This window comes from Bacillus sp. JK62 (assembly GCF_053663455.1).
In genome coordinates this window covers 632,647-689,529 of record NZ_JBSJQA010000001.1, presented here as the reverse complement: position 1 = coordinate 689,529, position 56,883 = coordinate 632,647, and the positions used below count along the sequence as shown (strand labels likewise).

58 protein-coding genes, 1 tRNA gene and 1 pseudogene (2 of these 60 cut by a window edge) are annotated in these 56,883 nt (G+C 47.5%); 16 read left to right on the top strand and 44 right to left on the bottom strand.

Annotation, left to right across the window (positions count from 1 at the left end; translation table 11 throughout):
* On the top strand, positions 1-1,157 hold the 3' portion of the coding sequence (locus ACWJJ4_RS03415; RefSeq protein ID WP_454021433.1) for a GntP family permease. The gene continues 172 nt to the left of window position 1, outside the view; 1,157 of the gene's 1,329 nt are visible here — the last part of the coding sequence; its start codon lies off the left edge, out of view; it ends in the stop codon at positions 1,155-1,157.
* A 35-nt stretch (positions 1,158-1,192) separates the two neighbouring features.
* Here ACWJJ4_RS03415 and ACWJJ4_RS03410 read toward each other — a convergent pair whose 3' ends face one another.
* The 5 genes from ACWJJ4_RS03410 to ACWJJ4_RS03390 all read right to left on the bottom strand — a co-directional run bounded on the left by ACWJJ4_RS03410 (position 1,193) and on the right by ACWJJ4_RS03390 (position 6,210).
* The gene (locus tag ACWJJ4_RS03410) at positions 1,193-1,915 is read right to left on the bottom strand and encodes a LutC/YkgG family protein (protein WP_024085823.1); all 723 of its coding nucleotides are present in this window, start codon (positions 1,913-1,915) and stop codon (positions 1,193-1,195) included.
* Positions 1,915-3,345, bottom strand: a complete 1,431-nt coding sequence (locus ACWJJ4_RS03405) for a LutB/LldF family L-lactate oxidation iron-sulfur protein (protein ID WP_007407375.1) — start codon at positions 3,343-3,345, stop codon at positions 1,915-1,917. Before ACWJJ4_RS03405 ends, ACWJJ4_RS03410 begins: the two co-directional genes overlap by 1 nt.
* A gap of 27 nt (positions 3,346-3,372) precedes the next feature.
* Positions 3,373-4,089 (bottom strand): (Fe-S)-binding protein, encoded by a 717-nt coding sequence (locus tag ACWJJ4_RS03400; RefSeq protein ID WP_454021432.1) that lies wholly within the window; start codon positions 4,087-4,089, stop codon positions 3,373-3,375.
* A 180-nt stretch (positions 4,090-4,269) separates the two neighbouring features.
* Positions 4,270-5,460 (bottom strand): aminotransferase-like domain-containing protein, encoded by a 1,191-nt coding sequence (locus tag ACWJJ4_RS03395; RefSeq protein WP_369614426.1) that lies wholly within the window; start codon positions 5,458-5,460, stop codon positions 4,270-4,272.
* Positions 5,461-5,490: 30 nt separating this feature from the next.
* Positions 5,491-6,210: a FadR/GntR family transcriptional regulator gene (locus tag ACWJJ4_RS03390; RefSeq protein WP_326355299.1), complete on the bottom strand. Its 720-nt coding sequence runs from the start codon at positions 6,208-6,210 to the stop codon at positions 5,491-5,493.
* Between the two features lie 205 nt (positions 6,211-6,415).
* Between ACWJJ4_RS03390 and lutP the strand changes: the two genes are divergently transcribed.
* Entirely contained in the window at positions 6,416-8,092 is a 1,677-nt protein-coding gene (gene lutP, locus ACWJJ4_RS03385) for an L-lactate permease LutP (RefSeq protein ID WP_102422570.1), read from the top strand.
* Positions 8,093-8,129: 37 nt separating this feature from the next.
* Here the strand turns inward: lutP and rpoN are convergent, their stop codons facing one another.
* Complete coding sequence (gene rpoN, locus ACWJJ4_RS03380; RefSeq protein ID WP_225979764.1) at positions 8,130-9,440, bottom strand: RNA polymerase factor sigma-54; 1,311 nt, start codon at positions 9,438-9,440, stop codon at positions 8,130-8,132.
* Positions 9,441-9,517: 77 nt separating this feature from the next.
* Here rpoN and yvfG point away from each other — a divergent pair, with 77 nt between their 5' ends.
* The gene (yvfG, locus tag ACWJJ4_RS03375) at positions 9,518-9,736 is read left to right on the top strand and encodes a protein YvfG (RefSeq protein ID WP_003151570.1); all 219 of its coding nucleotides are present in this window, start codon (positions 9,518-9,520) and stop codon (positions 9,734-9,736) included.
* Positions 9,737-9,749: 13 nt separating this feature from the next.
* On the opposite strand, the gene ACWJJ4_RS03370 is transcribed toward yvfG, so the two are convergent.
* From ACWJJ4_RS03370 to ACWJJ4_RS03300, 15 genes are all read right to left on the bottom strand, one after another.
* Positions 9,750-10,715: a polysaccharide pyruvyl transferase family protein gene (locus ACWJJ4_RS03370; RefSeq protein ID WP_044052881.1), complete on the bottom strand. Its 966-nt coding sequence runs from the start codon at positions 10,713-10,715 to the stop codon at positions 9,750-9,752.
* Positions 10,694-11,866: a DegT/DnrJ/EryC1/StrS family aminotransferase gene (locus tag ACWJJ4_RS03365; RefSeq protein WP_454021431.1), complete on the bottom strand. Its 1,173-nt coding sequence runs from the start codon at positions 11,864-11,866 to the stop codon at positions 10,694-10,696. The genes ACWJJ4_RS03370 and ACWJJ4_RS03365 overlap by 22 nt, the downstream gene beginning before the upstream one ends.
* 4 nt (positions 11,867-11,870) lie before the next feature.
* A complete protein-coding gene (locus ACWJJ4_RS03360; protein ID WP_160249202.1) occupies positions 11,871-12,518 on the bottom strand; it encodes an acetyltransferase in 648 nt (215 codons plus the stop codon).
* Positions 12,515-13,123, bottom strand: coding sequence for a sugar transferase (locus ACWJJ4_RS03355; RefSeq protein ID WP_025853492.1), 609 nt, complete (start codon positions 13,121-13,123; stop codon positions 12,515-12,517). The genes ACWJJ4_RS03360 and ACWJJ4_RS03355 overlap by 4 nt, the downstream gene beginning before the upstream one ends.
* A complete protein-coding gene (locus tag ACWJJ4_RS03350; RefSeq protein ID WP_007613919.1) occupies positions 13,120-14,637 on the bottom strand; it encodes an MATE family efflux transporter in 1,518 nt (505 codons plus the stop codon). The genes ACWJJ4_RS03355 and ACWJJ4_RS03350 overlap by 4 nt, the downstream gene beginning before the upstream one ends.
* Entirely contained in the window at positions 14,634-15,668 is a 1,035-nt protein-coding gene (locus ACWJJ4_RS03345) for a glycosyltransferase (protein WP_454021430.1), read from the bottom strand. The genes ACWJJ4_RS03350 and ACWJJ4_RS03345 overlap by 4 nt, the downstream gene beginning before the upstream one ends.
* The gene (locus tag ACWJJ4_RS03340) at positions 15,665-16,741 is read right to left on the bottom strand and encodes a polysaccharide pyruvyl transferase family protein (protein ID WP_058906373.1); all 1,077 of its coding nucleotides are present in this window, start codon (positions 16,739-16,741) and stop codon (positions 15,665-15,667) included. Before ACWJJ4_RS03340 ends, ACWJJ4_RS03345 begins: the two co-directional genes overlap by 4 nt.
* A 4-nt stretch (positions 16,742-16,745) precedes the next feature.
* Positions 16,746-17,783, bottom strand: coding sequence for a glycosyltransferase family 2 protein (locus ACWJJ4_RS03335; protein WP_128574701.1), 1,038 nt, complete (start codon positions 17,781-17,783; stop codon positions 16,746-16,748).
* 18 nt (positions 17,784-17,801) lie between these two features.
* On the bottom strand, positions 17,802-18,905 hold the full coding sequence (locus tag ACWJJ4_RS03330; protein ID WP_025853495.1) for an EpsG family protein: 1,104 nt from the start codon (positions 18,903-18,905) through the stop codon (positions 17,802-17,804).
* 3 nt (positions 18,906-18,908) lie between these two features.
* Positions 18,909-20,045, bottom strand: a complete 1,137-nt coding sequence (locus ACWJJ4_RS03325) for a glycosyltransferase family 1 protein (RefSeq protein ID WP_454021429.1) — start codon at positions 20,043-20,045, stop codon at positions 18,909-18,911.
* Positions 20,038-20,880 (bottom strand): glycosyltransferase family 2 protein, encoded by an 843-nt coding sequence (locus tag ACWJJ4_RS03320; RefSeq protein ID WP_025853499.1) that lies wholly within the window; start codon positions 20,878-20,880, stop codon positions 20,038-20,040. Before ACWJJ4_RS03320 ends, ACWJJ4_RS03325 begins: the two co-directional genes overlap by 8 nt.
* On the bottom strand, positions 20,877-22,016 hold the full coding sequence (locus ACWJJ4_RS03315; RefSeq protein WP_014305877.1) for a glycosyltransferase family 4 protein: 1,140 nt from the start codon (positions 22,014-22,016) through the stop codon (positions 20,877-20,879). The genes ACWJJ4_RS03320 and ACWJJ4_RS03315 overlap by 4 nt, the downstream gene beginning before the upstream one ends.
* Before the next feature lie 15 nt (positions 22,017-22,031).
* Complete coding sequence (locus ACWJJ4_RS03310; RefSeq protein ID WP_172614994.1) at positions 22,032-23,849, bottom strand: polysaccharide biosynthesis protein; 1,818 nt, start codon at positions 23,847-23,849, stop codon at positions 22,032-22,034.
* 220 nt (positions 23,850-24,069) lie between these two features.
* Positions 24,070-24,750 carry a CpsD/CapB family tyrosine-protein kinase gene (locus ACWJJ4_RS03305; RefSeq protein ID WP_003151543.1) on the bottom strand — a complete coding sequence of 227 codons (681 nt, stop codon included), beginning with the start codon at positions 24,748-24,750 and terminating at the stop codon, positions 24,070-24,072.
* 5 nt (positions 24,751-24,755) lie between these two features.
* Positions 24,756-25,463, bottom strand: coding sequence for a YveK family protein (locus ACWJJ4_RS03300; RefSeq protein ID WP_017418864.1), 708 nt, complete (start codon positions 25,461-25,463; stop codon positions 24,756-24,758).
* Between the two features lie 244 nt (positions 25,464-25,707).
* On the opposite strand from ACWJJ4_RS03300, the gene slrR reads away from it, so the two are divergent.
* The 3 genes from slrR (at position 25,708) to ACWJJ4_RS03285 (ending at position 28,041) form a co-directional block, all read left to right on the top strand.
* Positions 25,708-26,163 carry an HTH-type transcriptional regulator SlrR gene (gene slrR / locus ACWJJ4_RS03295; protein WP_017418863.1) on the top strand — a complete coding sequence of 152 codons (456 nt, stop codon included), beginning with the start codon at positions 25,708-25,710 and terminating at the stop codon, positions 26,161-26,163.
* A gap of 80 nt (positions 26,164-26,243) precedes the next feature.
* Positions 26,244-27,692: a carboxylesterase/lipase family protein gene (locus ACWJJ4_RS03290; RefSeq protein ID WP_202735732.1), complete on the top strand. Its 1,449-nt coding sequence runs from the start codon at positions 26,244-26,246 to the stop codon at positions 27,690-27,692.
* A gap of 148 nt (positions 27,693-27,840) precedes the next feature.
* Positions 27,841-28,041 (top strand): hypothetical protein, encoded by a 201-nt coding sequence (locus ACWJJ4_RS03285; protein WP_014418938.1) that lies wholly within the window; start codon positions 27,841-27,843, stop codon positions 28,039-28,041.
* Positions 28,042-28,072: 31 nt separating this feature from the next.
* On the opposite strand, the gene ACWJJ4_RS03280 is transcribed toward ACWJJ4_RS03285, so the two are convergent.
* Entirely contained in the window at positions 28,073-28,603 is a 531-nt protein-coding gene (locus ACWJJ4_RS03280; RefSeq protein WP_454021428.1) for a dihydrofolate reductase family protein, read from the bottom strand.
* Positions 28,604-28,681: 78 nt separating this feature from the next.
* Positions 28,682-29,311, bottom strand: a complete 630-nt coding sequence (locus tag ACWJJ4_RS03275; protein ID WP_025853513.1) for a YczE/YyaS/YitT family protein — start codon at positions 29,309-29,311, stop codon at positions 28,682-28,684.
* A 134-nt stretch (positions 29,312-29,445) separates the two neighbouring features.
* Between ACWJJ4_RS03275 and ACWJJ4_RS03270 the strand changes: the two genes are divergently transcribed.
* Positions 29,446-29,964: a GNAT family N-acetyltransferase gene (locus ACWJJ4_RS03270; protein WP_077722887.1), complete on the top strand. Its 519-nt coding sequence runs from the start codon at positions 29,446-29,448 to the stop codon at positions 29,962-29,964.
* Between the two features lie 41 nt (positions 29,965-30,005).
* Here the strand turns inward: ACWJJ4_RS03270 and ACWJJ4_RS03265 are convergent, their stop codons facing one another.
* From ACWJJ4_RS03265 to ACWJJ4_RS03255, 3 genes are all read right to left on the bottom strand, one after another.
* Positions 30,006-30,494, bottom strand: a complete 489-nt coding sequence (locus ACWJJ4_RS03265; RefSeq protein WP_278071333.1) for a phenolic acid decarboxylase — start codon at positions 30,492-30,494, stop codon at positions 30,006-30,008.
* A 21-nt stretch (positions 30,495-30,515) separates the two neighbouring features.
* On the bottom strand, positions 30,516-30,674 hold the full coding sequence (locus ACWJJ4_RS03260; RefSeq protein WP_003151533.1) for a DUF3237 family protein: 159 nt from the start codon (positions 30,672-30,674) through the stop codon (positions 30,516-30,518).
* 331 nt (positions 30,675-31,005) lie between these two features.
* On the bottom strand, positions 31,006-31,320 hold the full coding sequence (locus tag ACWJJ4_RS03255; RefSeq protein ID WP_454021427.1) for a DUF1433 domain-containing protein: 315 nt from the start codon (positions 31,318-31,320) through the stop codon (positions 31,006-31,008).
* A 32-nt stretch (positions 31,321-31,352) separates the two neighbouring features.
* Here ACWJJ4_RS03255 and ACWJJ4_RS03250 point away from each other — a divergent pair, with 32 nt between their 5' ends.
* Both ACWJJ4_RS03250 and ACWJJ4_RS03245 read left to right on the top strand, forming a co-directional pair.
* Positions 31,353-32,750, top strand: a complete 1,398-nt coding sequence (locus ACWJJ4_RS03250; RefSeq protein ID WP_454021426.1) for a lipase — start codon at positions 31,353-31,355, stop codon at positions 32,748-32,750.
* A 16-nt stretch (positions 32,751-32,766) separates the two neighbouring features.
* Positions 32,767-33,078: a hypothetical protein gene (locus ACWJJ4_RS03245; RefSeq protein ID WP_454021425.1), complete on the top strand. Its 312-nt coding sequence runs from the start codon at positions 32,767-32,769 to the stop codon at positions 33,076-33,078.
* Between the two features lie 58 nt (positions 33,079-33,136).
* Here ACWJJ4_RS03245 and ACWJJ4_RS03240 read toward each other — a convergent pair.
* The 3 genes from ACWJJ4_RS03240 to ACWJJ4_RS03230 form a co-directional block, all read right to left on the bottom strand.
* A tRNA-Arg gene (locus ACWJJ4_RS03240) sits at positions 33,137-33,212 on the bottom strand.
* A 214-nt stretch (positions 33,213-33,426) separates the two neighbouring features.
* Complete coding sequence (locus ACWJJ4_RS03235; protein ID WP_454021424.1) at positions 33,427-34,896, bottom strand: glycoside hydrolase family 32 protein; 1,470 nt, start codon at positions 34,894-34,896, stop codon at positions 33,427-33,429.
* Between the two features lie 14 nt (positions 34,897-34,910).
* A complete protein-coding gene (locus ACWJJ4_RS03230) occupies positions 34,911-36,143 on the bottom strand; it encodes an MFS transporter (RefSeq protein ID WP_025285330.1) in 1,233 nt (410 codons plus the stop codon).
* A 389-nt stretch (positions 36,144-36,532) separates the two neighbouring features.
* Here ACWJJ4_RS03230 and ACWJJ4_RS03225 point away from each other — a divergent pair, with 389 nt between their 5' ends.
* Both ACWJJ4_RS03225 and clpP read left to right on the top strand, forming a co-directional pair.
* Positions 36,533-37,507, top strand: coding sequence for a LacI family DNA-binding transcriptional regulator (locus ACWJJ4_RS03225; protein ID WP_454021423.1), 975 nt, complete (start codon positions 36,533-36,535; stop codon positions 37,505-37,507).
* Between the two features lie 247 nt (positions 37,508-37,754).
* On the top strand, positions 37,755-38,351 hold the full coding sequence (gene clpP / locus ACWJJ4_RS03220; protein ID WP_003151513.1) for an ATP-dependent Clp endopeptidase proteolytic subunit ClpP: 597 nt from the start codon (positions 37,755-37,757) through the stop codon (positions 38,349-38,351).
* Between the two features lie 43 nt (positions 38,352-38,394).
* Here the strand turns inward: clpP and ACWJJ4_RS03215 are convergent, their stop codons facing one another.
* Positions 38,395-39,255: a LysR family transcriptional regulator gene (locus ACWJJ4_RS03215; protein ID WP_024085839.1), complete on the bottom strand. Its 861-nt coding sequence runs from the start codon at positions 39,253-39,255 to the stop codon at positions 38,395-38,397.
* A 173-nt stretch (positions 39,256-39,428) separates the two neighbouring features.
* Here ACWJJ4_RS03215 and ACWJJ4_RS03210 point away from each other — a divergent pair, with 173 nt between their 5' ends.
* Together ACWJJ4_RS03210 and ACWJJ4_RS03205 are read left to right on the top strand one after the other, a co-directional pair.
* Positions 39,429-40,559, top strand: a complete 1,131-nt coding sequence (locus tag ACWJJ4_RS03210; protein ID WP_060387178.1) for a 2-methylaconitate cis-trans isomerase PrpF family protein — start codon at positions 39,429-39,431, stop codon at positions 40,557-40,559.
* A gap of 42 nt (positions 40,560-40,601) precedes the next feature.
* Positions 40,602-41,978: an MFS transporter gene (locus tag ACWJJ4_RS03205; protein ID WP_454021422.1), complete on the top strand. Its 1,377-nt coding sequence runs from the start codon at positions 40,602-40,604 to the stop codon at positions 41,976-41,978.
* A gap of 208 nt (positions 41,979-42,186) precedes the next feature.
* Here the strand turns inward: ACWJJ4_RS03205 and ACWJJ4_RS03200 are convergent, their stop codons facing one another.
* Positions 42,187-42,762: an LOG family protein gene (locus tag ACWJJ4_RS03200; RefSeq protein ID WP_058906379.1), complete on the bottom strand. Its 576-nt coding sequence runs from the start codon at positions 42,760-42,762 to the stop codon at positions 42,187-42,189.
* Positions 42,763-42,877: 115 nt separating this feature from the next.
* On the opposite strand from ACWJJ4_RS03200, the gene ACWJJ4_RS03195 reads away from it, so the two are divergent.
* Positions 42,878-43,198, top strand: a complete 321-nt coding sequence (locus tag ACWJJ4_RS03195) for a MazG nucleotide pyrophosphohydrolase domain-containing protein (RefSeq protein ID WP_003151506.1) — start codon at positions 42,878-42,880, stop codon at positions 43,196-43,198.
* Between the two features lie 44 nt (positions 43,199-43,242).
* Here the strand turns inward: ACWJJ4_RS03195 and ACWJJ4_RS03190 are convergent, their stop codons facing one another.
* Together ACWJJ4_RS03190 and ACWJJ4_RS03185 are read right to left on the bottom strand one after the other, a co-directional pair.
* Positions 43,243-44,832 carry a SulP family inorganic anion transporter gene (locus tag ACWJJ4_RS03190; RefSeq protein WP_014305896.1) on the bottom strand — a complete coding sequence of 530 codons (1,590 nt, stop codon included), beginning with the start codon at positions 44,830-44,832 and terminating at the stop codon, positions 43,243-43,245.
* A gap of 2 nt (positions 44,833-44,834) precedes the next feature.
* A complete protein-coding gene (locus ACWJJ4_RS03185) occupies positions 44,835-45,416 on the bottom strand; it encodes a beta-class carbonic anhydrase (protein ID WP_003151503.1) in 582 nt (193 codons plus the stop codon).
* A gap of 400 nt (positions 45,417-45,816) precedes the next feature.
* Here ACWJJ4_RS03185 and ACWJJ4_RS03180 point away from each other — a divergent pair, with 400 nt between their 5' ends.
* Both ACWJJ4_RS03180 and ACWJJ4_RS03175 read left to right on the top strand, forming a co-directional pair.
* Positions 45,817-46,782 (top strand): 2-hydroxyacid dehydrogenase, encoded by a 966-nt coding sequence (locus ACWJJ4_RS03180; RefSeq protein WP_070082431.1) that lies wholly within the window; start codon positions 45,817-45,819, stop codon positions 46,780-46,782.
* A gap of 204 nt (positions 46,783-46,986) precedes the next feature.
* Positions 46,987-47,376, top strand: a complete 390-nt coding sequence (locus tag ACWJJ4_RS03175; protein ID WP_223883540.1) for a ribonuclease — start codon at positions 46,987-46,989, stop codon at positions 47,374-47,376.
* Positions 47,377-47,435: 59 nt separating this feature from the next.
* On the opposite strand, the pseudogene ACWJJ4_RS03170 reads toward ACWJJ4_RS03175, so the two are convergent.
* The 11 genes and pseudogenes from ACWJJ4_RS03170 to ACWJJ4_RS03120 form a co-directional block, all read right to left on the bottom strand.
* A pseudogene (locus ACWJJ4_RS03170) lies at positions 47,436-47,690 on the bottom strand (arylamine N-acetyltransferase); the annotation flags it as partial.
* A gap of 206 nt (positions 47,691-47,896) precedes the next feature.
* Complete coding sequence (locus ACWJJ4_RS03165) at positions 47,897-48,673, bottom strand: DUF6973 domain-containing protein (RefSeq protein WP_015240662.1); 777 nt, start codon at positions 48,671-48,673, stop codon at positions 47,897-47,899.
* Positions 48,674-48,938: 265 nt separating this feature from the next.
* Positions 48,939-49,685, bottom strand: a complete 747-nt coding sequence (locus tag ACWJJ4_RS03160) for an arylamine N-acetyltransferase family protein (RefSeq protein WP_073982114.1) — start codon at positions 49,683-49,685, stop codon at positions 48,939-48,941.
* Between the two features lie 24 nt (positions 49,686-49,709).
* The gene (locus ACWJJ4_RS03155; RefSeq protein WP_003151495.1) at positions 49,710-49,967 is read right to left on the bottom strand and encodes an HPr family phosphocarrier protein; all 258 of its coding nucleotides are present in this window, start codon (positions 49,965-49,967) and stop codon (positions 49,710-49,712) included.
* 23 nt (positions 49,968-49,990) lie between these two features.
* Positions 49,991-50,941 carry a DNA-binding protein WhiA gene (gene whiA, locus ACWJJ4_RS03150; RefSeq protein WP_017418846.1) on the bottom strand — a complete coding sequence of 317 codons (951 nt, stop codon included), beginning with the start codon at positions 50,939-50,941 and terminating at the stop codon, positions 49,991-49,993.
* Positions 50,942-50,967: 26 nt separating this feature from the next.
* On the bottom strand, positions 50,968-51,921 hold the full coding sequence (locus ACWJJ4_RS03145; protein ID WP_003151493.1) for a gluconeogenesis factor YvcK family protein: 954 nt from the start codon (positions 51,919-51,921) through the stop codon (positions 50,968-50,970).
* Positions 51,918-52,805 (bottom strand): RNase adapter RapZ, encoded by an 888-nt coding sequence (gene rapZ / locus ACWJJ4_RS03140; RefSeq protein ID WP_012118535.1) that lies wholly within the window; start codon positions 52,803-52,805, stop codon positions 51,918-51,920. The genes ACWJJ4_RS03145 and rapZ overlap by 4 nt, the downstream gene beginning before the upstream one ends.
* Positions 52,806-52,830: 25 nt before the next feature.
* The gene (locus tag ACWJJ4_RS03135; RefSeq protein ID WP_003151491.1) at positions 52,831-53,298 is read right to left on the bottom strand and encodes an 8-oxo-dGTP diphosphatase; all 468 of its coding nucleotides are present in this window, start codon (positions 53,296-53,298) and stop codon (positions 52,831-52,833) included.
* 273 nt (positions 53,299-53,571) lie between these two features.
* The gene (gene trxB / locus ACWJJ4_RS03130; protein WP_007407423.1) at positions 53,572-54,522 is read right to left on the bottom strand and encodes a thioredoxin-disulfide reductase; all 951 of its coding nucleotides are present in this window, start codon (positions 54,520-54,522) and stop codon (positions 53,572-53,574) included.
* 206 nt (positions 54,523-54,728) lie between these two features.
* Positions 54,729-56,141, bottom strand: a complete 1,413-nt coding sequence (locus ACWJJ4_RS03125; protein WP_077722903.1) for a C40 family peptidase — start codon at positions 56,139-56,141, stop codon at positions 54,729-54,731.
* 398 nt (positions 56,142-56,539) lie between these two features.
* Positions 56,540-56,883, bottom strand: the 3' portion of a protein-coding gene (locus tag ACWJJ4_RS03120; protein WP_060674008.1) for a tetratricopeptide repeat protein. Its footprint extends 1,111 nt past the window's final position; 344 of the gene's 1,455 nt are visible here — the last part of the coding sequence; its start codon lies beyond the right edge, outside the window — the gene reads right to left on this strand; it ends in the stop codon at positions 56,540-56,542.

Here is a 56,883-nt window from a genome sequence, read left to right as displayed (position 1 = left end):
TTTCGCTGCTTGCGATCGTGCTGGCCCTCGGTACGATGCTCGGCAAAATGATGGCTGAATCAGGCGGTGCGGAGCGGATCGCCCACACCCTGATCGGCCGCTTCGGCAAAAAGAAAGTGCATTGGGCGATGATGGCCGTCGCTTTTATCGTCGGCATCCCGGTCTTTTTCCAGGTCGGCTTCGTCCTGCTCGTGCCGCTTTTGTTTACGATTGCGATTGAAACCGGGGTTTCATTAGTGACGATCGGGATTCCGCTCCTTGCGGGACTTTCCGTCGTGCACGGATTGGTTCCGCCCCACCCGGCGTCGATGGCGGCTGTCGGCATTTATCACGCCAATGTCGGAAAAACGATTTTGTTTTCTTTAATCGTCGGCATTCCGACTGCCATCATCGCAGGGCCGCTTTACGGAAAATGGATTGGTAAGCGCATTCATAAACCCGTTCCCGAACTGTTGAAAAAACAATTTATTGAACGGAATGAAAAACGCAAGCTTCCGGGATTCGCAAATACATTGTTTACGATATTGGTACCGGTGATCCTGATGCTTATGGCCACGCTTGCCGAAATTGCGCTTCCGGAAAAAAGCACGCTCTATGAAACTTTTAAATTTATCGGCGACCCTGTCACGGCGCTTTTGATCGCCACGGTTTACTCCTTTTTCAGCCTTGGTTTTTATCAGGGCTTTGACAGAGAAAGTATTTTAAAATTCAGCAATGACTGTCTGGGACCGATTGCTTCCATTCTGCTTGTGATCGGAGCCGGCGGCGCTTTTAACAACGTCCTGATTGATTCAGGCGTCGGCACGTATATCGCTGACATGGCGAAACACTCAAGCTTCTCTCCCGTTCTTTTAAGCTGGACGATCGCGGCGGTCATCCGTGTTGCCACGGGTTCAGCGACTGTCGCCATGATGACGGCGGCCGGCATTGTTGCTCCGATTGCATCTGTCATGCCGGGCGTCAGCAGCGAGCTTCTCGTTTTGGCAACGGGAGCGGGCTCTTTGATTCTGTCACATGTCAATGACTCCGGTTTCTGGCTCATTAAAGAGTATTTCGGAATGACGGTAAAAGAAACGTTCCTGACATGGACGGCGATGGAAACGATTATTTCTGTCAGTGCGATCTGTTTTATCATGATCATTAACGCGTTTATATAAAAACAAACCCCGGCCGTAAACCGGGGTTTGTTTTTTTATCGGTCATTCACGAGGATATAAGCGGCTTTAACGGGTCCGTGGACGCCGACAACCAAATCCATTTCGATATCGGCCGAGTTGCTCGGTCCGGTAATATAGTTGATGCAGGAAGGAACGGTGACGCCGTCTCTGATCTGCTGTTTCAGTATATCGCTGGCCTGTGTCATTCTCGGCACAATGGAAGATTTCGGGATGATTGCGATATAGGTGGTCGGAAGCAGGCTGACGGAACGGCCGGCATGCTCTGACGCATACAAAACGACGGTGGCTGATTCCGCAAGCGTGATCTCGCTGAATGTGATGCCCACATTCGCTTGTTCCGCTTTTTCAATATTTTTCGCTCCTTGTTCCGCGTCCCATTCCCAAACGGGAATCCCTTCGTCCGGCCACTCTTCTGTCATAAGGGTCTGCAAGCCGTACATTTCAAACCGGCTGTCCTTCGGAATGATGACAGGCCCTCCTTCAAAGCGGTTCACCTGCGTGCGCAAAGCGTCGTAAAGCCCGGCTGCATCCGTTTCGATCAGTTCGGTATGAATGTTGACGCAGTGGTCTTTCAGCATTGTGACAAGATCGTCTTCCGTACAGTCCGCATGCGTTTGATATTGAGGCTGATACTTCCATTCAGGCAGGGACACGCCTGATTTCCTGCGCTCTCTGCCCAGACTTCCGGCGATCCGGTTTAGAAAGGATTCCTGATGTGTAACCGTCCCTTTCATCATCATTCTTCCCCCTTTTGTTTTTCCCGGTCTTTAAACCAATCTCTGAATCTCGATTTATGCGGCGCAGGGAAGTCCCGTATTGCCGTCCATTCTTTTAACGGCCCCGGCCCTTTTGATATTTTGTCATCCTCCGTAAACGGCGTCATGGCGGCAGGCGCCCATTTCGATCCCATTTTATAAAGGGACGGGGATGACGAGCCGAGCCCGAAGGCTTTCATCGCCAGTTTTTCGCTGATCGGCGCTTTGCCCTCTTTTTCCACAATGTTCTGCCGATGCTTGAGCAGCAGCTCGTGCAGCGGAATTTTAACGGGACACGCTTCCGTACAGGCCGCGCATAAGGAAGATGCGTACGGGAGCTCCTTGTATTCGTCATATCCGCCGAGAAGAGGCGATAAGACGGCGCCGATCGGACCCGAATAGATGGACCCGTACGAGTGTCCGCCGACATGCCGGTACACGGGACAGACGTTGATGCAGGCGGCGCAGCGGATACATTGCAGCACCGATTGGAATTCCGTGCCGAGTATGCGGGAACGCCCGTTATCCACAACCACGAGGTGGAATTCCTCAGGCCCGTCAGCTTCTCCTTGCTGCCGGGGGCCCGTCAGCGCCGTAATGTAACTTGTAAGCCGCTGGCCGACCGCGCTTCTCGTCAGCATGCTGACAAGCACTTCAAACTCAGAAAATGAAGGAACGATCCGCTCCATTCCCATCACGGTGATCTGCGTCTTCGGCAGCGCGGACACAAGGCGGCCGTTTCCTTCGTTTGTCACGAGACTGACCGATCCGGTATCCGCGATTGCAAAGTTGCAGCCCGTGATGCCGACATCCGCTTCGAGAAATTTTTTCCGGAGGACGCTGCGCGCGTGCATGACGAGCTCTTCCGGTTTTTCCGTCTGTTTGTATTCGAGTCTCTCTTTAAATACGTCACGGATCTGCTCTTTGTTTTTGTGAAGAGCGGGAGCAACGATATGTGACGGCGGATCATGATCGTCAATCTGGAGAATGTATTCGCCGAGGTCCGTTTCTGTGACTTCACAGCCCTCTTCCTCAAGCACTTCGTTCATATTGATTTCTTCTGTCACCATGGATTTGGATTTTACGATTTTTTTGGCGTTTTTCTGCCGGATGACATCGCGGATATAGGAGGACGCTTCTTCCGCCGTTTCGGCGAAAAAGACATGTCCGCCTCTGTTGGCGACGTTTTCGGCGAGCTGTTCCAAATAGAAATCAAGATTGTCCAGCACATGCTGTCTGATTTCTTCCGCATGGGAACGCCAATCCTCCCAGTTTCCCAATTCCTCGGCCGCCTGAAGCCTTCTTGTCCTGAGCCGTTCCTGCGCTCCGGAGACGGCTCCTCTCATAAACTCATTATCTATTCCTTCTGATACCCGCTCTTTAAAAGCGGCGGTACCGATTTTCATCGCCATGATTTTACCCCCTTGTTGTTTCTCGTCTTATCTGCTGTTCAGCACTTCGGCGATGTGCATGACTCTGACGTTTTTATCCTTACGGTCAAGACGCCCGCCGATATTCATCAGACATCCGCAATCCGCCCCGATCAGCACCTCGGCCTCCGTGTCTTCCACGCAGGCGACCTTCTCATCCACCATTTGTTCAGAGATTTGCGCCATTTTCACAGAAAATGTTCCTCCGAATCCGCAGCATTGGTGCTTTCCGGGAAGCGCGGTCAGCTCGAGCCCCTTGACATGGCGCAAAAGCTTCATCGGCTCCTCCGACACGCCGAGCAGCCTCGTCATGTGGCATGATGTATGGACTGTCGCTTTTTTATGCAGCACCGCCCCGACATCCTCCACCCCGAGAACGTTGACGATAAAATCCGTTAACTCATATGTTTTGCCCGCAAGCTGCTGCGCTTTTGCGGCCCACTTCGGATCGTCCTGAAACAGATGCGGATATTCACGGAACATCGTCGTACAGGAACCTGACGGGCTGACGACGTACTCCGCTTCTTCAAACGCGGCAATCATCCGCTTCATCGCTTTTTTCGCATCCGTCACATACCCGCTGTTGTATGCGGGCTGCCCGCAGCAAATCTGCCCCTCGGGAAAATCCACCTCGCACCCGAGCCGTTCCAGCACCTCAACCGTCGCCTTTCCGACATTGGTCTGAAACATATCCACAAGGCACGTGACAAATAATGAGACTTTCATGATGAACCCCTCTTTCATCCTCAGTATGTGATCCGGTCATCTGATGACCTGTTTTTGGAAAGCTCTATGAATATCCTACACTATTCTGAATATGGATTGGAAGGTTTTTCTGAAAAATCCTTTCGCCCGATGCGCTGAAGGGTGCAAAAAAAGAGAAGCCTGAAAGCTTCCCATGCTGCTCTACATCCCGTTTTTCAGCAGGCGTCCCAGTTTTTGCACACCCTCTTTTATCGCGGCTTTACCGGCAAAACTGAACGACAGGCGGAGATATTCGGCACCGTCTTCCTGATGCGGAAAAAAATATTTTCCGGGTACATAGGAAACGCCGTGAGACAGAGCCCGCGCCAGCATTGCGGACGTATCAGCCCCCGGCGCTTTCACCCATACAAAGTAACCGCCTTCAGGCACGTGCCAGGATGCGGATTCCGGAAGATATCGCGCTGATGCGGCGAGCAAAACATCACGTTTGCTTTGATATGCTTCCCGCAAGGCGGCGAGCCGTTCTTCAATACTCGTTTGTTCCAGATAGACGGCGGTCACCGCTTGGGAAAACGGGTGGCCTAAGTCTTTTTTTAACCATGACAATGCCGTGATGAATGCGGCGTCCCCTGCAATCCAGCCGATCCTCATACCCGGGGCGATGACTTTTGATAATGAACCGGCGTACAGCACCCGGCCGTTTTGATCCATGGCTTTCAAGGGCGGCGGAATATCGGTGAATCCGAGCTCGCCGTATGCATCATCCTCCAAGATGAGAAAATCATACGTTTCGGCAAGCTGAAGCAGGCGGGTTCTCCGCTTCGCTGACATTACGGTTCCCGCAGGATTCTGAAAAGCGGGTATCGTGTAGAGAAGACGGGGAAGCACAAGCCCTTTTCGTTTTCTTTCCTCAAGCATGAAGGCTAATGTTTCTATTTGCAGGCCCTCTTGATCTGTCGGAATGCTCATGATATGCGGTGTATAATTTTTAAAAATCTCGAGCGCTTCCATATAGACCGGAGCTTCAACGGCAGCGGCGGTTTGTTCATCGAGGAAAACCCGCGCAGCCAGATCTATCGCCTGACAGGCGCCTGATGTCACGATCAGCTCATCGTCCCGGCAGTGAATGCCGCGGATGGCTAACCGTTCTTGAATCTGCTTTTTTAAAACGGCCGTCCTCGGGCTTCCCATATAATGCAGCGGCAGATCACGCTCCTCATCCAGAAGGCGGGAGGCGGCTTCTTTCAGCTCCTTATCCGGAACGAGGGCGGGATCGGGATAGCCGGAGTGCAGAGGGATGCACGCTTTCGGAACTGCCGGCATCCATTCCCCGGGAGGATCGTTTGTCAGAGCTTTCTTTACATGGTCAGAAAAAAAAGATTCGGCCTGCATGTGATGTTATCCCCTTTCACAAGTCAGCTTCTATACATTTTCTTCAAAATAAGCCCCCAGCACTTCTTCCACATTCGTCAGGTGCGCCGTCATCGCGGCTTCCGCTTCATCCGCGTCTCCGGCGGCGACGGCGCTGTAAATGCGTTCATGCTCTTCATACAATCGCTGCACGCTCGTTCGTTTAGAAAACAGCCAAATTTTTCTCGTTTCTCTCATTGTTTCCAAAAGGAGCGCGGAGACATGATTCATGAGATGCTTAAGCAGCCCGTTTTGTGATGCTTCCGCCAGCGCCATGTGAAAGGAGAAATCTGCTTTTTCGCCCAATTCTTCATCTCCGTCGATGTCTTTCATCTCCAAGAGAGCTTGGCGGATTTTTTGCAAATCGTCTTCGGTGCGTTTGTCAGCGGCCATGGCGGCGACGCCGAGTTCAAGCAGCTTTCTGACTTCGAGCAGCTGTTTGACGTCCTCTTTTTTCATCAAGAGGGCGGAAGAAAGCGGCTGGGAAACATGAGACGGCTCAAATTCTCTTATGTATGTGCCTTCTCCCTGCTTCATGTCGACGAGCCCCATCGCTTTCAAAGCCGACAGCGCTTCTCTGACCGCCGAGCGGCTGACCTGAAAACTCTCAGAAAGCGCCTGAACGGAATCAAGCTTTTCACCCGGCTTAAGCTCGCCCGCTTTTATCTTCTCCAGCAATGCGTCAGCGACTTCTTCGTAGATTTTTTTCGTTTTAATTTGTTTATATTTCAACGCGATCACCCCGTCACTTGTGAATCTTGATGTTTATCGTCTATTATACTTCTTTTTTTGTGTTGCCGACAGGTTCAGACAATTTGTTCAAGAAAAGTATTGTACTTTCAAAACTTTCAAAATATAATGCTAATTAACCCGGTCATCAGATGACCTTATCATAAAAAGTAATCGTTTACATGACATAAGGAGGGGTTTTTTAGGGATGCAATGGACACAGGGGTACGCTCCTTTAGGGGGAAATTTGCTTTTATCGGCAGCTTGCGCGCTCGTGCCGATTATCTTCTTTTTTTGGGCGCTTGCGGTGAAACGGATGAAGGGGTACATAGCGGGGCTTTTAACGTTAGCCGTTTCACTTTTAATCGCTGTATTTGTTTACGGCATGCCGGCGGAAAAAGCGGTGATGTCCGCTTCTCAGGGAGCGGTGTACGGGCTGCTTCCGATCGGCTGGATTATCGTCACATCGGTCTTTCTGTATAAAATCACCGTGAAAACGGGACAGTTCGAGATTATCCGGAGTTCGGTGCTCTCAATTACAGATGACCGGCGTTTGCAGGCGCTGCTCATCGCCTTTTCATTCGGGGCTTTTTTAGAAGGCGCCGCCGGTTTCGGCGCTCCCGTCGCGATCTCGGCCGCTTTGCTCGTCGGACTTGGTTTTCAGCCGCTGTATGCGGCGGGAATTTGCCTGATTGCCAATACGGCCCCCGTTGCCTTCGGTGCGATCGGCATTCCGATTACCGCCGTCGAAGGTCCGACCGGGATACCGGCAATGGAAATTTCTCAAATGGTCGGCCGGCAGCTTCCGTTTTTATCCGTGTTTATTCCGCTTTACTTAATCATTTTGATGAGCGGGTTTAAAAAGGCTTTTGAAGTATGGCCGGCCATTCTTGTTTCCGGCGTCTCCTTTGCGGCCGTGCAGTACGCAAGCTCGAATTTTTTAGGGCCCGAGCTTCCGGATGTGCTGTCGGCGCTTGTTTCCATGGCCGCGCTCGCTCTGTTTTTGAAATTTTGGAAACCGAAAACGGCCTTTCGTTTCGCAGCAGAACGGGAATCAGCAGCGTCCGCTGACCGGGCGCCGATCAAGTACGGGGGCGCCGCGGTGTTTAAAGCGTGGTCTCCTTTCCTTCTTCTGACGGCCATGATATCCGTTTGGGGGATTCCCGGCGTGAAGGCTGCCTTAACCGGTCATTATGAAGGAACGTCAATGTGGCTTTCCTGGCTGAATGCAGCCGGGCGCGCATTGACCTTCACGCCTCCCGTCCCATTTGTAAATCAGCAGATTCTTCAGGCGGACGGCACGCCGATTGAAGCCGTGTACAAGCTTGAGCTTCTCGGTTCAGCGGGCACGGCGATTCTGATTGCCGCCGTCATCTCCAAGTTCGCCCTCGGCATGTCGTGGAAGACGTGGGGCGAAGCGTTTATTGAAACGGTGAAAGAGTTAACGCTTCCGGTTGTGACCATTGTTTCTGTTGTCGGCTTTGCTTATGTGACGAATGCTTCCGGCATGAGCACGACACTCGGTCTTTCGCTTGCCATGACGGGCTCGATGTTTACCTTTTTTTCGCCGGTGCTCGGCTGGCTCGGCGTATTTATTACCGGCTCTGATACATCGGCCAACCTATTGTTCGGCGGATTGCAAAAGGTGACGGCGCTCTCTGTCGGGATGGACCCGGTTCTCTCCGTTGCCGCCAATTCATCAGGCGGTGTCACCGGAAAAATGATTTCTCCGCAATCCATTGCGGTTGCCTGTGCCGCTGTCGGTCTGGCGGGCAAGGAAGCCGACCTTTTCCGCTTTACGATTAAGCACAGTCTGTTTTTGCTTCTGCTCGTCTGTCTCATTACATTTTTACAGCATCATCTGTTTTCATGGATGATCCCGTAACACGGAGAACCTCCCCGGGGTTTGGCTCGGGGAGGTTTCAGCTGTACCGTTTTCTCGCCGATGACGGCGGAATATTTAATTGATCACGGTATTTGGCGACGGTGCGCCTTGAGATTCGGATGTCATATTGTTCATGAAGCAGATCGGCAAGCTTTTGGTCTGAAAAAGGTTTCTTTTTATCTTCTTTACGGACCAATGCTTCCAGATGCGCTTTTACGGCATAATTGGAGGCGCCGCCATCCCCCGATGATTCAGCTTTCGCCGAGAAAAATGTTTTCATTTCATACAGTCCGTACGGCGTCTGAACGTACTTCCCTTTGATGGCCCGGCTGATCGTTGATTCGTGGAGCTCCAGCGTTTCCGCCACCTCTCTTAAGGTCAGCGGCTGCATTCCGCTTTTTCCTGTGAGAAAAAAGGATTCCTGCCGTTCAGTCAGGACGCCGATAATTCTCGTGATCGTTTGTTTTCTTTGCGACAAAGCCCGGTTCAGCCAGCGCCATTCCTGATATTTTGCCGACAGATAATTTTTCGTGTCACGGCACCCGGCGGCTGACAGGAGCGGCTGATAATGGGCATGAAGCTGGATGTCAGGAAACGAACGGCTGTTGAGCCGCGCTTGAATGATGCCGTTTTTCACCGTGATGAAAATATCCGGTTCTACGTAAAAACCCGGCTCCTCATGCGCATAACGGAGCCCCGGCCTCGGATCAAGCGCGCTGATCATGTCAGCGATGTCCTGAATGTCTTTAAGCGGAATGCCCGTTTTCAGTGTAAGCGCTTTCCAGTTCTTTCTGGCAAATAGCTCAAAATAGGCTTCGGCAATCCATTCCGCCTGTTCGTTCCGCTCGGGAAGACGGCGGAGCTGAAGAAGGATGCATTCCTGCAAAGACCGGGCGCCGATTCCCGCGGGCTCAAGGGATTGAAGCTTTTTCAAAACCGCTTCCGTCTCCTCTTGTGAAGCGGATACATGGTCGGCGGCGGCTGATATGTCCTCTTTTAAATATCCGTTTGAATCCAATGAATGTATCAGATAATTGAAAATTTTTTTCTCATCATCGGACAGCTTCATGTCTAAGGCTTGCTGTTTGAGCGAATCCTGCAGCGTTTTACGGGTAAGTCTGATCTGCTGGCTTCCGTCCCGTTCTTTCATCCTGTTTTTATTTGTTTTATGGTAAGATAGTGGCGGCGTGTCTGTTTCCTTTCGTTCAATCAGAGGGTTTTCCAGTGAGAGCTCATCAATATATCCGGCCAGTTCCGCGGAATTGTATCCGAGTAATGTGATGGCCTGTTTAAGCTCTTGCGTCAATTGAGGCTTTAACATTTGTGTTTGCTGAAGTTTGATATCCATCATGCTCACTCCCCTTTTTTCATTGTACATGATTGGTTTCATACCGTATATACTTATTAAAAGGAGTTGCTTTATAGATGTCAGAACTTTTTTCTGTTCCCTATTTTATTGAAAACTTTACACAGCACATTGAAATGAATCCGAATGAAGACCGAATTCATGCGATGAACAGCTATTACCGCTCCGTCGTCTCAACCCTTGTACAGGATCAGCTGACGAAAAACTCGGTTGTGCTCAAAAGAATTCAGCATTTGGATGAGGCGTACAACAAAGTAAAACGCGGAGAAACAAAATAAACCTTCCGCTCATTCAAAGCGGAAGGTTTTCCTTCGTGCCGGCGGTTTCACCGATCAGCCGGACGTCCGGCGCTTCGTGCGTCCAGGTGTAATAATAGTTCGCGTTTTTCCCGTATGAATTATCAATGACGGTATTCGGTTTCCCGAGAAGCGAGGACAGGATGTGGCCGTGGAGCCTTGACGTTTCCACCGATTCGTACCTGCTGAAAAACAGGACCGCTTTTTTCGTTAAGTAATCGGAATAGCGTTTCCAAAACCGCGCAATCGGCAGCGGGTTTCCCGCTTTTTTATTCAAAACATTCAGCGTTTGGAAAAAAGCGATTCCCCTGCGGTCGCTTGCTGACAGAACATCCTGCCAGTCACAGTTTTTAACGGAAGAATTGTTTTGCAGCTTCGGGTTGATTTCCCCATCCGTGCGGATAAAATAAAGCCTGCCGCGTGACGGAACCGCTGACGCCGCGATCGGATACAGCTGATGGGCCATATCAGGCATAAGCCCGATATGATTCGCCGAAAAAAAGCGTTTCGCAGTCTCGTATGACACATGATCTCTCGTAAACAGGTGGAGATCCTTGTGCTCCGCAAAAAGCGCCGATGTCTTTTGCAGCCGTGTCTCATCCTGATAATAAATCGATTGCGGCAGGATGACGATCCTGTTTTCCGGAAAGGATTTGACGATTTTTTCCCTGAACGTCTGATAGTACGGATAGAGATCCCCGAAATTTCCGCCACCCTGACAGACGATGATCGTCTTTTTGTCCGCCCGGCGCCCGAATGGAAAATTGTCGGGATTCCAGCGCTGTTTCACGCGGATGCCGTGCGCTTTAAAAAACGCCTCCGTCCCTTTCATAATCAATAAATCCCCTACATTTCCGTAGAGGGGATAGTCGGCATATATGATGTCGGATTGCGGCGGTATAACGCTGAGCAGACCCGTCAGCGTCTCTTTTAATCGGCTCATAACATGGCGGCTGTCCATGTTTTCTCCCCTTTCGTTTCAAACAGTTGCGCAAGTGCGTCAATGACACGCTGCTGCTCCTCAGAAGACAGGTCAGACCCGGACGGCAGACAAATCCCCCGGCTGAAAAGGTTCTCAGAGACACGCTCATGGTCGCTGTGAGGATAAAAGACGGAAGATGAGAAAAGCGGCTGCGTATGCAGCGGTTTCCACAGCGGCCGGGCCTCAATATTCTGTTCCGCAAGACAGGCAACGGCTTCTTCCGGCGTCACGCCGTTATCAAGCGTCAGAGCCGTCAGCCAGCGGTTTGAAACCGTTCCTTCAAGCTCCGGCATCATGCGGATGCCCGGATATGTTTCCAGCGCTTCCCGATACCGGTTAAAGATTTCTCTCCTCGCCCGGACGCGATCTTCGAGCACTTCCAGCTGCGATATACCCACGCCCGCGAGAATGTTGCTGAGCCTGTAGTTGTAACCGAGCTCGCTGTGCTGGTAATGAACGGCGGCATCTCTCGCCTGTGACGCAAGAAACCTCGCTTTTTCAATCGCGGCTTCATCGTCAGACACAAGCATGCCGCCTCCCGATGTTGTAATGATTTTGTTGCCGTTAAAGGAATAAATGCCGAAACGGCCGAACGTGCCGCTCTGCCTGCCTTTATATGTTGATCCTAAGGACTCGGCAGCGTCTTCAATCAGACAGACGCCGTATGCGTCACAAAGGCTCATTAATTCATCCATTTTCGCGCTTTGCCCGTAAAGATTGACGGCGATTACCGCTTTCGGGAGTCTGCCGCGCCGCTTTGCATCCCGGAGCGCCCGCTCAAGCGCAGCGGGCGACATATTCCACGTCTCCCATTCCGAATCAATAAAAACGGGCTCAGCCTGCTCATACACAATCGGATTCGCCGTGGCGACAAACGTAAAGGAAGGACAAAATACAACGTCTCCTTTTTTCACACCCGCAAGCCGCAGGGCAAGATGGATGGCGGCCGTTCCCGAGCTTACGGCCGCCGCGCTTTTCACTCCCGCATATTCCGCGAGCCGCGCTTCAAACGAATTGACGAGCGGACCGAGCGGGGCAATCCAATTGGAGCGGAAGGCTTCTGCGATGTATTCCTGTTCTTTTCCGCTCATATGAGGCGGAGACAAATAAATCCGTTTGTTTGTTTGCATGAAATCATCCTTTTTCATTATGGATAGGGGGGATGACGCGGGCCGGAACGCCGACCGCCGTCACATGGCCGGGAATTCTGCTGATGACCGCAGCCCCCGCGCCGATAACGGACCAAGGGCCGATGTCCATCTGCGGTATGACGGACGCGCCGATTCCGATGTGCGTTCCTTCCCCGACTTTCACTCCGCCGGCAAGCGCCGCGCGCGGTGAAAGATGGACGTAATCTCCGATTGCATTGTCATGATCGGCAACCGCCCCCGTATTGATGATGCAATGGGCGCCGATGTCAGCGCCCGCCTGAATGACGGCGCCCGCCATCACAACCGTTCCGTGTCCGACGGAAGCCGTTTCACTGACGATCGCCCCGGGGTGAATGAGTGCGGCATAATCGGCATCTTCAATCCCAAGCGTTTCAGCGAACTGCTTTCTGACGCCGTTGCGTCCGATGCATATCGTGAACACGGCCTCGGGGACGAGTTTCTGAAGTATGTGCACGTCTTCCGTCCGGCCCGTATATAAACCGTTCCGAACGGCAAAACCGCTGAATCCGTCGTCCAATATGCCCGCAAGCTCCATATCGGAACGGGCCTGCACGATTTCCTTCACGACTTTTCCGTGTCCGCCGTTTCCGATCAGCACGACCTTTTTCACGATGACATATCTCCGCTGCCTGTGAAGCGCTTTGCCGTCACATGGCCGGCTTGGTGTATGCCTTCTGACACGAGAACTTTTTTCACTGTTAAAAGCAGAATCTTTAAGTCGAGCAGAAAGGTGCGGTTGTCGACGTACCACACGTCGAGCTTGAATTTCTCCTCCCATGAAATCGCGTTTCTCCCATTGATCTGCGCCCAGCCCGTAATCCCCGGCTTCACCTCGTGCCGCCGCGCCTGCTCCGCCGTGTAAAGCGGCAGATAATCCATCAGCAAAGGGCGGGGGCCGACCAGACTGATATCGCCTTTGAGCACATTAAAAAGCTGGGGAAGCTCATCGATGCTCAGTTTTCTGATCAGCCTTCCCGGTTTGGTCAGGCGCAGATGATCCGGAAGCAGCACACCGTTTTCATCACGCGCATCCGTCATCGTTCTGAGTTTATACAACGTAAACGGACGCCCATTATGCCCCGGTCTCGTCTGTTTGAACAATACCGGAGACCCGATGGCGCATCTGACGGCTGCCATGGCGAAGAGAAGAATGACACTCGCGCCGCACAATAACAGCATCGCGGCCGCTATATCAAATACACGTTTCGCCTTCAAATCTGAACAGCTCCTTTCACTTTTCGGCATTTCTGTAAAGCAAGCCGCCTTTCTTCTTTCGTACAAATGAAGAAAAAAGCGAATGCGGCATAGCTTATGCATACGGCAAGCCCCGCGGCGATCAGACCGGCCCAGCTGTCAAGCGGTGAAAACAGCCGGATACCCCGGCAGACGGCCCAGGCAAATACGGCCGCCGCCAACGGTCCGAACATGCCTTTGTAAAACGCGGTTTTCTGAAAGCCGGTAATATGCGAAACATACAGCGGCGTGAAGACGGCATTTTTCAAAATGAGGGAGACAGCCCCGGCAATGGTGATGCCGTACAGCCCGAGATGTGCCGGTCCGCTGAGAACCACGGCCAATATGACATTCAGTCCGCCTAAACATAAAGTAACGACGGCGGGCGTTTTTTGTTTATTAAAAGCCGTCCATACGTAAAAAAGCGGCATGACAGAGAGACTGACCGCCAAATACGCGGCGTGAATATATAAAAGCGGCGCCGTCTGCACAAACGACGGGCCCAGCCAAATCGCCAGAAACGGTTCGGCAAGCCCTCCTAATAACGCAGCGGGAAGCGCGAGGAGAAGCCCGTTCATCCGCACGGCCTTATTGGCGTAAGACAGGAGACCTTCCATATCGCCTTTTGAATAATAGGAAGTCAAAACCGGCGCAAACAGTGAAGCAAGCGTCCCGGCAAGACTTCTGAGCAGAAGCGGGAATTGAATAATCGCCGCATAGACACCCGCTTCAGACGGCCCCAGCACGAGGTTGGCCGTCATGAGGTCAATCTGCAGAAACAGCAGCACGCCGATCTGGTTGACAGAACTCCAGGCACCAGCCGAAAACAGCACTTTGCTCGTCTGTAATGACAAGGTTTTACGGCTGAAAGAAAACCATGGAATCAATTTCTTAAAGAAGAAAAAAGTCAGCACAGCCGCACAGACGGCTCCCGCTAATGCCGAAAGCTGGATCTGCCAGATCTTCGGCGGCAGGCACGTAAACAGAGCGAGCACACACAGCACCCTGACCAGCATTTGCACGGCCTGAATGGAACTTGTGATATAAAGCTTGTTTGCAAAAAACGGCCCCGTCGCGAACCCCGCCATAAAAAAAGTCAGCATAAACAGCACGCTGCCGATTACGATAGACAGCCTCACATCCGTTAAGAGCCCGGCCGGTACATTCATAATCTTGTCAATAAAAAAAGCAGTCCCGGCGAGCGGCACGGCGAGTAATAGAGATATCACGACAGAAGCGGCTAAATAATTGCTTACATACGCATTGGCCTCGTCCCTGTTCCCCCTGTGGGCGGCGACGGAGAAAAACCTTACAACGACAGAGCTCAGCGCAACGGTAATAATAGAGAAATAGTTAATGATATTCTGTGTCAGATGGACAAACCCAAAAGCCTCCACACCTAATGTTTTCACAATAAAGGGCGTCATCCACACTGATAAAAACACCGATAGTAAAAACGCCGTCACATTGGCGCCGAAATTAATGGCAAATTTCATGCTCCTTCCGCACTGCCTTTCTCTTTCGATTTCCGTTCGAAAAACGCATGCAGAAGAAGAGGAAGGCGCATTTTGCACAGACCGAGCACCACGCGCTCCCCGGCCAGCAGCTGTTTATGGCGGCACGGCGTCCTGCGCACCGCCGTTTTTACCATGTCATACGCTAAGATTCTGCCGATATGCGCCGTAATCTGGTGTGACGGCTGCGGGGCGGCGCATGCGTTGGCGATCAGCATCGGAATCTGATGCTTGCACAAATACGTATCAATATCGCTCCGGCAGGCGTCCGTCAGCCCGTTTTCCTCATAAAAAGCCATTTTCGCTGCATATTGCTTTTGCAGTTCGTGATCTAAGCGGGGCTTAAACGGTGTTTCTGTAAGACTTTGCGGATTTTCCCGGTAGATATACAGCCCTTCGTCTATCACTTTGACACGCGCGGCTTGGCGGAACGCTGCCAAGTTAAACGGAGAGTCCTCGGCAAACCGGATATCTTCATGGAACAACAGCCCTTGCAATGCTTCTCGCCGGTATATATAGCGCCACACATACCAAATAAACCGATGTTCGTGCGCGCGGGTCAGCAATGCAGTCATTTCATCCGCTGTGAAGACGCGGCCCGGCGGAAGGGACGGCGGCATATATGTTCTTTTTTTAGACGGCGTTTCCTTATAATAACCGCAGCCGGCGATATCCAGCCGGTTCTTCTCCGCTTCTTCATAAAGCCGCTCGAACATCGTTTCCGTCACATAGTCATCGCCGTCCGCAAAACCGATATAACGGCCGCGGGCGGCTTTTATTCCGGCATTGCGGGCCGAGCTGAGGCCGCCGTTTTCTTTATGAATCACCCGGATTCTCGCATCTTCTGCGGCGAATTGTTCAGCCATCCGGCCTGACTGATCCGGTGAACCGTCATTGACGAAAATGATTTCGATGTCTCTCAGCGTCTGTTTTGTTAAAGAAACCGCGCATTCTTTAATAAAAGGCTCTGTCTTATACATCGGCACGATCACGCTCACAAGCGGCGCGGTCATTGGGCATCACCGCTGATTTTCGAGCGCAGCCCGGCAAAATAAACACTTCGCAAAGAACCGCCTTCCTCATGCTTGCCGCTGAGCAGCCGATTTACGGCGGATGTTACGGCTTCAGGGTCGGGACGTTCAAGCAATGTCATGTTCGGTATGTTTTTCAGCCATTGATAGCCTTCCATCACCTTATGATCAAACGAACGAATGACGACACAAGGCGTTTTCGTCAGCGCACAAAAAATCATCCCGTGAAGCCTGTCAGTGACGACGGCTTCCGCGCCTTTCAGCGTATTCCAAAGCGCTTCCAGCTCCTTTTCGCGTGTATGGCGGCTGACCCTCCGGCCGACCGTCGTGGTAAAGGAATACAGCTCTCCGTACTCTTTGGCCAAAGCTTCTTTTACCATCGTTCTGTCCTCAGCCGTCAGCGCGCTCTCCTTATCCTCCCGTAAACAGAGGTAGATCCCTTCCCGCGCTATGCCCCGCTCGCTTTTATCCAAATATAAGACCATGTCAGGCTGTTTGAGCACTGTTTTTCCGGGAAAATGACGCTTCATCCATTGATACGTCGTCTCATCTCTCGCCATTAACAAAAGGTCGGGATGCGCATTGTACACTTTTCGGGCGCGCTTCAGTTCCTTCCGTCCCTTTTTTGATTCAGAAAAGTGAGCCGTCGCCGGAAGCTGAACGATCCGATATTGCCGGAATGTTTTTATGATAAAGCGGCGCGTCCATTCCTCATACCGGTACAAATCCCCCATGTTCCCGCCGCCGATGATGAATACCATATCATCGGGGTGGCGCTTTTTGATCAGCGCTTTTGCCGATCTGTATATATCCTTCATATCCACCTCGACAATGTCAAAATCGGGATACTCCCGTTCAAGAAATTTTTTGCTTGCGTAGGCGATGGCGTGATCGCCGAGATTATCGTGGGACGGGAGCAGCGTCAGAATGATCTTTTTTCTTGCCGCTGTAAGCCCCGCCCCATCCGCTCCCGTTCCGAAATGAAATTGGGACGGGTATTTGACTTTAAGCAAAAGCCATTCCGCGAGATTGATTTTTAAAGATTGTATCGACATGTCTTCACCCTCTGATTTTCATTTTGTACTCGATTGCCCGCTGATACGCGGCTGATGCCAGCGACACGAACGGAATCAGCTTCAGCTTCGCCAAAAGCAGAAGGCATGAGCGTTTGGCGTCAAACGGCGCCGTTCCCGTTTTGGAAAGGCTCAGGCGGAATACGGGATCAGCGCATATCCGGCTGATATTCTTCCACTTCTCAGAAAACCGGCCTCCGTTATTCCGCTTCCATTCATTCAGCAGGCAGACTGTTCCGTGCTGAACGATGAAAAAATCCAGCTCCTGCCGGTATTCCTGTAAGCAGCCGTTTTCACGCAAAAAAGCCTCGTTCAGCCGATAGAGAACGAGACCTGAGTCAAACAGCTTTTTCTGATAGCTTTGCACAATGGAAGTTAAGTGAATCCGATAATGATAGAGCGGCTGATCCACGTATGAGACGGCACCTGCGAAAACATGCGCCCGGAGGCTGAAGTACTGATCCTCCACGTGCTCCAGCTCATCACGAAGCGGAAAGCGCAGCTGATGATGCTCGATCATGGATCTTTTGTACAGCTTGTTCCATGAAAAACCGCTGACTCTTCCTTCAAATAAATCTTTCAGGTACCGTTGTTTCGGGCGGCCCTCGTACGCTGAAGCGATCGTTGAAACGGCGGTTTTCCCCGTATCCGCAAATTCAGCCGCATATTCGCAAATCACGAGATCAGACTGATCAGCCTTCGCTTTTTCATACATGCTGAGGCAATAATCAGGTTCAACCCAGTCGTCCGCATCAATAAAAGCGATAAATTCGCCGCGCGCCGCCTCGATTCCCCTGTTGCGGACCGCGCCGAGCCCCCGGTTTTGCTGATGAACGACCCTGATTCTCTCATCCCGCTTCTGATAGGTTTCAAGAATGGCCGGGCTTTGATCCGTTGATCCGTCATTAACGGCCACGATTTCGATATTGGCGAGCGACTGATTGAGCAATGAATCTAAGCATCTTTCTAAATAAGTTTCCGTATTATACACAGCAATTAATAAACTGACCGCGGGTGTTTCCATATAAACCTCCAGTGTCCATTACCGGGAAAAAATCGTTCTGTACGGAAGCACAGACGAATCGACCGGCATAAGCAAGTAACTGTAAAGAAAATAACAGACAATAATGGCGATATAAATCAGCGCATTTGATTTTTCATCAAAAATCCTCACAAAATAAGGGATCAGGATCATTTGATACAGGCCGAAATATATATTAAACCGGGCAAAAATAACATCCTTTGTCGCCAAAAGACCGAAGAGCAGGCCGAGCAGACAGAAATTCACAATGACATCAATGTCAGGCCAGAGCTTCCGCAGCCGCTCCCGGTAGCAGAAAGCCAAAAACAGCGGCAGCAGCAGCACCGCGATTTTTACGACGTTCATCCCGTTCGTATTGGTCATCAGCCATTTCTCATAATGGCCGTACGAGCTGTTTTCCAGCACGACGACAAACAGCGAAATGAACTTCTGATACAGAAACGTCATAAGAAGAAACAATGCCGACAGTCCGAAAATCGCGGGCGACCATGCTCTTTTTCTGACGAGAAAATAAACCGGAATCATAATCAGCGCTGAGGAATGAAAAAGCGAACACAGCAGCACGATTGACATATAACGCTTCCAGCTTCCGCTGATCACGTAGCGGACGGCCCAAAACAAAACGGCCGCCACCATATACTGCCTGATCCCGTTAAAGGAAGCGTAATAGTGATACGTGCCCAAAAACAAAAATACACTCAGCTCAAACGGACGGCCGAACTCAACGAGCCCCTTTAAAATAAAGCTGCACGTCACGACCGCCACGGTGAAATACATGATTTGCGGATCTTTCGTGATAAAATTCATGAGCCAAATGAGAGCCGTAAACCCCGGATCAACGGCTGCTTTTTTCGCTCCGAACCCGAAGATCTCCCAAATGCTTCCGTAATTTTCCGCCAGCTTGTACATCAGCGCGTAGGTCTGAAAATCCGTCCCGACTCTGTAGCGCAAACCGGAGACCAATACCAGCGATAGCAGCGGAACGAGCATGACGAGCTGATTCGGCCGGTATCCGGTCGAAAGCGATTGATCACGCCCGCCGCACATTTTCGCGAACCATGACCAAATATAAACAATTCCCATATTGACTACATATACAATCATTCGTTACTGTTCCTTTTTCCAATTCATATTGTAAAGCTTCATAACAGCCCCCGCATTTTCTCCCGCATCATATCCCAGCCGCCTGAGGGTTTCTTTAATACGCGCTCCGTCAGGCTTTGCCGCCTCTGCTGCCCGTAAAACCGCGGATGCCCATTGTCCTGGCGGTTCTTTGAGGCTGAGCCTTTTGACCAGCCCGAGCCCGGCATCGGCTTCTTCCGTTATGCCGTCTGATATCACGCACGGCACCCCGGAGGCCTGCGCTTCAACGAGCGTGACGGGCAGCCCTTCATAAAGAGACGGCATGACAAATACATCCAGCGTTTTCAGCAGATCATGAACGCGGTCTTCTATACCGATAAAACGCACATCATCATCAAGCCCCAGCTTCGCCGCCAGATTTTCCATATCGGTGCGAAGCGGACCGTCTCCGGCGAGAATCAGCTGTAAGCCGATGCCCCGCTCTTTCATATCAGCGGCCAGCCGGAGCAGAAATTCGTGGTTTTTTTCTTCTGTAAAGCGGCCGATATGGCCGATCACCAAACGGCCGTCTGCAATGCCCCGCTTCCTTTTTTCAGCTTCTGTATCCGCGCACCTGCCGGCAAATAAGTCGAGATCAATGCCGTTCGGCAAAAGATGCACGTCTTTTTCTTTCCCGAATAAGAAACGGCCCGCCTCTTTTCCGCAGGCGCACAGTGCCGTGGCGTTTGCCGTGATCAGCCGTCTGAATACAAACAGCTGCATCCCGGCAAGCCGCGACGCCCGCCCCCGCCACGACGTACTGTGCGAATGGCAGATCCGCACCGGGACGCCGGCTAAACGAGCGGCAAGCGCGATAAATCCCGACTGAAAATCGGTATGGGCGTGCACGGCGGCAAACGGGCCTTTTTCCTGAATCACCCGCTTGACCTGTTTTACAAATGTAATCGGGTTTGTGCTGCCGATGCTCGGCACATAAAAAAGCCGTCCGCCGAGAGCGAGAATTTCCTCATCATAAGCGCACGGATCGTTCCTATGGGTCAAAAAATCAAACTGCACCTTCGTTCTGTCCATCTTCCGATATAAATTCATCATCATCGTTTCTGCGCCGCCCCTGTTCATCCCGCTGAAGATGTGCAGCACCCGCATCGGTTTGTCAGTCATGTTCGGCAAGCCCTTCTTTTTGGCGAATGTCCCTGTTTTTATGATAACGGTTCATGACCGCGGGCGGCGTAATGGCGCGGATGAGCGGTTTTGCGATATACGCGTAATGGGAAAGCGGCAGCTTCAGCCGTCTGCATGCCTGAAAAACGAGCACCGCATTATCAATGGAATACGTAAACGATCTCCTTTTAAACGCATCACTGTCCTCTCTGACTTTATACAGCGTTTCCTGAAGGTTGTACCCTCGGAAACCCGCTTCAAAAAAGCGCAGCCACAAATCGATATCCTCCATCCGCCGCGTCCGCCTGACTGACCGGTAGCCTCCAAGCGCTTTGTACGCTTCAGCCCGCATCATAATAGTGCCGTGGCAGAACGGTGTGCCTTTCGCCATAATTCCCGGTTTCGGCACGGGCGGCAAAAGCCGGGCGCCCCTGACGCCGAATTCGTCAAATACGAGCATCCCCGTGCCTACGACTTGATAGTGGGCGTGCTTGTTTAAGAAAGCGGCCTGTTTTTCCAGTCTCCTCGGGTTGGAGATGTCATCACCGTCCTGCCTGGCGATATAATCCCCCGTTGCGTATGTCAGACAGCGGTTCAGCGAAGCGGCAAGCCGTTGATTCGTCTTATTTTGAATCAGCGTGATCCGGTCGCTGTAATGATCCGCGTAACGGCGCGCAATCTGATACGTTCCGTCAGTTGACGCGTCATCACACATAATCAGTTCCCAATTCTTATACGATTGGCTCAGGATGGATTCAATACTCTCCGCTAAAGTCTCTTCGCAATTATAAATTCCCATGATGACGGAAATTTTCGGTTGTGCTCCTGCATTCATACGCTTTTCTCCTTTTTATCCATATAACCGGCGTAAATGTGCGCCATTTCCTTTACCGTACGTGTTTCTGAAAAACATTCCGCCGTCCTGCGCCCTTCTTGTCCCATTGCTTTTCGCAGGCCCGGGGACCGGTACAGCTTTTCAATCCGATCGGCAAATGCCGCGCTGTCCCCTGCCGGCACGAGAAAACCGTTCACGCCGTCTTCGATGATCTCACGGTGCCCCCTGTTGTCCGCGGCAACGGCGGGCTTTTCGGCAGCCATCCCCTCAAGCAGATTCATGCCGAGCCCTTCGCGGATGCTTGAGGCGACAGACAGATCGGCAAGCTGAATCAGCTCATGAATGTCACGGCAAAAACCGTAAAACCGCACGATGTCGGATACCCCGAGTGATTCAGCCTTTTTTCTGTACGGTTCTTCCATCGCGCCTTCTCCGGCAAATACGAGTTTCAGCTCCGGAATGCGGTTCTTCAGCAATGCCGCAGCCTCAATGAGAAGTCCCTGGTTTTTATTGCCGTTTAATTCAGCGGGGTATATGAGGATAAATTCCCCGGCGCCGAAGCCGTGTTTTTCTCTCAGACGTTCACTCTCTGCCCGGCTCACAGGGCGAAACCTGTCTGTATTCACGCCGATGCCGTGTATTTTCTTCGCGCCGCAAGCTGTTTTTTTCATTTGCTTGGCCCGTTCGTAATCCTCTTCATTAATCGTAATCAAACAATCCGTGTAAGAAGAGAGAAATTTTTCGATCGGATAATAAAGAAGCCAGTTTTTCAGGGGCGCTCCGTCGCAGAAGTGAAAGCCGTGCGCGGTGTACAGCACCTTTGTCCCTTTTTGGCGCGCTTGTCTCGCCGCAAGGCGTGCAAGCACGCCGCCGACCGGCGTATGACAGTGAATCATGTCGTAGCCGTTGTCCTGAATGAGCCGTTTCAGCCGCCTGTAAACAGAAAGATTTTCGGGATGAAACGGCGAGCGCCGGATCGGAATGGAAAACTTTTCATCAACGAACGGAAGATTCATATTGCCGCCTGCCGCGACGTGCACCTCCCACCCCATATCCTGAAACCATTGAAAATACGGAAGATGAAAGGCTTTAAAATGATAATCGACAGTGGCGCAGAATAATACTTTTTTCGTCATCTTTCTGTCCTCCCATCACACACCTGCGGCCGCTTCTTCATGTACTGATTCGATCGCCTCAAACAGCCGTTTTCTCAGCTCATCTTCAGGCAGACGACTGAATTCCTCCATAAAACGGATGAGCACGGCCCAATCCCCGTCGATCGCTTTCCCGATATGGATTTTCGGAAAAATCTGTTCCGTATGTACTTCATTATGATTCAGCAGTTCTTCATACATCTTTTCTCCCGGGCGGATGCCGGAGAATTCAATGGGAATCTGTTCTGTCGTATAGCCTGATAAATGAATCAGGTTCTTTGCCAAGTCGACGATTTTGACGGGTTCTCCCATATCCAGAACGAAAATCTGCCGCCCCTTTGCAAGCGCCCCCGCCTGAATGACGAGTCTTGACGCTTCGGGGATCGTCATAAAATATCTTGTCATCGCCGGATGCGTGACGGTGACGGGTCCGCCTTTTTCAATCTGCTTCTTGAAAATCGGAATGACGCTGCCGCGGCTTCCGAGCACATTCCCGAAACGGACGGCGGCGAATTTGGTGTTGCTGACCTTTCCGAGGTTCATGATGACCATTTCCGCAAACCGCTTCGTCGCGCCCATGACATTGGCCGGATTGACCGCTTTGTCAGAAGAAATCAGCACGAATGTTTCCGTTCCGCACATATCGGCGGCTTCGGCGACATTTTTCGTGCCGATAATATTGTTTTTGACGGCTTCTTCCGGATTATGTTCCATTAACGGCACATGTTTATGGGCGGCCGCATGATAGACGACGTGCGGCTCGTATTTTTTCATCAAGGTAAAGATTTTATCTCTGTCCTGAATATCGGCGATCTCCGCATGAAAAAGCACCTCTTTGCCGAAGCGTGCGGACAGTTCGTTATGCACCGAATAAATGCTGTTCTCCCCGTGGCCGAGAAGGACGATTTCATGCGGAAGAAACGAGCTGATCTGGCGGCAGATTTCAGAACCGATAGAGCCGCCGGCGCCCGTGACCAGAATCGTTTTCCCTTTGATGCTGTCAGAAATTTTGCTCGTATCAAGGGTGACCGGCTTTCTGCCGAGGAGATCTTCGGCTTTCACATCCCTGATGTGTCCGGCAGCCTGCGTTCCGAGCAGGATCTCATCAAATTGCGGCATGATTTTAATATGGGCGCCCGTCTGTACACATTCTTTGTACAGCGTCTGAAGCTCATGGGTGCAAAGAGACGGAATGGCGATGATAATGTGGTGAATTCTCAGCCTCTGCACCGCCGGCATAATGCTTTCTTTTCCGCCGATGACGGGCAGGCCCATAATTTTGAGCTTATGCTTCGTCTGATCATCATCAATAAAAGCCACAGGCATGATTCCGAGATCGTTTTTCTGGGTAAGCTGACGGACGAGCAGCGTTCCTCCTGCGCCCGCGCCGATGATCAGCGCCCGGGAAGAGTCATTTTGCTTCCTGCCGATCGTTTCTTTCAGTACGCGCGAAATCATCCGGCTTCCTCCGATGAACAATAGCTGAATCATCCAGCTGACGGCTAACAGCCGGAATAAAATCGTGTGGAACACCCCGTATTGGACGGCGGCTGTCACAGCTGCGGACAGCGTGATCCCCTTCAGCAGATCAAGCAGCTCGCCTATTCCCGTATACGTCCATACCTGCTTATACTGGTGAAACATAAAAGCGCATACATGATGGCTGATCAGCATGCTTACGGCAGTCAGCAGCAACGCTCCGGAGTCATAAAAGTGATAAGAATCCTCAAAAAATTGATATCCTATAACAACGGAAAGTAAAACGAGATACGTATCCAATGCAAAAATCATTGAAAGTCTTCTCCGGTAAGTCAATCTTTCCCCTCCTCATTTATCGGTTTAGCTGATACGGTTTTCGTAAAAACAGACATAACAGCTAAGCCGATAACAATGCATCATCTTAAGATAAATTGGGCATTTAACCCGTCCTCACACCCCGCCACCGACGACCAGCATCTAAGGCGGCGAAAAACGCCGCCCACAGCAGAGCCGAGTGCCTCCGTTGATAAAGGTAAGGAGACATCACCTGCACCGCTCAATACGAGTAGTGCTCTGTTTTTTTGATTTTCTTTTTATTCAGCAGCGCCCCCAAAAGCTTTGCCTTAGACTGCTGAAGCGCGTCTTTCGCCTTTTGGACGGTATCCATTTTCGTTTTTCCGCTCAAGACGACGAGAACGCTTCCATCTGTCTGGTTCGCTAAAATCTGTCCGTCCGCCACCGCCAAAAGCGGAGGTGAATCGAAAATAACCAGACTGTACCGGCTGTACATCTCCTGAATCAGCTCTCCCATCGCCTTTGAAGATAAAAGCTCAGCCGGATTCGGCGGCGTCGGCCCGCTCGTTAAGACGTAAAGGTTATCAATCAGCGTTTTTTGCACCGTTTCGCCGAGGGAAGCGTTTCCGACTAACACATTCGTAAGGCCTTGTACATTTTCAAGCTGATAGGTCTCGTGTATCGTCGGTTTTCGTAAATCCGCATCGACGAGCAGCACCTTTTTTTCCTGCTGCGCAAATACCGCGGCAAGGTTGGCGGCGCTGAATGACTTTCCTTCTCCCGGAACGGAGGAAGTGACGAGAATAGAGCGCAAATGGGTCTGAACAGAGGAGAACTCAATATTTGTCCGAATGGTGCGGTATTGTTCAGCCACCAATGATTTGTGATGTAAAACGGATATTTGAGCCAGTCCCCTTCTTGATTTCTTTTTTCTGAATCCCAAACGCCTCACTCCCCGAAATGTTTTTCATCAGACCGTGTCTGCTGATTTTTGATGTCATACACAACCCCTAAAACAGGCAAGTCTGTTTTTTCGCTGAGCTGCCGCTCGCTTTTAACGGTTTCATCAAGAAAGTGGAGAAAAAACGCAAGCGTCACACCCGCCATGAGAGCCGCACCGAACGCCATCATGATATTCCTGATGCGCGAAGGCTTGACCATCGGACTTTCCGATGCTTTTGCCTCGGACAAAACAATGACGCCTTTTATATTCATCCTGTCACGGACTTCTTTTTTAAATGTCTTCATCAGCGTGTTCGCTATAGCGGCGGCCTGTTTCGGGTTCTCGTCCTGCACCGCTACGGTAATGATCTCTGAATCGGTTTCGCTGCTTGTCGTGATCTTTGCTTTTAAAGCGGATGCCGTCTCAGAAAGATGCAGCTTCTGTTTCACTTTCTCAAGCACAACCGGGCTTTTCATTATCGTTTGAAACGTATTGTTGTAATGAAGATTCAGCTGAACGTCGCTGAGATTCGAATTTTTTTCACCGCTTGTTTCATGAATGAGCACTTGGGTCGATGCCTGATAAACGGGCGAAACCACCCGGAATTGGATGTATCCCGTCACCAGCGTTACAACTGCTGTCATGATAAAAATCAGTAAAAGTCTGTGTTTAATAATGTCAAATAATTCTTTAAAACTCATATTCTCATTCATGTAATTACAGCCTCATCCTTATTGCATCAGGCTTAAACGCCCCCTTCTGTTAATGATTGGATTATAAAAGAAAAGGTCGAAATTTGAAAATTTCAAATTAAGCCATTTGGTTCTTTTTAGAGAACATTATCATGATTTTCCTCTTATTTACTGCACTTCCCTTATAATTTTAAATTTTATAAAGAACGAAAAATTTCTTATAATGAACAAAAAAATGCCAGTATACAGGGGAGAATTCAGCACAATGATTGGAAGAATAATTCGTTTATACCGCAGAAGAAAAGGCTACTCTATTAATCAGCTAGCAGTTGAAGCAGGTGTCTCTAAATCTTATTTAAGCAAGATAGAACGGGGGGTTCACTCAAATCCGTCCATCCAATTTCTGAAAAAAGTATCCGCCACCCTGCAGGTCGATCTGACGGAGCTTTTTGATGCCGAAACGATGCTGCATCAGATGGGAGACACGGAAGATGAGTGGCGCATCCACCTTGTGCAGGCCGTGCAGTCGGGCATGCCGAAAGAAGAACTGTTCACCTTTACGAACAAACTGACTGAAAAACGGCCGGAGCCCGCACCCTACCGCAACAGAAAACTGACTGAATCCAACATTGAAGAATGGAAAGCGCTGATGCAGGAAGCAAAAGAACTCGGCTTGTCCGTTCAGGAAGTCAGATCATTTTTAGAACGGAAGCGTTACTGATGATATGCTGATGAAAGGGCTTTTATTCGCTTCATGTCTTCATCTCTGTTTATAATGAAAAGAAAAAAGGGGATGAAATCATGACAAAACTTACCGTTCAAACCCGCTGCGGCGCACTGAAAGGAACTGCCGGCCGCGGTGCCCGCACATGGAAGGGCATACCGTACGCGAAGCCGCCCGTCGGAGAGCTGAGATTTAAAGCGCCGGAGCCGCCCGCACCTTGGGACGGCGTAAAACATGCCGATTCGTTCGGACCGGTTTGTCCGCAGCCGGATGATATGCTGTCCATATCGTTTTCCGGGGATATACCGCCTCAATCTGAAGATTGCCTTTACCTCAATGTTTTCGCCCCCGATTCAGAGGGCGAAAAAAAGCCTGTCATGGTATGGATACACGGCGGGGCATTTTATTTAGGTGCCGGAAGCGAACCGCTTTACGACGGATCTGCCCTTGCCGCTGAGGGAGATGTCATTGTCGTGACACTCAATTACAGGCTCGGACCGTTAGGCTTTTTACATTTGTCTTCTATTCATGACGCATATTCCGCCAATATCGGGCTGCTCGATCAGATCGCCGCGCTGCGCTGGGTGAGGGACAATATCTCCGAATTTGGAGGAGACCCGGATAACGTCACGATATTTGGTGAATCGGCAGGCGGCATGAGCATCGCCTCACTTATGGCAATGCCTGACGCAAAAGGTCTGTTTCATAAAGCCATTTTAGAAAGCGGCGCCTCTCATACGATCCCGGCGGACATGGCAAAAGACATCGCGGCGGCATTTATTCATGAAGCCGGCACTGATCAATTGCAGGAGCTTTCCGTTAATGACCTGCTTAAGACTGCGGATAAAGTGCGGCGCTCACTGGATCAAAACATTTTTCAGCTTTTGTTTCAGCCCGCCATCGATCCGGCCACATTGCCTGCGGAACCGGTGAAAGCCATAGCAGACGGGGCCGCAGAAGGCATACCTATGATCATCGGAACCAATCGTGATGAAGCATATTTGTTTTTCACCCCTGATACAGACATTCATTCCGAGAAAAAGCAGCAAGATTATTTGCATTATTACCTCGGAGAAAACTGCACCGAGCAAGCGGCAGATTTATATCCGCATTCATTAACGGGACAAATCGATATGATGACGGATCTGATTTTCTGGCGGCCGGCTGTCGCTTTCGCACAAGGACAGTCGCAACACGCACCGGTCTGGATGTACCGCTTTGATTGGCATGGCGAAACACCGCCGTTTCATAAAGCTGTTCACGCTCTGGAATTGCCGTTTGTGTTCGGAAACTTTGATTCTTTGAGAAAGACGCTGCAAGAGCCGCTCGGTGATGACGCAGAACAGCTTTCCAAACAAATTCAATCCGCATGGCTCGCTTTTGCAAAAACCGGAAACCCGAACACCTCTCACTTCAATTGGCCTGAATATGAAACCGATTCACGCGAAACTTTGCTTTTCAACACGGATACCGCTGTCGAAAGTGATCCCGATTCAGCAAAACGCCGCATCCTGTTTCAAGCCTAAAAAACGCCAAGGGAGCCGGCTCCCTTGGCGTTTCATTTTCATCTTACAGACATCAGTCAGCTTCGCGGCATATCCATTTCCGCATTACCCCTGATATGTTATATTCCAACCCAATACGTTAACCAAACATTCATAAAGGAGTTTTTATATGGAGAAATCAAGTATTATCGGCACAGCTGCCGTTATAATCGGGGCGCTTATGACCTTAGTTTCATTTATCTTCCTGCGCGACACTGATTTCTATGCCGTGAGGTGGATAGGGGTTGTTATCATGGTTGCAGGGTTTTCATGCGGTCCGGCCCACACCATTTCAAAACATAAAAACAAACATGAAAAAGAAACCCGGTAACCTTTACTGGGTTTCTTTCATACCTTTCATTTTATCTCACTTCATAATGCAACTCCGCAAATTGTTTGTAACGCCTGACATCAGTCAGCTTCAGTCCTGTCTCCCGGTCTCCGGGTTTAAACAAAGAAATTCCGCGGCCGAGCAGAACGGGGGCGATCTGAATGATAAACTCATCGACAAGTTTTTCCTCCAAAACCGGGTGCAGCAGATCACTCCCGCCGACAATCCAAATCCGCTTGCCTTCTTGGCGTTTCAATGCTTTTATAAAATCGGCAGGCTCTTCATGAATAAACCGCACATGTTCAGTACGCCCTGTCAATGTCCGCGAAAACACATAGCATTCTTTACCTTTGTACGGAAATTCCTCAGGCAATAAAACCAATATTTCCTCGTATGTTTTTCTGCCCATAATGATCGTATCGACAGATTCATAGAAAGCTTCATAATCGGTGCTGTCTTCACCTTCAGTTCCGATTAACCAATCTAAAGAATGATTTTCCCGCGCAAGATAGCCATCTGCGCTGACAGCTCCGTAAAAAACGAGCTTTCTTTGACCGTTCATAAAATCCCTCCCCCTTTTTTATTATACCTTAAACATGCGGGTGAAATGAAAAATGATAGAATCGGATAAAAACCGCCGTTACCGGGTTTTCGTTTCTTCCTGCTTTGGAGATGCTGTTAATATGCCGTCTATCCATCTTCCGGTAATCGGCATAAAGAAATGAAGGATGATCCCGCCTAAACAAACGGTTAATAACGTTCCGATGCCTACCGGACCTTTTAGCATCACGGCCAGTATGAAAAATATGAAGTAAATGACCGTTCTTGAAAAAAAGATGCTTCTCCCGGTTAATTCGCGGACAATTAACGTTAATCGATCAACCGGGATCGGTGCGAAATTTGTGTGCAGGTAGGTTGCGGTTCCTATCCCTATCACAACTAAACCGATTGCAAAACAGCCCGCCTTTCCGTACCATAGTTCAGGCGTTATGACTCGATGCAGAAAAAAAAGCCACATATCAATCCCGATTCCCGTTATAAACGCCGTAATCATCCCTGAAAATTCCGGTCTTTGCCTTTTTAACATTGAATTACAGCAAATTAACAGGAAAGCAATGATGATTTCCCAGCTTCCCACGGTAAGCCCTGCATGGACGGACAATCCCACAATAAGCGCATCAAAAGGCGACGTTCCAAGATCTGATTGAATCGTGACAGAAATACCAAAGGTCAAGATCATGATTCCTAAAACATAAAAAACATATTTCACTTTATCGTCCTCATTTTCTAATTTTATGTTGCAAATACAACAAAATTACGATATGTTTACTATACGGTATTTTTATTGCAAACACAACAAAAAAAACAGCTGATATGATAAATGAAGAAAGGAGCTGTATGACCATGAGTATTAAATTAAAAAAGTGCAGCCTTAACGATATAACAGAGCTCCGGGAGATAAGCATTGAAACATTCAATGATACATTTAAAGATCAAAATTCACCTGAAAATATGAAAGCTTATTTGGAAAATGCATTCCGCTCTGAACAGCTGAAAAAGGAATTATCCAATCCGTCTTCTCAATTCTATTTTGTTTATTATCATCATGACCTTGCGGGGTATGTAAAAGTCAACTTGAACGAAGCACAGTCAGAAAAAATGGGGGAAGACTCTCTTGAGATTGAGAGAATTTATATAAGAAAAAGCCATCAGAAACACGGGCTTGGCAAATATCTGCTGAATGAAGCTGTGAAAATCGCAACAGCACACAATAAAAAGAACATCTGGCTGGGCGTATGGGAAAAAAACGAAAATGCAATCGCCTTTTATCAAAAAATGGGGTTTGTCCAAACCGGAGAACACTCTTTTTATATGGGGGATGATAAACAAGTCGACTTTATCATGACCAAAACCCTGTCGTAAAAGGATACAAAAAACCCGGCCAAGCTGCCGGGTTTTTTCTCTTATTTTAATTTTCCCGCACGGATATCATCGGTCATTCCTTTGTACGGCGCTTCTGAAATCAATGTTTCGTTATTGATTCCCGCATTGTTGAGATACGTAATATCCGCAAACTCGGGAACGACATATTTCGGGTACGTTTCATATTTCTCACGTGACTCTTTCATCACGTCAATGTAATCATTTTGGTAGCACACCGTGATTTCCGGATGCTCATGCACCCATTTCGGGAAGAAAATAATTCCGTGCATCCGTTTTTCATTCGGCATAAAGTTTAAGGAAACGTCTGTGCCTGTCGGTTCAGTCCATGACACTTTGTATACGCCTTCTGTCAGCTTGACGATATTCACTTCCTGGTCGCGCACCCAACGGCCGCCTACCATTCCGCTATGAATCCGATAGTCGATCGTATGATCATTTTTAATATAGATTTCATACTCCCAGCCGTTTTCATACGTGTAAATCATATGGCTTCCGATAAAGTTTTCCATGTTGACTCACTCTCCATCTTATTATTGAATTTCATAAATATCTAACCGAATGTCATCCGGCAATCTGACCGCAGCCCCGATAAACAGCCGGTCCTGCAGATGCTGATATGCCTCACTGCTTGTTTCAAACACAGGCACAGTGCGGAAATACACGTGCTCGGGATCAATGATGCGTTTCACTGACTCATAAATGACTTTTTTAAAGAAGGTTCATTCAAGGACGTATCACCTCCCGAGACATTATGTTTGTTTAAACATGTAACTATTTACATGATTAATTGTAACGCTGTTAAAATGGACTGTCAAATAATGAGCTGTTTCCGGTTATGTTTTACAGTGTTCAATAAAAAAAGACAAGGGCGGCACATGCCGAAACCCTTGTCTTTTTCGTTTAGTACAAATTCATTACCGCTTCATGCTCCATATGCAGCTCGCGGATTAGTAAGAATGATCCGCGACATCTGCTGCAATAAAAGGAATCTTACAAAAATAAAAATGCCAGCTGGGCGTCTTAAGATTTTTCTTCCGCATCCACAGAGGAGCTTCCTATTTTGTCACCTACAGGATCATATAAACCGTCAAATTCTTTAGTTTTATCGCCGTTTAGATACCCCTCAACTGTAATTCCGCCCGTTGGATCAATAAAATAATCATCATAAGAAATTTTCTCTATTCCCTTGTACTCGTGATGCAAGTATTCGGTCATTTTACTTTTGGCTTTTTCAAAAAGAGCCTCTTCTTCCTTTTTCACATCATATTGATGCTTCATAATCAATCCTCCAACGGTTATAATTAACACTAGTACAATAATAAGGTACTTTTTCAAAAAAAATCATCCCTTTCCCTACCCTATTTTACATGACAAGAAAGGTGCTATATAAACGTGCTTATAACTATGACTATCTTAAAAGGAAATTAGTGAACAATGAGTATATACGTACTAATTCTTCCATTTCAAAACCTACTTATTGGTACGTTGAAAAAATAAAAACGGACGAAGATACCGGATTAGACGCAGTTGTACTATCACAAGGAGAAAAAACACAAGATGGAAAATGGGTAAAATCAAAAAACCCCGAAAACGTGGTCGTCGCCTTTGCGGGAACCGATATCGGAAAAGACCCGATCAATGACGGCGTAAAAGCGGACGGCGGGAATATTGTTTTCGGAAATGATCCGCAAAAAGAAGTGTATTATATTGTAAAAAAAGACGCGGAGGATACCTCGAAAACGCTCGGAACCTATCACGGAACGCCCTCTCAAGACGCCATGCTCACAACCGGAAAGTATAAGCTGATAACGAAAACATCGCAAATCGATCAAGCCGATCAGCTGGTACGCAGCGTAAAGAAAAAGTATGCCGGAACGTCAACGATTATTTCAACAACCGGCCATTCACTCGGCGGCGCTGAGGCCGAATACAGCGCGGTGAATAATGATGTGTACGCCGTCGCGTTTAACAGCCCTTCCGTCGTAAAACTGCACGATGAAGAAACACAGAAAGACATCAACAGCGGCATATACGACCCTTACATCCGGTCAATTATCAATCCGGACGACATGGTCGGGGCAGGTTATTGGAACGAATATGACCGCCACAACGGGACAACGATTTATACGAAAAACCCCTCACTCTCACAGTTCAGCCGAAAGCAGCGGCTTGATGGGAACTTAAACGAGCAGATCAGCAAGAATCTCGCTTATTTCTTTACTACCGTCATTCTGAGAAATCCGGATACACACGGCTTAAACGAAGCGAATTTCATATTTGACCGAAACGGAAACATCACAAATCCGAATGGTGATGAATTAGTTTTCGATAAAAATCTCGGCGCTCTTCTGCCGGCCGGTGCGATCGGAAGCGGAGACGCGATAAAAGTAACGCCGAAAAACGCAAAGAAGCTGGCTGAAAAGGTGCAGGCCATGACTGAGGATTTGCGGACGATGAAAAAAGAAGCGCAGAACGCCTATCAAGAGCACGATGAAAAAATCGCCGAGCTGAAAACGGAATTTTACGGCCAAGTCGGACACGGCTTGTTTGATCAGCTTCAAGCACAGGACGTGACCAATACAATTGAAGATATTGCGCAATCCTACGATAAAGGCCCGATTTTTTACGACACACAGGCTGAGCAGGCGTTTATTGATTCTTTGCAGGCGGCGATCACGGACCTTGAAGAGATCGGCGGATTCTTACATAAAATAGCGGACGAATTTCAGGAAAAAGACCAGATGCTCGCAAACTGGTTAAGATGATAGAGGTGGATACATAATGCCGACATTAGACGAACTTTTAGAAAACAAGGACGACCCGATGAAGAAAAGGCTGCAGCGGCAGATGCTGAAAACCGTCATGACACAGGCAGCGGAGACAAAACTGGAGACAGTGCGCCGAACGCTGAAACCGACATTCGAAATGGATACTTTGATAGATGAATTATATGAAGTGTATTCAGCACTATTAAACAGCTTCGAAGGCAAGGCGCAAAAAGCTCTCGCACAGCGGATCAGTGAAAGTGCGCGGCTGATTGCCGGAACCGAACATAACAGAGACACTTTCGTTAACAGTTTCAAAACAAGATAAAATAAAAAAACCTCGCAGATTATCATCTGCGAGGTTTTTCCTATCGTCTTAACTGAGACGCGCTCGGAGGGATTCGAACCCCCGACAGACGTGGTACCGGAAACCACCGCTCTATCCAACTGAGCTACGAGCGCACGTTTTTTCAATCAGATACCTTTATATTATAATAAAGGAACGCACAGAAAGCAACTCTTTTTTGATTATACACAACAGGATTATGCAGCGTCCTCATGCAGCATAATCCTGCATCATTTAACGGCATTGATTTTCACAAAAAACTTATTTCAGGCGGACGCCCCCGGCTCGGTACATTTCCAGCCGCTGCAGAAAAAGCGGCAATCACCCGTTTCAGCTTTTTTTCCAAATGTCTTTTAACGTCCAATAGGTGAATTCCTCAACCTTTACGGCGCCTTTCTCAGAAAACAGCTCAATCCCCAATCTGCCCTCATTCGGATAGATACGGCTTGTCATCGTTGTTTCTCCATGATTGGCGAATACTTCAATCGAGGATCTGTCAATAAAGATACGCAGCGCCAGCTTGCCGTTTGCATCCAGCCGCACCCTTCTCACACCGTCTTTCGTTTTCCCCATCTTAGTGCAATCAAGTGTCAGCTTTTTATCCGTTAGATTGTATGTCAGCACAAGTTCTTCTTCGTCAAGGCCGCGAATTTTAAAACCTGCCGCTTCGGCATCAGAATCGTTTACATCAAACACGGCTCGGACTTCAAGCAGGTCTTCGGACGTCTTTGCCAAGTAACTCCCTGAAACCGATCGTCCGGCACATTCCCGATATTCCATTTTCCGCAGCTGCTTGGTTTCTTCCACGGGATTCATCAAAAGTTTATGATCATCACGCAAAGTCAGTTCTCGCGGCAAAGTCAGTGCACCGCACCATCCGTCCGCTTTTGTCGGCATCTCAGATTCCCACATATCCATCCAGCCGATAGCAATTCTGCGTCCTTTATCATCTAATAATGTTTGCACGGCGTAAAAGTCATGGCCGTGATCCAGTTCTTTAAAAGCGCCGTGTGTAAATTTGTTTGTTTCATTATTATAGTCACCGATTAAATAGCCGGTTTGATGTAAATTTTGATAGGAATCACCGTCCGCTTCAATACCCTGGGGCGAAATCAGCAGGACGTGTTTGCCGCCTAATTCAAAGAAATCAGGACATTCCCACATATAGCCGAGATTACCGTCACTTTGGGCGAGAACCCCCGCGTATTCCCAATCACGCAAATCAGGTGAACGGTATAAAACGACCCGTCCGACGTTTTCTTTTGAAGAATTGCCGATGACCATATACCAAACATCGCGATGCTTCCATACTTTCGGATCGCGGAAATGACGGGCGCTGTCTTCCGGCGGTTCCGCAATAACAGGGTTTTCCTGAAGCTTTTCAAACACGGTGCCATCTTGGCTGACAGCGATATTTTGAGTTTGATAGAATAGGTCTTTCTCTTGATCAATTATATTATGTCCTGTATAGATGAGGGCCAATCTTCCATGATCATCGACCGCGCTTCCCGAAAAACAGCCGCTTTGATCGAATGCGTCGCCCGGAGCTAAGGCAACCGGCAGGTGCTCCCAATGAACGAGATCTTTACTTTTTACGTGTCCCCAATGCATCGGCCCCCAATGCTCATCATACGGATGATGCTGAAAAAAGACGTGGTATTCTCCTTTAAACTGAATAAGCCCGTTCGGATCATTGATCCAATTCGCCCGCGGCATAATATGATACCCCAATCGATACCTTTGTTTTACTTTACCCTCGGCTTCCTTCAAAGCTTCTTCCGCCTGCTGAATTCTGTCCATTTGTAACATCCTCTCTATCCGATTTTTTGCAGACGCTGGACACGCCTGCTGTTTTGTTTCGGGCCCAATAAAGTAAATATGGAGATGACGGTAAAACCAAAGACGACGATTCCCATGATGAGATAGGTTTGACGGAACCCCGCACTGTCATATAATCCTCCCGCAAGCGGCGACAGAATCGACGCGCCTGCCTGAGATGCGAATTGAAAACCGACGAGATAAAGGACGGACGACAGACGCGTATCAAAATTGGCAGCCAAATATTTAAAAACGGCGATCAGCATAATCGGCAATTCCAGTGCGTGGATGAGTTTCATTGATGAAATGCCTACAGGCTCAACTGCAATTCCGGACCCGACGATGCGGAAAGCCATTAAAAACCCCGCTAAAATCAAACTGTTTTTCGCTCCGAACTTATTGACGATAAAAGGCGCAAGAAACATCATGCCGGCCTCCAAAAACACCTGGAATGAATTCAGATAGCCGAATACTTGGTTACCCATTGACACTGAAGGAAACAAAGACGCATAGTAGATCGGGAACTGCTGATCATATACGCCGTAAATGCAAGTCACCCCGATAATGTACATCATAAAAAACCAGAAATCTCTTAGTAAAAAGAGCCGCCCCACATCTTTTAACCGGACCGAATCCGCTCTGTTTTTCTCATGATCGGTCATTTCTATTTTCACAGACATGATAATGGCCGTTAATATGACGGCTGAAACAGAGGCGATCCAGAAGTTGATATTGGGATTGATATTGAAAAGCTGCCCTGCAAAAAATGCAGCCGCCGCCCAGCCCAGCGAGCCCCACATTCTTGATTTTCCATACTCGAAATCATACTTACGGCTGACCTTTTCAATGTACGTTTCAATCGCGCCTATTCCCGCTAAAAAAGCGGCTCCCAAATATAAGCCTCCGACAACGGCGCCAAGAAAGACGTTGTATTGTAAAAGCGGCCCATAGACGAAGATATAAAACGGACCCGTGAATATGAGAAGACAGCTGATCATAAACAATATCTTTTTCTTCAGCCCCAATTTGTCAGAGATAAAACCGTAAAGAGGCTGCATGCACAGGGCAAATACGGCGTTTACAGAAAAGATAATGCCTGTCGCTGATCCGTTTAAATTGATTTCCTGCCCTAACCAAATCGCAAATAAAGAATAGCTGGAAGACCAAGTAAAAAAGAAAAAGAAGAAATAAGCACTCAGTTTCCAATACAGACTTTTTGAGCTTTTCATTTGCACCGCTCCTTTAATAGGACCTTTTAATAGCCGTTTTGAGCCGCATACTTCCTTCTTCATATTCATCACATACATGCGAGCTCCGAGTAAGCGCTTACTTTACGCCGCTGCTTGATTCCTTCACTTTATTGCCGCCAGCCATCTCTCCATACCCGTCACTTCCCTTCACTCCATAAATAAAGCGCTTTCAAAAAGAATTGTATGTCAACCGGTTTCATATGTCAATCGGTTGACATATGATTTTCTGATTATTCCAATCAAACAAAACGCACCCTCTTTATATGAAAACAGAAACATGGAATGTCCTTGCACATGTCAGCCTGATTCTCTAAAATAAGTGCGTGACGGAAATTGTAAGCCATTTCAGTAAGCAGGAGGGCACGGGAATGAAGCCTAACATTCATGATGTTGCGAAAATAGCGGGAGTTTCATCTACAACCGTTTCGCGGGTATTAAATAACCGCGGCTATATCAGCGAAAAAACAAAAGAAAAAGTGTACAAGGCGATGGAAGAAATCAATTACTTTCCAAACGATCTGGCCCGCTCTTTATTCCGAAAACGAACCAATTTAATAGGACTTATCATCCCAAACTCCAGCAACCCGTTTTTCGGCGAACTCGCCTTTCATATTGAAAGCATTTGTACGTCCATGGGCTACAAACTGTTGCTTTGCAACAGTTTACATCGAAAAGATAAGGAAGAAAAATACTTGGAGATGCTGATAAGAAACCAAGTGGACGGCGTGATCGCCGTGACTTACAACCGGGGAATTCTCAATTATCACAAGCAAAATCTGCCGATTGTCGCCATTGATCATTACTTATCGGACAAGATTCCCGTCGTCGGCTCAGACAACTATGACGGCGGAAAAAAGGCGGCTGAACTGCTGATTGAAAAAGGGTGCCGGCACATCGTCCATCTCAACGGCCCGATTGAACTCGAAACACCGGCAAACCTCAGAAGAAAAGCATACGAAGACGTCATGCATGAACACGGACGGAAGCCTATTACATATGAAGTACCCTTTTATCAGCATTACCATGATATTATTTCAACATTATTCGATGAACAGCCTGACACCGACGGAATTTTTGCCAGCGATGATATCATGGCGGCTGCCGTGATGACCGAGGCCAAAAAACGGGGGAAAGACATCCCGAATCAATTAAAAGTGATCGGATATGACGGCACTGAAACCGTTCAATCGGTTCTGCCGGACTTGACAACCATCCAGCAGCCGATCGAATTGATTTCCAAAACAGCCATCGAGATTTTAGCAAAAGAAATTGAAGGCGAATTTGATGATTTGCCGCTGGAAACGTATTTGCCGGTACGGCTTTTGGAAGGACGGACAACGTAGTCAGACCGTTCAGCCGTATGTACCGACGCGACTGCGGTCTATTTTGAGCGCTCCGGCCATATCATTTTCTCAAGGCTCCGGCGCTGATCATCCTCATTTTCACTTTGCTGTTTGAACTTTTTGTTTTATGGGAAAAATGGTGTTAGAAGAAAAGGTTGGCATTTTGGTCAGCGTTTTGTTTGACCTTTATTGACCAAAAATGTATCATGTAAATACATACTTACCTAAAAGGTGAAGGAGGAGCATTATGAATTTAATACCTACAGTCATTGAACAAACGAACCGCGGAGAAAGAGCTTATGACATTTACTCCCGTCTTTTGAAGGACCGTATTATCATGCTTGGATCTGCGATTGATGACAACGTTGCGAACTCCATCGTGTCACAGCTTTTATTCCTTGAAGCGGAAGACCCTGAAAAAGATATTTCCATTTACATTAACAGCCCTGGCGGATCAATCACTGCCGGTATGGCAATCTATGATACAATGCAGTTCATTAAACCGAAAGTATCCACGATCTGCATCGGTATGGCCGCTTCTATGGGAGCATTTTTACTTGCAGCCGGAGAAAAAGGCAAACGTTACGCGCTTCCTAACAGTGAAGTTATGATTCACCAGCCGCTTGGCGGAGCGCAAGGACAGGCGACAGAAATTGAAATCGCCGCAAAACGCATTCTCTTGCTTCGCGACAAATTAAACAAAGTGCTTGCTGAACGTACCGGCCAGCCGCTTGAAGTCATTGAGCGCGATACAGACCGCGACAACTTCAAATCAGCTGATGAAGCTTTAGAATACGGCTTAATCGATAAAGTGCTGACACGCAATACGGAAGACCAGAAGTAATGCCCAAAAAACCTGCAAGAGATGATGTCTCTTGCAGGTTTTTTTATGCTTTATTCCCATTCAAAAAAGTAATGAATGCTTTGACGACAGATAATTCTAACGCTGAAGAATCATACATGAGCCAAGTATCGCGTATCACAGGCTCATTATTTTTATAGGATAGCGCCAATGTGTATAATTCATCAGAAGGCTGAAGACAGATTTCCGGCACAACAGAATAACCGAGGCCGTTTTTCACCATCTCTTTACAGGTTTCCTGCCTGTCTACCTCCATTGCAATGAAAGGCGGTTCAGTAAATTGGTTATTCCACCATTTTTGAATCAAACTTTTCAAAGAAGCATCAGTTTGATAATAAATCATCGGCAATTTGGGAAGGTCCTCACTGTTGATTTCAGTTTTTGAAATAAGGTACAGCCTCTCTTCATTCAGCAGTTGTTTTTCCCCTTGCCAATCATAATTTCCCCTCATAATCCCAAGGTGTACCGCCGAATGATGAAGCAGATCCATCACCTTCGCACTCCATCCCGTATTGACGTGGAATTGTACAGACGGATACTGATCAGAAAACCGTTTTAGAATCGCCGGGAGCTTATACTGAGCAAAATTGCTTGAGACTCCTAATCTGAGAACCCCGCTGACTTCATGGCTCATATTGAGCATATCATCCTTCACTCTTCTGAACTCCTGCAGCATCTCTTTCGAATAATCAACCAGATGTTCACCTTCTGAAGTGAACTCCATCCCTTTTTTTCTTTTATAAAAAAGGCGCACTCCGAATTGTGCTTCCAGGTTTTTGAGCCGATAACTTAACGCCGGCTGTGTCATATATAATCGCTCTGCCGCCTTCGTCATATTTTTTTCTTCGAATAATGTAATGAGCACAATCCAATCCTTTTCATCCATATGAAATCCCCCAAAATATTTTTCTGCTATAAAATTTTCTCCTATTATAAAAGTTTTTTATTCAACTTTATAAAAATTATATGTTTTACTTATAATCCTTATTTATCATACGATATCTTCCAAAGGGACCGGTACCTTTTTATCCACACAAAATGATGTAAGGATGAGACAGCATGGAAAAAGTTCCTGTAACCGTTATGAGAGGCGGCACCAGCAAAGGCGTTTTTATTCTTCAAAAAGACATGCCAGACGATACAAACCTATGGAGCGATTTTCTTTTAGACATTATGGGGAGCCCTGACGAGAGACAAATTGACGGTCTCGGCGGCGGCCATTCTCTCACAAGCAAGGCAGCCATTATTAAGAAATCCGCCAGAAAGGATGCAGATGTTGAGTATACGTTTGCTCAGGTCAGTCTGACTGACAAATTTACCGACTTCAAAGGCAATTGCGGAAATATCTCTTCTGCCGTAGGCCCTTATGCTATTGAGAAAGGGCTCGTTCAAGCTGAAGAGCCGGTTACAAAAGTCAGAATTTTAAATACAAACACTCAAAAAGTGATCGCAGCAGAAGTCGAAGTCAGAAATGGAACATTTCATTACCAGGGGGACTGCTCTATTCCGGGGGTTCCAGGTACAGCTTCTCCTATTTATCTTTCATTTCACCAGGCTGAAGGAGCGGTGACCGGTAAGCTGTTTCCCACCGGTCAGCCTATTGATGTTCTCGATACACCGTATGGAAATATCTCGGTATCGATTATTGATTACGCCAATCCGCTTGTCTTTGTAAAAGCAGAGGACACGGGGCTTACCGGCTTAGAACTTCCGGATGAATATACCCCGGATATATTGGAAAAGCTCGAAATGATCCGATCGATTGCAGCCGAGAAATGCAGATTCGCTCCGAGACATGAGGCTGCTGCAAAATCACCGGCCGTACCAAAACTGACATTAATCTCATCTCCAGCGGATTATATCGATACAAAAGGGATAAAGAGACACGCAGAAGAGATGGATCTTGTCATTCGTATGATGTCCATGCAAAAACCGCATCAAGCTTTAGCCATTACAGGGGCGGTATGTACGACTGCCGGCATGCTATTGCAAGATACAATATTATCTGAATTTTCATTCTCCGGGAGAACGATCCGATTGGGGCATCCAAGCGGTATTTTAAAAACCGAGGCAGATGTTGATCCGGACGGAACAACGATTAAAGTAGTACGCACAGCAAGAAAAATCTCTGAAGGCTATGTGTTTACTAAACAAAGTTACAGCATGAATACGCCCAATCACATTGGTTAATACCGTCTTCAGACAAGTCAAAGATAAACGGAGGAATACGAGATGATCAATGTAAATGCGTCTAATCGATTAAACAGACTGCCTTTTTCAAGGGCCCATCAAGCAGTGCTCGTTATCCTTTCATTCGCTTACTTTTTTGATTTTATCGATTTAAATACGTTTTCATATGCGGCGCCTTCACTTTTAAAGGAATGGAACATATCCACTCATACTATCGCTTTTATTACATCTGTCTCCTATTTCGGAATGTTTATCGGCGCCTCTGCCGGAGGATGGTTTTCAGACCGTTTCGGAAGGAAAAAAGGTTTAATTCTGGTTGTCACCTTTTTCTCTTCCTTCTCCCTCCTCTCTTCTCTGGCTTGGAACCCAGAAATACTCGGTGTTTTTAGATTTCTTACGAGTTTAGGTATCGGCGCCACAACGATTGTGGCAAGTACGTATATCAGCGAATTTTTCCCATCCGCAACTAAGGGAAAATACCAGGCAATCTGTATTACAATCGGCATATGCGGAATTCCTGCGGCCGGCTGGGTGGCTAAATTGGTCGTGCCGTCCGCCTCTTACGGCTGGCGGTTTATCTTTCTATTCGGCGCTGTCGGTATTTTTTTTCCGCTGATCGCCAGAAAACTGGAAGAATCACCGAAATGGCTGGACACGAAAGGAAAAAGCGAACAAGCACACCGCATTCTGCTTGAACTGGAGGCAAAAGCAGAAAAAGAAAAGGGTGAACTGCCTGAACCAGCTCCGGCTCTGCAAAGCAAACAAACCGCTGTAAAATCCGTTCCATATCGGACGCTGTTTCAAAAGCCTTTAGCAGGAAGAACTTTTGTTTTAATGACGATGTGGGCAGCTTCCACCATTGCAATTCAAGGCTTTGGCACGTGGGTTCCCACCCTTCTGGTGAAAGAAGGCGTATCAATGGATGAGTCTATCGTATACGTCACTCTGGGAACGATCGGTGCCCCGCTGGGCGCTCTCATTGCGGCGCAAATCTCTGACCGTGTGGATCGAAAGTGGGCCATTTCTGTTTTATCGTTAATTATTATGGCGCTTGGATTCTTTTACGGCATCAATCCTTTGCCGATGGTCATTATCGTATGCGGATTTCTCATGCATATGTTTGAGCGTACTTTCAGTTCGATCGCATATGCTTATACGCCGGAATTATATCCGGTTGAAGCCAGGGCATCTGGAAATGGCCTCACTTACGGCGTAGGACGCCTTGCAAATGTAGCCGGTCCCTTTGTCGTCAGTTTCCTGTATTCAGGCTACGGATTTTTAAGTGTTTTCTTATTCTTTACAGGCTGCTGGTTTCTTTGTGCACTGACAGTCGGTATATTTGGAATCGGTTCAAAAAAACAAAAGATGCAGCAGGATGATTTCATATCGGAAGAAACTTTCGTGCAACAAAAGTTGTAAACGCATACAGTCTGGAAACCGCAAAACATCCATCTCCTTTGAGGAAATGGATGTTCTTCTTTCAACCCCAACAGCATTCTCATTCGCCTCTTATTCTCAGACATATCTCTTATTACGAAGAAAGGCGTGGTACGCATGAGAAGGAGAAAAGAACTTTCCGTCAGAATGAATTAGATGCAGCCGCCGAAACATATTTCAGACCGCTGCCTTACAATTCACGCCATTTCTTATCTAAAATCGGGTATGTATACCGATTCATCTGCTCAATCAGCTCATCCGGCCGGGAGGAACTATGTATCAGCTTTAAATGAGACTCATTCGAAAATCCTTCCTGGATGCTGTACTTGACCATCTTCATCATCGGCTCAAAATACCCGTTCACATTGTACAGCCCGATCGGTTTTTGATGAATGCCGATTTGCGCCCAGCACAGCACTTCAAATAACTCTTCATATGTTCCGAAACCGCCGGGCATGGCAATGTACCCGTCGGAAAGTTCACTCATTTTCGCTTTCCGCTCATGCATGCCGCTGACTTCAATCAGCTCCGTCAGATTCTGATGAACAATCTCTCCGCTGAAAAGCCCGCTCGGCATGACGCCGACAGCTTTTCCGCCGCCTGCCATTAACGCATCAGCGACGGTTCCCATCAGACCGACCCGTGAACCGCCGTAAACAAGGCCGATTCCCTGCTCCGCCATATATTCACCCAGTTCGGCCGCTTTGCGTTTGTACTCTTCATTTACCCCCGGGTTTGACCCCGCAAATACACAAATGGTTTTCATTTTTTCATCTCCGCATCTATATATGTACATCAATAAATCAAAATACACTATATATTGTCCCATCTCTATATGATAATATCAATAAGAATCATACAGGACATAAGGAGTGTTTCACATGCAGATGGCTGAAGCAGAACAATGGACGAAAGATTTTTACGAAAAACGAGGATGGACGGCGTACGGGCCATTTATCAGAATCGGCTTTTTAATGGAAGAAGCGGGTGAGCTCGCCCGGGCGGTAAGAGCATATGAAATCGGCAGAGACCGGCCGGATGAAAAGGACGCAACCCAGGCTGAACGCAGGCAGGAGCTGATTGAAGAAATGGGTGACGTCCTCGGAAATCTGGCTATCCTTGCCGATAAGTACGGAATCACGTTAGAAGATGCGATGAAAGCCCATCAGGAAAAACTGATCAAGCGCTTTGAAACCGAATAAAAACACGGCCCGTCCGCTTTTTCATGGACAGGCCGTATCTGAATTTATCCCGTTATCTCGTCCTGATGCTCAAAGAAATGCTGTTTCCCGATTTTATGAAACAGCCCCGTCTTCCGGATCAGCTCTCTCGGCTGTGACTGCAATCCGACGATCATCAATCTCCCGTTATGCCGTTTGATCCGGTTCATTACATTCCCCAGAACCGCTTCTGCGGAGGTATCCATGTAATGCACATTATTCATCAGCAGAATAAGCGTCTTCGGCTTTTCCTGAAGCCTCTCCAGCAGCGATGATTCCAGTGAATCAATTGAACCGAAAAACAGCGGCCCTTCAATGGAATATGTGCTGACGGACGAATCATTTTTAACCGATTTGACCGCGGCATGCGGTGTTTTAATGCTTGTTGATTCGCTCATTTTTCTGATAAAGAAAACAAAAGCGAGCACAAGACCGGCAGAAACGCCGATAATTAAATCAAACAGAACCGTCAGCAAAAAGGTTGCCGCCAGTACGAATGAATCAGTGTTTTTCAGCCGCATCATATTGGCGACTTCCCTCCGCTCACTCATGTTCCAAGCCACAACCATCAATACCGGCGCCATGCTTGCCAGCGGTACGTGAACGGCAAGCGGGGCGAAGACGAGCAGGACGAGGAGGACGGTGACTCCGTGGACAACACCGGAAATCGGAGAAACTGCGCCGTTTTTAATATTTGTTGCGGTCCGCGCAATCGCTCCCGTTGCCGGTATGCCGCCGAAAAGCGGCGCTGCCATATTGGCGATGCCCTGCCCGACAAGCTCCCTATTGCTGTCATGCCGTGATCCTTTCATATTGTCCGCGACCATCGCCGATAATATGGATTCAAGTCCGCCGAGAAGCGCAATGATCAGAGCCGACGGAAACATCATCACCATGTTATCAATTGAGAAATCCGGAAGCTGGAAAGCCGGAAGCTGCCGCGGAATTTCCCCGTAAGCAGAACCGATTGTCGCCATTTTGTCAGGAAAAAACACGACCGCCGCGGCTGTAGAGACAAGCAGCGCCACAAGCGCGCCGGGAATCTTCGGCATCAGCCTGGCTGATAACAGCAAAATGGCCAAAGCAATTCCCGCGATGAGGATACTGTACAAATTAAAGGTTCCGATCTTCTTGCCTATTTCCGCAATGTTGAGGATAAAGCTTTCATGCTTTTGGATATCGCGCAGACCGAGAAAATGGGCAATCTGCTCCGAGAAAATCAGCACTGCGATCCCGGCCGTAAATCCGACGATCACCGGCTTCGGCACGAATTTCATAATCTTTCCGAGCTTAAATACGCCAAACAGGACGAGCATGACGCCTGCCATAAAACCGGCTACAAGTAAATTCTCAAAACCATACTGCATCACAATGGCAAATAAAATGGGAACAAACGCCCCTGTAGGCCCGCCGATCTGATATTTAGACCCGCCCAACAGCGAAATCAGAATTCCGGCCACAATAACGGTGTAAAGCCCGTATTCCGGACCGACCCCCGAGGCGATGGCAAAGGCCATTCCCAGTGGAATCGCTACAATTCCGACTACAATTCCCGCGATTAGGTCTTTCTGAAATTTCTGCAAATTGTACCCCTGGTATCTGCCGGTAAATTGCATCGTCAGCTGCATCCTCCTTTGACTGTTTCATAACCGTCAACGACTACATCCAGCGTCCCCGTTCCCGGATCGATCACCAGCCCGTGCACCGGCACCTCTTCAGGCAAGAGCGGATGATGCCTGACCATATTCACGCTGTGGGCCACGCTTTCTTCGACGCTGTGAAAACCGGTCAGCCATGTTTCCAAATCGACTCCCGCATGCTGCAGAAGGCTCAGACATTTGTCCTCCACGCCGCGCTCTTTTGCTTTATTTAATATGGAAGCCGCATTTAATCCCGACATTCCGCACTCGCGGTGACCTATGATGCAGACTTCCTCTGCCTGCAGTTCATAAACGGCAACCAAAATGCTCCGCATGACACTTCCAAATGGGTGAGAAACAATGGCTCCCGCGTTTTTTATGATTTTGGCATCGCCGTTTCTGAGTCCCATCGCCTGCGGCAGAAGCTCCGTCAGCCTTGTATCCATACAGGATACGATGACAAGCTTTTTTTTCGGGAATTTTGTCGTTTGGTAAGGTTCATATTTCCTTTCTTGGACAAACTGCTGGTTGTGCTCCAAAATGCTTGATAAAGAAACCATTTTTCTATTCATCTCCCATCCGATTGTATTGCAAGCCTTCTTACCCAGCTTACAGTAAGGAATTATAGCACAGAAAAAGGCCTCAAAAGCGCTTTCAAAAAAAGACACGATAATTTAACTGTAAATTCAGATTATATTCATTTATATCTTTCAAAAATAATAAAATTTATCTTTACACCAACCTATAAAGCTTTTGAAAACAGCAGTTCCGCTCATTTTGCCTTCAGAAATATAGGCGGATTCTGTTACTGTTTGGAGAAATCAAGCATGTACATTTCTTTTTCTTTCATTTTAAGTTCAAAAGAACCAGAAATTTATCGTAATGCGTTTGAATATTTCTCACGTTACCGCTTCTCTTATATAATAAAATAGAGAAGAAAGACAAAGGAGGAGAAGCCCGTTGAAACCCTATGTATTCATCGCGAAACCGATACCGCCCGAAGTCGAACAAATGATAGGCGAGCATTGCCGCTATGACATCTGGAAAGAAGATACCATTCCAAAAGAGGAACTGTACGAAAAAATGAAAGATGCTGAAGGGCTGCTGACATCCGGAACGGCGATTGACAGTGATTTGCTGGATCACGCGCCGAAGCTGAAGGTCGTCAGCAATAATTCAGTCGGCTATGATAATTTTAATATTGAAGAAATGAAAAGACGCGGAGTTGTCGGCACGCATACACCGTACACCTTAGATGACACTGTCGCTGATCTGGCTTTTTCATTAATTCTGTCTTCCGCCAGACGGGTTGCCGAATTGGATCGATTCGTCCGCGCCGGCAAATGGGGAACCATTGAGGAGGAATCTCTTTTCGGTATGGATGTCCACCATCAGACATTAGGAATTATCGGCATGGGCAGAATCGGTGAACAAGCTGCCAAACGGGCAAAATTCGGCTTCGATATGGACGTGCTGTATTATAACCGCAGCAGAAAACCGGATGCTGAGAAGGAACTCGGGGTTACATATGCCGACTTAGATACACTGCTGAAAACATCAGACTTTGTGCTTTTAATTACGCCGCTTACTGACGAAACGTATCATATGATGGGAGAGCGGGAATTTAAATTGATGAAAGATACGGCATGTTTCGTCAATATTTCCCGGGGAAAGACGGTTGATGAGAAAGCGCTCATCCGCGCATTGCAGGAGGGCTGGATAAAAGGCGCCGGTTTAGATGTGTTTGAAAAAGAGCCGATCGCCGAAGACAATCCGCTCCTGCAGCTGGAAAACGTCACATTGCTTCCTCATATCGGGTCAGCAACGGCAAAAATCCGCTTGAATATGTTCAAGCAAGCCGCACAAAACATGATTGACGCCGTATACGGAAAAACACCGAAAAACCTCACGAAGGAATTTCAATGAGATGAAAAATCCCGGCCGTTTCAGCCGGGGTTTATTTTTCACTAGATCAAAAGTACTATTTTTAAATTCTTTCTATTCCTTTCTCTCGATGCTGATACAATGAAAAGGAATCAGCTTCACATGATAAAAATGGGAGGTATTGCTTTGAAAAAACGATTATCGTGGATTTCCGTTTGTTTGCTGGTGCTGTTCTCCGCGGCGGGGATGCTGTTTTCAACGGCTGCCAAGACGGATACATCTTCTCACAAGGCGCACACTGAAGCACAGGTTATCAACACGTTTGACGGGGTTGCGGATTATCTTCAGACCTATCATAAGCTTCCTGATAATTATATTACAAAGTCAGAAGCGCAGGCCCTCGGCTGGGTGGCATCAAAGGGGAATCTGGCGGAGGTCGCCCCGGGGAAAAGCATCGGCGGGGACATCTTCTCAAACAGGGAAGGCAAACTCCCGGCCAAAAGCGGACGGACGTGGCGTGAAGCGGATATTAACTATACATCAGGCTTCAGAAATTCAGACCGGATTCTTTACTCAAGCGACTGGCTGATTTATAAGACGACAGACCACTATCAAACCTTTACAAAAATGAGATAAACACATACAAAAAACGGCTTCCCTGCGGAGGCCGTTTTTTTACAGAGAACCTGCGAGCTTCATATAAAATGAGCAGTAAATTTTTCTTCGAACTCTGATCGGTCTATTCTGCTGTTTTCCGCCGTGCCATCGTGTTTTTTTATTGTTATATTGCGTTCAGACAGAACCATGTGCCCTTCCGGTGTCCGCTTAGAAGCAAGCAGGCGTTTGTTGAAAGGAGAACGTTCATGTTCAAAGATTGTTTGTTTCATAGACTTGAGGTCCTTTTCATCGATTTCTTCAAGCGAAAATGCGTAACCTGTCTGCCAGCCGTCTTACACTAAATTGAATTATTTCCTGACTAGAGTAGAATAAAACAACAGTGGTTTAATATTAGATACATCCTTACTCTTCTTAATCTAATACAACAGAACACATTTCTTACCATCATAGCAGTGGATGAACGCTATTTAGTACTGGTAGTTAGACAATAATTCTCTTCCATATATACATTCTGTGACTAAATTGTTTATAAACTAATCTATTTTCCTGTAGTACCATTTGTAGCTACCAACTTATTATTCACAATTCTAACCAGACTGCCTTGCTTAACCATTTTCCTTAAAGTGCTGCTATACTGAACACTACTATATGAATAATATTTATCGACCGCAAGGAACCTCCCGGTTTCATTGTTCATAAGGTCCATTTGTTTATCTATACCTGAAGACTTTGATTCATGTGCTGTAGCCCATACTTTTGCCCTGTCATATCCATGATTCGGTCCTCCACCAAAGGATTGTACTAAGCGTGCATTCCAATAGCTATGTCGAAATGCATCACCATTACCTTGATAAAGTTGCTGCTTACCAGAATAATATTTATTCGTTTCGTTATAAGCTTCTTTTGCTGCATTTGCATACTTAGTGAACTCAAGTGGGTTTCTCTCTGCCAAGCGAATTTCATCCTTATTCAATTGCCCAAAGCCAGGAACAGGGATATAATAATCCAATGCTGAAAAAGAAGTAGATTTACTTCGGATTGCTTGTTGGATTTCTTTAGCTGCAATCTGATTGAGTTCTTCCTCTGTATAATCTTTGTTAGAAATTTCTTTATTCAACTTATTATGTATCTTACTTAACATATTAATATCTGTATTTCTAACTTCTTGTTCAGTTAAATAAACTTTATCTCTTTTTGTTTGATCAACTGAATGCTCAACTTTTTCTTTTGGATTTTCATGGGCTAAAGCCGGGGAAGAGTAGAAAGTTACTGCAGAGATAGCCACACTCGATAACAGCAATACACATTTTTTCATAGTTATACCTCCAGATAATGTATTAACATCAAAATTTTATCATATAGATAGATTGTTATCAACTATTTTTGTAACTAATGGTTTATTATGTAATATTTAATTCTAAGAATTCATAACACTTTCAATCTTTCTATCAAAAGTATAAGATAAAACATCCACATTTATAGATATGTTATTAAGTATCGAAAATAATTTAAAAAAGACAACCTCTGATAATCTGCTCACAAATTTTTTCTCAAAAAAGCTTGCAGAGAACCTGCAAGCTTCATATAAAATGAGCAGTAAATTTTTCTTCAAACTCTGACCGGTCTATTCTGCTGTTTTCCGCCGTGCCATCGTGTTTTTTTATTGTTATATTGCGTTCAGACAGAACCATGTGCCCTTCCGGTGTCCGCTTAGAAGCAAGCAGGCGTTTGTTGAAAGGAGAGCGTTCATGTTCAAAGATTGTTTGTTTCATAGACTTGAGGTCCTTTTCATCGATTTCTTCAAGCGAAAATGCGTAACCTGTCTGCCAGCCGTCCCCTTTGTTCATTTCAAGCAGGTATGTTCCGAATTCCGTCTCTTCTATCCTCACGCGGAACGCTCCGGCCGCTGATACCGTCTCGTCTCCCGACATCGGCACAGGCTGCATGGCGAGATTGAGGCCGAATCCTGCATCAGCGATGTACTCATTCTCCCCGGCGGAAAGAAGTACGGCCGCATGTGTGCCGGGCAGCGCCCAGCCGTTTTTCCAGACCGTTCCGCGGATCAATTTGACATCAAATCCGGCATCTTTCAGGATGAAATAAAGCAGTCCGTTCAAGTCATAGCAAAGGCCGCCATGAGGTTCCTTCACCATGTGCCGCCACAGTCCTTCTTTCGTGACGTCATATTCTTTTTTGGACAAAACAGCGCGATTTTCAAACGGAAACCGATACGCGAGCGCCTTTAAAAACTCCGGCAGGTTGCTGAAATCGAGGGAATCCTTTTCCCAGCCTATCGTTTGATAACAATCTTTCAGAAACTCATTCATCGTTCCGTCCCCCTTACAAAGTGTTTACACTTCTTCCTGCACATAAGCGGACAACTTTTCCAGCGCTTCCTTTTCATCGTCGCCTTCAGCGATCAGAGTGACTTCCGTCCCCGTACTGACCGCCAGACTCATTAATCCCATAATGCTTTTGGCATTCACTTTCTTGCCGTTTTTCTCAAGAAACACATCTGATGCAAAACGATTTGCCTCCTGTACAAACAATGCAGCGGGGCGCGCCTGCAATCCCGTCTTTAAACGCACTTCCACTTTCCCCTGAACCATAAGATCTCCCCTTTTCTGTACGGTTATTTCAAAGTGATGCTTTGTCCTGTACGCAGCTGTTCTGCGATTTCATCGAGCTTTCTCAGCCTGTGATTGATGCCGGATTTGCTGATTTTCCCGCTTGCAACCATTTCCCCCAGTTCTTTCAGCGTGACCTCCTGATAATCAATCCGCAGCTGCGCAATTTCGCGAAGCTTTTCCGGCAGCGCTTCAAGACCGATCCGTTCATCAATGTATTTAATATTTTCCACCTGTCTGAGAGAAGCCCCGATGGTTTTGTTTAAGTTTGCTGTTTCACAATTGACGAGGCGGTTCACTGAGTTTCTCATATCTCTGACAATCCGCACATCTTCAAAGCGCAGCAATGAATTGTGAGCGCCGATGACATTCAGAAATTCAGTGATTTTTTCCGCCTCTTTTAAATACGTAATATAGCCTTTTTTCCGTTCAAGCGTTTTGCTGTTCAGATGAAATTCATTCAGCAGCGCGCATAATGAATCGTTATGTTCCTTATAAAGCGAGAAGATTTCCAAGTGGTACGACGAGGTTTCGGGATTATTCACAGATCCCCCCGCCAAAAACGCCCCTCTCATATAAGAACGTTTGCAGCACCGTTTCGCCACCAGTTCCTCAGAAATATTCCGTTCAAATATAAAGTTCTCCCCGAGGATTTTCAATTCCTCTAAAATCAGCTTTGCATTTTCAGAAAAGCGCACAATATAAACATTGTTTTTTTTCAGCCGCATTTTTTTTCTGACTAACAGTTCGACCGATACATCATATTGTTTCTTCAGCAATGTATAAATGCGGCGGGCAATCGCCGCATTTTCGGTTTGAACGTCAAGCACGAGATGGCGGTTTGAAAATGACAGGGAACCGTTCATCCGAATCAGCGCGGACAGCTCCGCCTTGGCGCAGCAGTCCTTCACTTCCAGATTCGTCAGTTCTTTTTTTGTTTCCGATGCAAATGACATATTAGCCACCTCATTTCAAAAGGCCTCTAGTCCCTTAATAAATCGACAAGAAGAGAAGCCACTTTATGTGTATCGTGACGGATTACGCCATTTTTATACGTGATAATCTGATCCCTGATGACCTCAAGCCCCATGGATTTCAGCTTTTCAACATTGAAGTCGACGGGCCGGGCCAGCTCTTTCGCATATTTGCTTTTGATTTCGTCAGGGATCTCCTCATTGTTGATTAAGATCGTGTCGATAAACGGCTGCTCCATATGATCGTTCAGCGCCTTGACATGGTCGGCCGCGCTGTATTGAAGCGTCTCGCCGGGCTGTGTCATGACGTTGCATATATATACTTTTTTGGCCGCGGCCTTGACGACTTCCTCTCCGATTTTCGGCACGAGCAGATTCGGAAGAATGCTTGTGTACAGGCTTCCCGGACCGATAATGATTAAATCGGCCTGACGGATGACGTCAATCGTTTCCGGCAGCGGATCAATTTTTTCAGGCGTAAGAAACACCCGTTTAATCCGCTGGCCGTAAGAAGGGATTGTCGATTCTCCGGAGACGACCTGCCCGTCCTCCATTTCAGCATGAAGAACGACACTGGTGTTGGCAGCAGGCAGCACTCTGCCGCGGACATTCAGCACCTTGCTCATTTCGGTGACAGCGTGAAAGAAATCACCGGTTATATTTGTCATCGCTGCCAAAATCAAATTGCCGAGCGAATGTCCGGTTAAGTCGCCTCCCTTATTGAAACGGTGCTGAAACAGATTTTCAACGAGCGGCTCAACATCTGACAAAGCGGCCAGTACGTTACGGATGTCACCCGGCGGCGGAATTTGAAGTTCATCCCGCAGACGGCCTGAACTTCCGCCGTCATCAGCAACTGTCACAATCGCCGTAATATCAACGGGCTTATGCTTTAACCCTCGAAGCAGCACGGACAGACCTGTTCCGCCGCCGAAGATTGCGATTTTCGGCTTCTTATTCATTTCCGGCTTCTCTTTTCAATGTCCCGGTGAGTGACATGAGTATAGAAATCTTTTTTAAAATAGTCAGCCAAATACTCAGCGAGCGTGACGGAGCGGTGCTGGCCGCCCGTACAGCCGATCGCGATGACAAGCTGGCTTTTACCTTCCCGCTTATAAGACGGAAGCATAAAGCCGAGCAGATCAACAAGCTTTTCAATAAACTTTTGTGTTTCGTTCCACTTCATCACATAGGATGACACTTCCTCATCTTTCCCCGTAAGCGGCCTCATGCTTTCAATGTAGAACGGATTCGGCAGAAACCTTACATCAAACACGAGGTCGGCATCTATCGGAAGCCCGTATTTGAAACCGAATGACATCACGTTCACTGTAAATGTTTCACCTTGGTTCGTGGCGAAATGCGCCACGATTTTTTCACGCAGATCACGCGGTTTCATATCCGATGTGTCATAGATCAGCTGAGAGCGCCCTTTCAATTCTTCAAGCAGCTGGCGTTCCAGCGCGATTCCTTCGAGAGGAAGCCCGGTAGCGGCCAGCGGGTGAGAACGCCTCGTTTCTTTGTATCTCGTCACAAGGATGGAATCCTTAGCGTCTAAAAAGAGAATGCGCGGTGTAATCCACGGATTTTCCGCCATTTCATCCAGTGCCTCAATCAGCCTGTCAAAAAATTCACGTCCCCGCAGATCCATGACAAGCGCGACCTTGCTCATTTTTGAACTTGATTCTTTCATCAGCTCCAAAAATTTCGGCAGCAAGGAAGGCGGCAGATTGTCGACGCAAAAATAGCCGAGATCCTCAAAGCTTTGAATGGCGACGGTTTTCCCCGCTCCAGACATTCCCGTAATGATGACGAGCTGAATATCATGGTTTTCATTCATACTCATCTTTCTCCCCCCTGCGGTCTTTCTTTTATTTGATAAGCTGCGGATCTAAACGATAGCTGAGCAGCTCGAAGTCCGGCGTATACGTAAAGGTGCCGTGCAAAAGCCCTTGGCCCTTGATCATAAAATCAAGGATATGCCCGTCTCCGGGGGCCATCGGAAGGCTGTGGATATCTTTTACGTCATGCCACTTCAGAACGCCTTCCTCTGATTCAGCGACATTCCGCCCCGTGTAGGAGTCGGCGACGAAAGTAAACATCATCCACTCTGACACGATTTGTTCTTGTTCCTTAATAATAAAGGTAAACACGCCTTTTAACTGCGGATTTAGTATATAAATGCCCGTCTCTTCTCTGTACTCTCTGATGACGGAATCTCTGACGGATTCGCCGCTTTCCATCTTCCCGCCGGGCGCGACCCACCAGCCCCGTCTCGGCTTTTGGAGAAGGAGAACCTGATCATCTGTCTGCAGCACACAATTTGTCACTCTTTGCACAAGTACGTCACCTAACCTTCTCAACAAATCATCGTCTCTTCATTATACCGTTTCGGCATGTCTCTCACAATGCAGAGACACCGACATCCTTTTCTTTTATTTGACAGAAAACAAAAAATCGCAAAAAAAGGGCACGGATACTGGAATCCGTGCCAAAGTGTATTCATTAAAAAGGGGGTCAATTACTACATTCATCTTAAAACATCAGTATTTCACCCGTGTTACAGCGTAATTAAAACACAGTAACGATTCAAAAACTGAACATTACAGTGATTATTTAACGGTTTTGAGCGTTTCCTCAAGCTCTTCCACATAATGCTGAACGCTTTGAGCCGCAATACTTCCGTCGCCTGTCGCCGTTACGATCTGGCGGAGCGTTTTTTCACGGATGTCTCCCGCGGCGAAAATGCCAGGGACTTTTGTCTCCATTTGGGCATTTGTTTCAATGTAGCCTTCTTCATTTGTGATGCCCAAGTTTTCGAACGGTTTAGAAAGCGGAAGCATACCGATATAAATAAAGACGCCGTCAGCTTTGAATTCTTCCTCTTCTCCCGTCACGGTATCCACAAGAGTAAGTCTGCCGACTTTTCCGTTTTCCTCATGGATTTCTTTTACGGTTTTGTTCCATTTGAAGTCAATTTTCTCATTGTCAAAGGCACGCGCCTGAAGAATGCTTTGCGCCCGCAATTTGTCACGTCTGTGAACGATGGTGACTTTTGAAGCGAAGCGTGTCAGATAGACGCCTTCTTCAACGGCGGAGTCTCCGCCGCCGACAACGACAAGCTCTTTATTTTTAAAGAACGCGCCGTCACAAACCGCGCAGTACGATACGCCGCGGCCGCCCAGTTCTTTTTCGCCGGGAACGCCGATCTTTTTGTATTCCGCTCCGGCAGAAATGACGATGGCGCGCGCTTTATATTCTTTTGAACCGGCTTTGACTGTTTTATATTCTTTACCGTCAACGATTTCTTTAATATCGCCGTACGCATATTCCGCACCGAATTTTTTCGCATGTTCAAACATTTTATTAGAAAGTTCAGGGCCGAGAATGCTTTCAAAACCCGGATAGTTTTCAACATCCTCCGTGTTGGCCATCTGGCCGCCCGGAATTCCTCTTTCGATCATTAATGTGGATAAGTTCGCTCGTGATGTGTAAACAGCAGCGGTCATCCCCGCCGGACCCGCGCCGATAATGATCACATCATAAATTTTTTCTTCTGACACCATGATTCACTCCTTTTCGAAATGGGGCGCACCCTATATGACTAAGAATCCCCATCAATCGTATTCCTTACCCATATCCTATTAAATCTGAGGGCAATTCGCTATTTTTTTGCTCATTTTTCTAAGAAACCGTGATTAGGCAGCTCCTGAGCGGGTATACAAATAAAGAAAGAGCCTTCCGGGATAGAAGGCCCTTGTCTTATTCATTATTGAACGACACGTCTTACATTACCGTTGAAATATTTTTTCCAATAAGGGTTGCTCATAGAATCGATAGATACACCATGCGATGTATTATCGTTCAGGAACGTTCCGTTGCCTAAGTAGATGCCGACGTGGCCGTTTGTTTTATACGTGTTGAAGAACACTAAGTCTCCGCGTTTCATATCAGACGCACTGACAGCTTTCCCTCTGTTAATTAAAGTATCTGTGCTTGTTCCGCTGACAGGTCCGAGGTTAACGCCTGCGTTAGCATAAGCCCAGCGTACGAATGAAGAGCAGTCAAAAATACGGTTGTCAATATCGGATTGAGTGCGTCCGCCGCCGAATTTGTACGGAGATTTACCCACAAGGCTTGATCCTACGCTGATCGCGCCTTCAATACCGCCTGAATTTGAAATAACAGATCCGCCGTCAGAATCATCTGAACCGCCGCTGTTATGAGATGATCCGCCTGAAGTGCTCTTCGGTTTGCTTGAGCTGTCAGATGAATCAGATGATGTTGAAACAGCCGCTTTTTTCACAGTTTTAACCGCCGGTGCCGGCTGGCTGTCATCTTTTTGGTTTTGGTCTTCAGAAGCTTTTTGCGCTTCTTCCTGTTTTTTGATCAGGGCAGCCGCTGCAGCCTGCTCAGCTTTAATGCGCTTCTGTTCTTTTTCAGTGTCAGCTTTTTGGTTTGCAAGCTGTGACGCTTCTTTTTTCAGATCAGAGATAGCGGAAGCCGCTTTTTTCTGACCGTTTTTCGCTTCGTCGAAAAGCTTGTCTTTCTGATCAAGCTGTTTGTTCAGGTCTTTTTGCATAGACTCGAGTTTCGCAAGATCATCTTGAACTTTTTTCAGCTTCACGTTAAGTTCAGCCTCTGCGTCTTCGAGTTTCGCTTTATCCTGCTCCTGCTGTTTGATCAGGTCTTTATCCGCATCAACGATAGAAGATACTGCAGTCGCACGGGAAATGAAGTCTCCGAAGCTTGTCGCTCCTAAAAGTACATCTATGTATCCTTGAGAACCGCCGTTTTCCTGTAAAGAACGAACGCGTTTTTTCAGGATTTCATTGCGTTTTTCAATACGCGCTTCTGTTTCTTTGATTTCTTTTTTCAAATCAGCGATCTGCTTTTTCGTTTTTTCGTTTTCAGCTTTTTTATCTTCGATTTTATTGCTTGTATCCAACGCTTTAGCGTTAATGTCTTTCAGTTCTTTTTCAATCTTAGCCTGCTTGTCCTGAAGCTTGGACAATTCTCTTTCTTTTGCTTCAAGGCTTGAAGCCACCTCAGATTGCTTGCTTTCAATTTTCGCTTTTTTGCTGTCTAATGTTTCCGCCGATGCAGTTTTTGTAAACGGGATTAAAAAACTGCTTGTCCCGATGACGGAAGCCAAACCAAGTGTTAATAAACTCTTTTTCACTTTTTCTTTCCTCCCTTTTACTTTAAACCTGTTCTCATTTGGAATTCTATTATGAACATCAAAGTTACGCTCCCTCACATACCCGTGAGGCTGATGATTTTTATGTACGATTCTTTGAATCTGGTTAATTGGTATAGATTATACAGCACATGTAAAATAAACTAATCTCTTATGTACGAGACTCATTATACCATCATGTTTCGACAATTTTTATTACAGTTATATTTCAATGTGATTGCAAATCTCATATTTTGCAAAATAAACGGTGATTACGGCCTGATTTCGATTCAAAAAGCAAAAAAATACGTATGAATACCTCTTTTTTCGGCGGTAAAGTTCTGTTTTGCCCCTTTATGATAAAAAAAAAGAACCGACTCTTTATATAGAAAGAATCGGTTTTATTCTAATATATCATCTATTTGTCTGATGTATTTCGAAAGGGTTGCCGGGGTTATACCGTAAACGGCGGCCGTTTCTTTTTTCGTCGTTTTTTCGCCGTTAGCTTCTTTCCATACGTATGCGATGGCTGCGGCCCATGCCCGCTCATTCTGTACGGCAGCGGCGGCGCGGATGTGCTGAATGACGTGAAAAACCCAGCAGCTCATGACGTCAGTTTTTAAACTGTCGGCTTCCGCTTTCTCCAGAAGCTTGACCGTCCGATACGTGAACAGCGCGTCACCAGAGACGCCTGAAGCGCCTTTTTCACCGGAAAGCAGCAGTCTGACGAAATCTTGTTCAAACG

Excerpts from the sequence above, each read along its gene's own strand:
- ACWJJ4_RS03410 (WP_024085823.1), bottom strand. The coding sequence starts at position 1,915 with ATGATGAAAGGGACGGTTACACATCAGGAATCCTTTCTAAACCGGATC.
- ACWJJ4_RS03405 (WP_007407375.1), bottom strand. The coding sequence starts at position 3,345 with ATGGCGATGAAAATCGGTACCGCCGCTTTTAAAGAGCGGGTATCAGAA.
- ACWJJ4_RS03400 (WP_454021432.1), bottom strand. The coding sequence starts at position 4,089 with ATGAAAGTCTCATTATTTGTCACGTGCCTTGTGGATATGTTTCAGACC.
- ACWJJ4_RS03395 (WP_369614426.1), bottom strand. The coding sequence starts at position 5,460 with ATGCAGGCCGAATCTTTTTTTTCTGACCATGTAAAGAAAGCTCTGACA.
- lutP (WP_102422570.1), top strand. The coding sequence starts at position 6,416 with ATGCAATGGACACAGGGGTACGCTCCTTTAGGGGGAAATTTGCTTTTA.
- rpoN (WP_225979764.1), bottom strand. The coding sequence starts at position 9,440 with ATGGATATCAAACTTCAGCAAACACAAATGTTAAAGCCTCAATTGACG.
- yvfG (WP_003151570.1), top strand. The coding sequence starts at position 9,518 with ATGTCAGAACTTTTTTCTGTTCCCTATTTTATTGAAAACTTTACACAG.
- ACWJJ4_RS03370 (WP_044052881.1), bottom strand. The coding sequence starts at position 10,715 with ATGGACAGCCGCCATGTTATGAGCCGATTAAAAGAGACGCTGACGGGT.
- ACWJJ4_RS03365 (WP_454021431.1), bottom strand. The coding sequence starts at position 11,866 with ATGCAAACAAACAAACGGATTTATTTGTCTCCGCCTCATATGAGCGGA.
- ACWJJ4_RS03350 (WP_007613919.1), bottom strand. The coding sequence starts at position 14,637 with ATGAAATTTGCCATTAATTTCGGCGCCAATGTGACGGCGTTTTTACTA.
- ACWJJ4_RS03345 (WP_454021430.1), bottom strand. The coding sequence starts at position 15,668 with ATGACCGCGCCGCTTGTGAGCGTGATCGTGCCGATGTATAAGACAGAG.
- ACWJJ4_RS03340 (WP_058906373.1), bottom strand. The coding sequence starts at position 16,741 with ATGTCGATACAATCTTTAAAAATCAATCTCGCGGAATGGCTTTTGCTT.
- ACWJJ4_RS03335 (WP_128574701.1), bottom strand. The coding sequence starts at position 17,783 with ATGGAAACACCCGCGGTCAGTTTATTAATTGCTGTGTATAATACGGAA.
- ACWJJ4_RS03330 (WP_025853495.1), bottom strand. The coding sequence starts at position 18,905 with ATGATTGTATATGTAGTCAATATGGGAATTGTTTATATTTGGTCATGG.
- ACWJJ4_RS03325 (WP_454021429.1), bottom strand. The coding sequence starts at position 20,045 with ATGACTGACAAACCGATGCGGGTGCTGCACATCTTCAGCGGGATGAAC.
- ACWJJ4_RS03320 (WP_025853499.1), bottom strand. The coding sequence starts at position 20,880 with ATGAATGCAGGAGCACAACCGAAAATTTCCGTCATCATGGGAATTTAT.
- ACWJJ4_RS03315 (WP_014305877.1), bottom strand. The coding sequence starts at position 22,016 with ATGACGAAAAAAGTATTATTCTGCGCCACTGTCGATTATCATTTTAAA.
- ACWJJ4_RS03300 (WP_017418864.1), bottom strand. The coding sequence starts at position 25,463 with ATGAATGAGAATATGAGTTTTAAAGAATTATTTGACATTATTAAACAC.
- slrR (WP_017418863.1), top strand. The coding sequence starts at position 25,708 with ATGATTGGAAGAATAATTCGTTTATACCGCAGAAGAAAAGGCTACTCT.
- ACWJJ4_RS03290 (WP_202735732.1), top strand. The coding sequence starts at position 26,244 with ATGACAAAACTTACCGTTCAAACCCGCTGCGGCGCACTGAAAGGAACT.
- ACWJJ4_RS03285 (WP_014418938.1), top strand. The coding sequence starts at position 27,841 with ATGGAGAAATCAAGTATTATCGGCACAGCTGCCGTTATAATCGGGGCG.
- ACWJJ4_RS03280 (WP_454021428.1), bottom strand. The coding sequence starts at position 28,603 with ATGAACGGTCAAAGAAAGCTCGTTTTTTACGGAGCTGTCAGCGCAGAT.
- ACWJJ4_RS03270 (WP_077722887.1), top strand. The coding sequence starts at position 29,446 with ATGAGTATTAAATTAAAAAAGTGCAGCCTTAACGATATAACAGAGCTC.
- ACWJJ4_RS03265 (WP_278071333.1), bottom strand. The coding sequence starts at position 30,494 with ATGGAAAACTTTATCGGAAGCCATATGATTTACACGTATGAAAACGGC.
- ACWJJ4_RS03250 (WP_454021426.1), top strand. The coding sequence starts at position 31,353 with ATGACAAGAAAGGTGCTATATAAACGTGCTTATAACTATGACTATCTT.
- ACWJJ4_RS03245 (WP_454021425.1), top strand. The coding sequence starts at position 32,767 with ATGCCGACATTAGACGAACTTTTAGAAAACAAGGACGACCCGATGAAG.
- ACWJJ4_RS03235 (WP_454021424.1), bottom strand. The coding sequence starts at position 34,896 with ATGGACAGAATTCAGCAGGCGGAAGAAGCTTTGAAGGAAGCCGAGGGT.
- ACWJJ4_RS03230 (WP_025285330.1), bottom strand. The coding sequence starts at position 36,143 with ATGAAAAGCTCAAAAAGTCTGTATTGGAAACTGAGTGCTTATTTCTTC.
- ACWJJ4_RS03225 (WP_454021423.1), top strand. The coding sequence starts at position 36,533 with ATGAAGCCTAACATTCATGATGTTGCGAAAATAGCGGGAGTTTCATCT.
- clpP (WP_003151513.1), top strand. The coding sequence starts at position 37,755 with ATGAATTTAATACCTACAGTCATTGAACAAACGAACCGCGGAGAAAGA.
- ACWJJ4_RS03215 (WP_024085839.1), bottom strand. The coding sequence starts at position 39,255 with ATGGATGAAAAGGATTGGATTGTGCTCATTACATTATTCGAAGAAAAA.
- ACWJJ4_RS03210 (WP_060387178.1), top strand. The coding sequence starts at position 39,429 with ATGGAAAAAGTTCCTGTAACCGTTATGAGAGGCGGCACCAGCAAAGGC.
- ACWJJ4_RS03205 (WP_454021422.1), top strand. The coding sequence starts at position 40,602 with ATGATCAATGTAAATGCGTCTAATCGATTAAACAGACTGCCTTTTTCA.
- ACWJJ4_RS03200 (WP_058906379.1), bottom strand. The coding sequence starts at position 42,762 with ATGAAAACCATTTGTGTATTTGCGGGGTCAAACCCGGGGGTAAATGAA.
- ACWJJ4_RS03195 (WP_003151506.1), top strand. The coding sequence starts at position 42,878 with ATGCAGATGGCTGAAGCAGAACAATGGACGAAAGATTTTTACGAAAAA.
- ACWJJ4_RS03190 (WP_014305896.1), bottom strand. The coding sequence starts at position 44,832 with ATGCAATTTACCGGCAGATACCAGGGGTACAATTTGCAGAAATTTCAG.
- ACWJJ4_RS03185 (WP_003151503.1), bottom strand. The coding sequence starts at position 45,416 with ATGGTTTCTTTATCAAGCATTTTGGAGCACAACCAGCAGTTTGTCCAA.
- ACWJJ4_RS03175 (WP_223883540.1), top strand. The coding sequence starts at position 46,987 with ATGCTGTTTTCAACGGCTGCCAAGACGGATACATCTTCTCACAAGGCG.
- ACWJJ4_RS03165 (WP_015240662.1), bottom strand. The coding sequence starts at position 48,673 with ATGAAAAAATGTGTATTGCTGTTATCGAGTGTGGCTATCTCTGCAGTA.
- ACWJJ4_RS03160 (WP_073982114.1), bottom strand. The coding sequence starts at position 49,685 with ATGAATGAGTTTCTGAAAGATTGTTATCAAACGATAGGCTGGGAAAAG.
- ACWJJ4_RS03155 (WP_003151495.1), bottom strand. The coding sequence starts at position 49,967 with ATGGTTCAGGGGAAAGTGGAAGTGCGTTTAAAGACGGGATTGCAGGCG.
- whiA (WP_017418846.1), bottom strand. The coding sequence starts at position 50,941 with ATGTCATTTGCATCGGAAACAAAAAAAGAACTGACGAATCTGGAAGTG.
- ACWJJ4_RS03145 (WP_003151493.1), bottom strand. The coding sequence starts at position 51,921 with ATGAATAAGAAGCCGAAAATCGCAATCTTCGGCGGCGGAACAGGTCTG.
- rapZ (WP_012118535.1), bottom strand. The coding sequence starts at position 52,805 with ATGAGTATGAATGAAAACCATGATATTCAGCTCGTCATCATTACGGGA.